This is a genomic window from Paenibacillus paeoniae (genome assembly GCF_003388735.1).
Lineage (GTDB): Bacteria > Bacillota > Bacilli > Paenibacillales > Paenibacillaceae > Pristimantibacillus > Pristimantibacillus paeoniae.
The window spans coordinates 288,358-346,028 of record NZ_QUBQ01000005.1 but is presented as its reverse complement, the minus strand read 5'-3'; the positions used below and the strand labels follow the sequence as shown (position 1 = coordinate 346,028).

General features: G+C 50.2%; 48 protein-coding genes and 1 pseudogene (1 of these 49 running past the window's edge). 12 read left to right on the top strand and 37 right to left on the bottom strand.

Annotated features, from left to right (window positions below; all coding sequences use genetic code 11):
- Window positions 1-129: 129 nt before the first annotated feature.
- The 7 genes from gatB to DX130_RS21970 all read right to left on the bottom strand — a co-directional run bounded on the left by gatB (window position 130) and on the right by DX130_RS21970 (window position 6,965).
- Entirely contained in the window at window positions 130-1,569 is a 1,440-nt protein-coding gene (gene gatB / locus DX130_RS22000; RefSeq protein WP_116049006.1) for an Asp-tRNA(Asn)/Glu-tRNA(Gln) amidotransferase subunit GatB, read from the bottom strand.
- Between the two features lie 42 nt (window positions 1,570-1,611).
- Window positions 1,612-3,069 (bottom strand): Asp-tRNA(Asn)/Glu-tRNA(Gln) amidotransferase subunit GatA, encoded by a 1,458-nt coding sequence (gene gatA / locus DX130_RS21995; protein ID WP_116049005.1) that lies wholly within the window; start codon window positions 3,067-3,069, stop codon window positions 1,612-1,614.
- 32 nt (window positions 3,070-3,101) lie between these two features.
- A complete protein-coding gene (gene gatC / locus DX130_RS21990) occupies window positions 3,102-3,389 on the bottom strand; it encodes an Asp-tRNA(Asn)/Glu-tRNA(Gln) amidotransferase subunit GatC (RefSeq protein WP_116049003.1) in 288 nt (95 codons plus the stop codon).
- 221 nt (window positions 3,390-3,610) lie between these two features.
- Window positions 3,611-3,991, bottom strand: coding sequence for an ATPase (locus DX130_RS21985; protein WP_116049001.1), 381 nt, complete (start codon window positions 3,989-3,991; stop codon window positions 3,611-3,613).
- Window positions 3,992-4,121: 130 nt separating this feature from the next.
- Window positions 4,122-4,862 carry a GTP pyrophosphokinase gene (locus DX130_RS21980; RefSeq protein WP_116049000.1) on the bottom strand — a complete coding sequence of 247 codons (741 nt, stop codon included), beginning with the start codon at window positions 4,860-4,862 and terminating at the stop codon, window positions 4,122-4,124.
- 185 nt (window positions 4,863-5,047) lie between these two features.
- Window positions 5,048-6,085: a Gfo/Idh/MocA family protein gene (locus DX130_RS21975; protein WP_338068655.1), complete on the bottom strand. Its 1,038-nt coding sequence runs from the start codon at window positions 6,083-6,085 to the stop codon at window positions 5,048-5,050.
- 34 nt (window positions 6,086-6,119) lie between these two features.
- Complete coding sequence (locus tag DX130_RS21970) at window positions 6,120-6,965, bottom strand: sugar phosphate isomerase/epimerase family protein (RefSeq protein ID WP_116049071.1); 846 nt, start codon at window positions 6,963-6,965, stop codon at window positions 6,120-6,122.
- Window positions 6,966-7,138: 173 nt separating this feature from the next.
- Between DX130_RS21970 and DX130_RS21965 the strand changes: the two genes are divergently transcribed.
- Both DX130_RS21965 and DX130_RS21960 read left to right on the top strand, forming a co-directional pair.
- A complete protein-coding gene (locus tag DX130_RS21965; RefSeq protein ID WP_116048997.1) occupies window positions 7,139-8,044 on the top strand; it encodes a helix-turn-helix transcriptional regulator in 906 nt (301 codons plus the stop codon).
- A gap of 96 nt (window positions 8,045-8,140) precedes the next feature.
- Window positions 8,141-8,893, top strand: a complete 753-nt coding sequence (locus DX130_RS21960) for a cupin domain-containing protein (protein ID WP_116048996.1) — start codon at window positions 8,141-8,143, stop codon at window positions 8,891-8,893.
- A 107-nt stretch (window positions 8,894-9,000) separates the two neighbouring features.
- Here the strand turns inward: DX130_RS21960 and DX130_RS21955 are convergent, their stop codons facing one another.
- Both DX130_RS21955 and DX130_RS21950 read right to left on the bottom strand, forming a co-directional pair.
- Complete coding sequence (locus DX130_RS21955; RefSeq protein WP_116049069.1) at window positions 9,001-9,603, bottom strand: hypothetical protein; 603 nt, start codon at window positions 9,601-9,603, stop codon at window positions 9,001-9,003.
- Window positions 9,604-9,849: 246 nt separating this feature from the next.
- Entirely contained in the window at window positions 9,850-11,217 is a 1,368-nt protein-coding gene (locus DX130_RS21950; RefSeq protein ID WP_206098868.1) for a dicarboxylate/amino acid:cation symporter, read from the bottom strand.
- A 443-nt stretch (window positions 11,218-11,660) separates the two neighbouring features.
- On the opposite strand from DX130_RS21950, the gene DX130_RS21945 reads away from it, so the two are divergent.
- The 7 genes from DX130_RS21945 (at window position 11,661) to DX130_RS21915 (ending at window position 19,455) form a co-directional block, all read left to right on the top strand.
- Window positions 11,661-12,455, top strand: a complete 795-nt coding sequence (locus tag DX130_RS21945; protein ID WP_116048994.1) for a hypothetical protein — start codon at window positions 11,661-11,663, stop codon at window positions 12,453-12,455.
- Window positions 12,456-12,485: 30 nt separating this feature from the next.
- On the top strand, window positions 12,486-15,407 hold the full coding sequence (locus DX130_RS21940; RefSeq protein ID WP_116048992.1) for an S-layer homology domain-containing protein: 2,922 nt from the start codon (window positions 12,486-12,488) through the stop codon (window positions 15,405-15,407).
- A 257-nt stretch (window positions 15,408-15,664) separates the two neighbouring features.
- Complete coding sequence (gene uraA / locus DX130_RS21935) at window positions 15,665-16,963, top strand: uracil permease (RefSeq protein WP_116048990.1); 1,299 nt, start codon at window positions 15,665-15,667, stop codon at window positions 16,961-16,963.
- A gap of 136 nt (window positions 16,964-17,099) precedes the next feature.
- On the top strand, window positions 17,100-17,303 hold the full coding sequence (locus tag DX130_RS21930) for a PLDc N-terminal domain-containing protein (protein ID WP_116048989.1): 204 nt from the start codon (window positions 17,100-17,102) through the stop codon (window positions 17,301-17,303).
- A gap of 190 nt (window positions 17,304-17,493) precedes the next feature.
- Window positions 17,494-18,117, top strand: coding sequence for a bifunctional transcriptional activator/DNA repair enzyme AdaA (locus tag DX130_RS21925; RefSeq protein WP_116048987.1), 624 nt, complete (start codon window positions 17,494-17,496; stop codon window positions 18,115-18,117).
- Between the two features lie 2 nt (window positions 18,118-18,119).
- On the top strand, window positions 18,120-18,659 hold the full coding sequence (locus DX130_RS21920; RefSeq protein WP_116048986.1) for a methylated-DNA--[protein]-cysteine S-methyltransferase: 540 nt from the start codon (window positions 18,120-18,122) through the stop codon (window positions 18,657-18,659).
- Window positions 18,637-19,455 (top strand): SPL family radical SAM protein, encoded by an 819-nt coding sequence (locus DX130_RS21915; RefSeq protein ID WP_116048984.1) that lies wholly within the window; start codon window positions 18,637-18,639, stop codon window positions 19,453-19,455. The genes DX130_RS21920 and DX130_RS21915 overlap by 23 nt, the downstream gene beginning before the upstream one ends.
- Window positions 19,456-19,617: 162 nt before the next feature.
- Here DX130_RS21915 and DX130_RS21910 read toward each other — a convergent pair whose 3' ends face one another.
- The 17 genes and pseudogenes from DX130_RS21910 to DX130_RS21825 form a co-directional block, all read right to left on the bottom strand.
- Window positions 19,618-20,787, bottom strand: a complete 1,170-nt coding sequence (locus tag DX130_RS21910; RefSeq protein ID WP_116048982.1) for a MalY/PatB family protein — start codon at window positions 20,785-20,787, stop codon at window positions 19,618-19,620.
- A gap of 162 nt (window positions 20,788-20,949) precedes the next feature.
- On the bottom strand, window positions 20,950-21,822 hold the full coding sequence (locus DX130_RS21905) for a MetQ/NlpA family ABC transporter substrate-binding protein (RefSeq protein WP_116048981.1): 873 nt from the start codon (window positions 21,820-21,822) through the stop codon (window positions 20,950-20,952).
- A gap of 40 nt (window positions 21,823-21,862) precedes the next feature.
- Window positions 21,863-22,468 carry a methionine ABC transporter permease gene (locus DX130_RS21900; protein ID WP_240644648.1) on the bottom strand — a complete coding sequence of 202 codons (606 nt, stop codon included), beginning with the start codon at window positions 22,466-22,468 and terminating at the stop codon, window positions 21,863-21,865.
- Window positions 22,469-22,560: 92 nt separating this feature from the next.
- Complete coding sequence (locus DX130_RS21895) at window positions 22,561-23,568, bottom strand: methionine ABC transporter ATP-binding protein (RefSeq protein WP_116049063.1); 1,008 nt, start codon at window positions 23,566-23,568, stop codon at window positions 22,561-22,563.
- A gap of 90 nt (window positions 23,569-23,658) precedes the next feature.
- Window positions 23,659-24,876, bottom strand: coding sequence for a GTP-binding protein (locus tag DX130_RS21890; RefSeq protein ID WP_116048979.1), 1,218 nt, complete (start codon window positions 24,874-24,876; stop codon window positions 23,659-23,661).
- A 432-nt stretch (window positions 24,877-25,308) separates the two neighbouring features.
- Window positions 25,309-28,200, bottom strand: a complete 2,892-nt coding sequence (locus DX130_RS21885) for a polysaccharide lyase family 8 super-sandwich domain-containing protein (RefSeq protein WP_116048977.1) — start codon at window positions 28,198-28,200, stop codon at window positions 25,309-25,311.
- 236 nt (window positions 28,201-28,436) lie between these two features.
- Window positions 28,437-31,148 (bottom strand): beta-galactosidase, encoded by a 2,712-nt coding sequence (locus DX130_RS21880; RefSeq protein ID WP_240644639.1) that lies wholly within the window; start codon window positions 31,146-31,148, stop codon window positions 28,437-28,439.
- Window positions 31,148-32,296, bottom strand: a complete 1,149-nt coding sequence (locus DX130_RS21875) for a glycoside hydrolase family 88 protein (protein ID WP_116049060.1) — start codon at window positions 32,294-32,296, stop codon at window positions 31,148-31,150. Before DX130_RS21875 ends, DX130_RS21880 begins: the two co-directional genes overlap by 1 nt.
- Before the next feature lie 195 nt (window positions 32,297-32,491).
- Complete coding sequence (locus tag DX130_RS21870; RefSeq protein ID WP_116048976.1) at window positions 32,492-34,072, bottom strand: response regulator transcription factor; 1,581 nt, start codon at window positions 34,070-34,072, stop codon at window positions 32,492-32,494.
- Window positions 34,047-35,798 (bottom strand): cache domain-containing sensor histidine kinase, encoded by a 1,752-nt coding sequence (locus DX130_RS21865; protein ID WP_165861410.1) that lies wholly within the window; start codon window positions 35,796-35,798, stop codon window positions 34,047-34,049. The genes DX130_RS21870 and DX130_RS21865 overlap by 26 nt, the downstream gene beginning before the upstream one ends.
- A gap of 118 nt (window positions 35,799-35,916) precedes the next feature.
- A complete protein-coding gene (locus tag DX130_RS21860) occupies window positions 35,917-37,278 on the bottom strand; it encodes an ABC transporter substrate-binding protein (protein WP_116048972.1) in 1,362 nt (453 codons plus the stop codon).
- A gap of 136 nt (window positions 37,279-37,414) precedes the next feature.
- A complete protein-coding gene (locus tag DX130_RS21855; protein ID WP_116048971.1) occupies window positions 37,415-38,251 on the bottom strand; it encodes a carbohydrate ABC transporter permease in 837 nt (278 codons plus the stop codon).
- A gap of 15 nt (window positions 38,252-38,266) precedes the next feature.
- Entirely contained in the window at window positions 38,267-39,205 is a 939-nt protein-coding gene (locus DX130_RS21850) for a carbohydrate ABC transporter permease (protein WP_116048969.1), read from the bottom strand.
- A 146-nt stretch (window positions 39,206-39,351) separates the two neighbouring features.
- A pseudogene (locus DX130_RS27085) lies at window positions 39,352-41,328 on the bottom strand (alginate lyase family protein).
- Between the two features lie 193 nt (window positions 41,329-41,521).
- Complete coding sequence (gene kduD, locus DX130_RS21835; protein ID WP_116048965.1) at window positions 41,522-42,286, bottom strand: 2-dehydro-3-deoxy-D-gluconate 5-dehydrogenase KduD; 765 nt, start codon at window positions 42,284-42,286, stop codon at window positions 41,522-41,524.
- 12 nt (window positions 42,287-42,298) lie between these two features.
- A complete protein-coding gene (kduI, locus tag DX130_RS21830; RefSeq protein ID WP_116048963.1) occupies window positions 42,299-43,129 on the bottom strand; it encodes a 5-dehydro-4-deoxy-D-glucuronate isomerase in 831 nt (276 codons plus the stop codon).
- Between the two features lie 202 nt (window positions 43,130-43,331).
- Window positions 43,332-44,360 (bottom strand): SDR family oxidoreductase, encoded by a 1,029-nt coding sequence (locus tag DX130_RS21825; protein ID WP_240644638.1) that lies wholly within the window; start codon window positions 44,358-44,360, stop codon window positions 43,332-43,334.
- Between the two features lie 151 nt (window positions 44,361-44,511).
- Here DX130_RS21825 and DX130_RS21820 point away from each other — a divergent pair, with 151 nt between their 5' ends.
- Window positions 44,512-45,180 (top strand): TetR/AcrR family transcriptional regulator, encoded by a 669-nt coding sequence (locus tag DX130_RS21820; protein ID WP_116048960.1) that lies wholly within the window; start codon window positions 44,512-44,514, stop codon window positions 45,178-45,180.
- 187 nt (window positions 45,181-45,367) lie between these two features.
- Window positions 45,368-45,715 (top strand): collagen-like protein, encoded by a 348-nt coding sequence (locus tag DX130_RS26260; protein WP_133297965.1) that lies wholly within the window; start codon window positions 45,368-45,370, stop codon window positions 45,713-45,715.
- Here the strand turns inward: DX130_RS26260 and DX130_RS21815 are convergent.
- Both DX130_RS21815 and DX130_RS21810 read right to left on the bottom strand, forming a co-directional pair.
- Entirely contained in the window at window positions 45,702-46,616 is a 915-nt protein-coding gene (locus tag DX130_RS21815; RefSeq protein ID WP_116048958.1) for a hypothetical protein, read from the bottom strand. The two genes, DX130_RS26260 and DX130_RS21815, sit on opposite strands and share 14 nt — an antisense overlap.
- Before the next feature lie 187 nt (window positions 46,617-46,803).
- On the bottom strand, window positions 46,804-47,379 hold the full coding sequence (locus tag DX130_RS21810; RefSeq protein ID WP_165861409.1) for a TetR/AcrR family transcriptional regulator: 576 nt from the start codon (window positions 47,377-47,379) through the stop codon (window positions 46,804-46,806).
- A 153-nt stretch (window positions 47,380-47,532) separates the two neighbouring features.
- On the opposite strand from DX130_RS21810, the gene DX130_RS21805 reads away from it, so the two are divergent.
- Window positions 47,533-48,144, top strand: a complete 612-nt coding sequence (locus DX130_RS21805; RefSeq protein ID WP_116048955.1) for a DedA family protein — start codon at window positions 47,533-47,535, stop codon at window positions 48,142-48,144.
- 372 nt (window positions 48,145-48,516) lie between these two features.
- Here the strand turns inward: DX130_RS21805 and DX130_RS21800 are convergent, their stop codons facing one another.
- The 9 genes from DX130_RS21800 to DX130_RS21760 all read right to left on the bottom strand — a co-directional run.
- Window positions 48,517-49,296 (bottom strand): pirin family protein, encoded by a 780-nt coding sequence (locus DX130_RS21800; protein WP_116048953.1) that lies wholly within the window; start codon window positions 49,294-49,296, stop codon window positions 48,517-48,519.
- 404 nt (window positions 49,297-49,700) lie between these two features.
- A complete protein-coding gene (locus DX130_RS21795) occupies window positions 49,701-50,225 on the bottom strand; it encodes a DUF3231 family protein (RefSeq protein ID WP_116048952.1) in 525 nt (174 codons plus the stop codon).
- A 380-nt stretch (window positions 50,226-50,605) separates the two neighbouring features.
- Window positions 50,606-51,982 (bottom strand): ABC transporter substrate-binding protein, encoded by a 1,377-nt coding sequence (locus tag DX130_RS21790; RefSeq protein ID WP_165861407.1) that lies wholly within the window; start codon window positions 51,980-51,982, stop codon window positions 50,606-50,608.
- Window positions 51,983-51,995: 13 nt separating this feature from the next.
- On the bottom strand, window positions 51,996-53,138 hold the full coding sequence (locus DX130_RS21785) for an efflux RND transporter periplasmic adaptor subunit (RefSeq protein ID WP_116048948.1): 1,143 nt from the start codon (window positions 53,136-53,138) through the stop codon (window positions 51,996-51,998).
- A gap of 19 nt (window positions 53,139-53,157) precedes the next feature.
- Complete coding sequence (locus DX130_RS21780) at window positions 53,158-54,015, bottom strand: carbohydrate ABC transporter permease (protein ID WP_116048946.1); 858 nt, start codon at window positions 54,013-54,015, stop codon at window positions 53,158-53,160.
- 22 nt (window positions 54,016-54,037) lie between these two features.
- Window positions 54,038-54,898 carry a carbohydrate ABC transporter permease gene (locus tag DX130_RS21775; RefSeq protein WP_116049058.1) on the bottom strand — a complete coding sequence of 287 codons (861 nt, stop codon included), beginning with the start codon at window positions 54,896-54,898 and terminating at the stop codon, window positions 54,038-54,040.
- Window positions 54,899-54,933: 35 nt separating this feature from the next.
- Window positions 54,934-56,256, bottom strand: coding sequence for a HAMP domain-containing sensor histidine kinase (locus DX130_RS21770; protein WP_165861406.1), 1,323 nt, complete (start codon window positions 56,254-56,256; stop codon window positions 54,934-54,936).
- Window positions 56,257-56,381: 125 nt separating this feature from the next.
- Entirely contained in the window at window positions 56,382-57,074 is a 693-nt protein-coding gene (locus DX130_RS21765) for a response regulator transcription factor (protein ID WP_206098871.1), read from the bottom strand.
- Between the two features lie 382 nt (window positions 57,075-57,456).
- Window positions 57,457-57,671 carry the 3' portion of an MMPL family transporter gene (locus DX130_RS21760; protein WP_116048942.1) on the bottom strand. The gene runs 76 nt beyond the window's last position, so only the last 215 of its 291 coding nucleotides appear in the window; its start codon lies off the right edge, out of view — the gene reads right to left on this strand; the stop codon is at window positions 57,457-57,459.

Below are 57,671 nucleotides of genomic sequence, written 5' to 3'. Positions count from 1 at the left end.
TCATCAGCGATCTTGACCTCTCATCCTGTAGTCTGGGCACCCCATCCCTGCCTATTTCATTCTATGCAGCAAAAGGCGCGACTCATCTCAACATGATGAATCGCGCCTTACGGGATACAGGGTCAGTCGTTATTGAAGACGCTCAAGCAGCAGCTTATTCACGAGCGCCGGATTCGCTTTGCCCCGCGTCTCCTTCATAATCTGTCCGACAAGGAAGCCGATCGCCTTTTCTTTGCCCGCCCGGAAGTCTTCCACCGATTGCGGATTTTTCTCAATGATCGCATCGACAATAGTCAGAATCGCGCCTTCATCACTAATTTGAACAAGGCCTTGCTCCTCTACAATCTGTTGAGGCAGCTTGCCGCTCTCCAGCATAGCTTTGAAGACCGTTTTCGCAATCTTGCCGCTAATCGTGCCTTTCTCAAGCAAGCCGATCATCTCGCCAAGACCTTGACCGGTAATCTTCACGTTCTCAAGCTCAAGGCCATTCGCATTCAGATAGCCGAGCAGATCGCCCATAATCCAGTTGGAGACGGCTTTCGCATCCTTCGTGTAGGAGAGGCTTTCCTCGAAGAAATCAGCTAGTTTCTTCGAAGCGGTAATAACCTCGGCATCATAGGCCGGCAAGCCGTAGTCTGCCGTATACCTAGCTTTGCGTGCATCAGGAAGCTCCGGAATGGAGGCGAGAACGCTCTCCTTCCACTCCTTGTTGATATGCAGCCTCACGAGGTCAGGGTCCGGGAAGTAACGATAGTCATGCGCTTCTTCCTTGCCCCGCATCGAGAATGACTTGCCCACCGCATCGTCGAATCGACGCGTTTCCTGCACGACTTCGCCGCCCGCATCCAGAATCTCTGCCTGTCGGAACTGCTCATATTCCAGCCCGCGTTGAACACCGCGGAACGAATTCATGTTCTTCAGCTCGGCGCGCGTGCCCAACTTCTCTTGTCCATAAGGACGAAGGCTAATGTTGGCATCGCAGCGCAAGCTGCCCTCTTCCATCTTCACATCGGATACATCGCAATAAAGCATAATGGCCTTCAGCTTCTCCAGATACGCCTTCGCTTCTTCCGGCGTACGGATATCCGGCTCCGATACAATCTCAACCAAAGGCGTACCGACACGGTTGAAGTCAACTAGTGAAGCGTAACCTCCGTCGACATGCGTCAGCTTGCCTGCATCTTCCTCCAGGTGGAGGCGCGTAATGCCGATGCGCTTGGTCTCGCCGTTCACTTCAATATCAATCCAGCCATTCTCGCCGATCGGCTGATCGTATTGCGAGATTTGATACGCCTTCGGCGAATCGGGGTAGAAATAGTTTTTCCGGTCAAACTTGCTCACATCGGCAATGGTGCAGTTCAGCGCCAGCGCCGCTTTCATTGCATATTCCACAGCTTGGCGGTTCAGCACCGGCAATACGCCGGGATGCCCCAGACATACCGGGCAGGTATGCGTATTCGGCGGAGCGCCGAAGGAGGTGGAGCAGCCGCAAAAGATTTTACTGTTCGTGTGCAGCTCGACGTGCACTTCCAGTCCCACGACCGTCTCGTATTTGTTCGCTACAGACATTCTTATCGTTCCTTTCCTAAGCGTCCTTCTTGTACGCGATAATTACAGCTGCGGGCGCAGCTTGTGGTGGTCGGTATGAGCCTCAAAGGCATGCGCGACGCGAAGCACCGTCGATTCGTCGAATGCTTTGCCGATAATTTGCAGGCCGATTGGCAAGCCGTCCGCCGTTCCGCATGGAACGCTGATGGCAGGAATGCCAGCCAAGCTGACTGGTATTGTACATATATCGTTCAAATACATCGTAAGCGGATCGCCAACTTGCTCGCCGATGCGGAAAGCCGGAGTCGGAGCCGTCGGTCCGATGATTAGATCATATTGCTTAAAGATATTATCGAAATCGCCTTTAATCAGCGTACGTACTTTCTGGGCCTTCAAATAGTAGGCATCGTAGTAGCCGGAGCTAAGCGCATAAGTGCCCAGCATAATACGGCGCTTCACTTCAGGTCCGAAGCCTTGGCTGCGCGACTTGCGGTACAAATCGACCAGATTATCCGGATTGTCGGCGCGTACGCCATAGCGTACGCCATCGAAGCGAGCCAGGTTGGAGGACGCCTCCGAAGAAGCAAGCAGATAATAGGTAGCGATCGCATAGTCCGTGTGCGGAAGCGATACTTCTTCCCATGTAGCGCCCAGCGATTCGTACACTTGCAGCGCGTTCATAACCGCTTCCTTCACGCGCGGATCGATTCCCGCTCCAAGGTATTCCTTCGGAACGCCAATGCGGAGTCCCTTCACATCGCCAGTCAAGGCAGCCGTGTAATCCGGGATGTCTACATTCGCTGATGTAGTGTCGCTGGCATCATAACCTGCGATCGACTGAAGCACGTAAGCGGAATCCTCTACATTTTTCGTCAATGGACCGATCTGGTCCAGCGAGGATGCGAAGGCTACCAGGCCAAAGCGTGATACAAGGCCGTACGTTGGCTTGAGCCCAACGATGCCGCAATAAGCAGCCGGCTGGCGAATAGAGCCGCCTGTATCGGAGCCGAGCGAGAAGTAGACTTGTCCCGCCGCTACAGACGCAGCGGAGCCGCCGCTGGAACCGCCCGGTACATAGTCCGTATTCCACGGATTGCGCGTCGGGAAGTAGCTAGAGTTCTCATTCGAGCCGCCCATGGCGAATTCGTCCATGTTCAGCTTCCCGATTGTGATGGCATCCGCTTGCTTCAGCTTGCGCGCGCTGGTCGCGCTATAGATGGGGTTGTAGTTGCTCAGGAATTGGCTCGCGCACGTCGTAAGCAAGCCCTCCGTCACGATATTGTCCTTAATGCCTGCAGGCAGGCCGAACAGCAAGCCTTTATCGCCGCCTTCTTGCAGGCGCTTGTCCATCTCATGCGCTTGCGAGCGGGCGTCATCTTCATTCAAGGTCAGGAACGCCTTGATCGAATCGTCAGTCTCCTTAATTCTCGCGAATGACGCGTCTACGAGCTCCGTTACGGACAGCTCTTTGTTGTTAAGCTTGTTATGTACATCCTGCAGGCGTAGATCGAACAGTGCCAACAGTAGTTCCTCCCTTCAAATAAAACCGAATATTATTCAAGCACCGCAGGCACTTTAATTTGACCGTCTTCCTCGTCTGGCGCATTCAGCAGAACCTTCTCAATCGGAAGCGATTCCTTCATGACGTCGTCGCGCATCACGTTTGTGATCGGCAGCACATGGCTTGTCGGCTCGACGTTTTCCGTATCCAGCTCGTTGAGCTTCTCCGCATATTTCAATATTGCGTTGAGCTGCTCAGTGAACTGGGCTTTCTCTGCATCTGTCAGATCCAGCCGCGCCAGATTCGCGACATGCTCAACATCCTTTAAAGTTATGCTCATCAGGGTACTCTCCTCTGCAAAGTCATTCTTTTTATTATAGCCTACTTGTACGCTGATCAGCAATGATAGGAGAGGATGGGATCGCATCTACATGCTTCAAAAACAAAAAAGGAACGGAAGGGAATTGCATCCCTTGTCCGTCCCTTCACTTGCATGGGCTGTTGCCAGACACGGGCTTGCATAATGCTCGCCTGCTCTTGCGCCAAACCCGCGCCTTACCATTAAATCCATGCCTTCAGATTAACCTGACGAATGAAGTCCTCACGACTAATAGGCTCTTTGCCCGCATGCTCTTCCTCCGCGTCCTCTTCATCGCCCTTCATAATACGCTTGAAGAGGTCCTCGTTGTGCGTCGCAAGCGCATAATCGATAAGGGCCTCCCGCTCGATACGGTCCACTTCCAATTGAACGAGCACCTCTTCAAGCTCCACGTCCTCGTCAGGAACAAGAAAATTGCGATTCGCCATCGGTACGCGCACCACATAGTCAAACACATTATCGGCGTTGCGGTCGTATGCGATTATATAGCCATATTCCCCAATGGGAAGCTTCTGTTCGAATTGGTCAGCCACTATGACAACCTTGGATCCTAGCTGCAACATAAGTCTCAACCCCTATTTCATCGTCGCTGTGCTACTTACTTTTCTATTATCCTACTAGAAATTAATATTCATGTCCAATAGGAGTCTCATAGAGAGAAGAATCGGACAGCGGCGCGAATAAAATAATGGGCTAGTTCCCTTCTCTCCCAAGCTCAAGCAGCGCAGAAGGCAGCTTGAATGACTGACTGCCCATAAGCAGCTGGGTCAGTTCCTCCACGCTATCATCGCCCTGGGTTTCCTTAATGACAGAGATCTCCCGGTGAAGCCGTTCCATCTGCAAATCAAGACGATTCGCGGAATCGGACGCTTCCTTCAATTCCTGAAGAAGGCTTGCGGGAACAGATTGATTGTATTTGTAAAATATTTTATGCTCCAGGCTCGCCCAGAAGTCCATTGCTATCGTACGAATTTGAATTTCTACGCAGACGCTCTCCTGCCCGTCCGACATAAAGACCGGCACTTCTACAAGAAGGTGAAGGCTCCGATAGCCGTTGGGCTTCGGATTCCCAATATAGTCTTTCTCCTCATTGACGCGGAGACCGAATTGGTTGGTCAGCATGTCTCGAATATGATAGATATCCGTAATGAACGAGCAAGTGATTCTGAGTCCTGCTATATCTTTAATATGACCTTTAATATCTTCCAGCACAAACGGAACACCTTTGCGGCTTATTTTCCGCATAATGCTTTCCAGCGACTTTACTCTTGATTTGGTATGTTCAATGGGATTATAGTCATGCAGAAATTGGAATTCTTCTTTTAATATTTCAATCTTGGTCTCCAACTCGTTCAAAGCGAACTGGTACATCATCATAAAACGAGTAACTTCGTTCTTCATCTTTTTGAACTGCTCTATTTGTATGGGTTTCATAAACGGTTCTCCCTCTATAGGTACGACAAGCGCCGCCCTTCACTTCGGATGAATCCATCTTAGTATGAATGAGACCGCAATTGCAAATGTGACCACCGGGACAGTCGCCGGGAGACAAGAAGGGACATTCTGACATGCGGTGATCCGCAGTCCTAATGTCCCTCCCAGCCTGAACCAACCGCGGCCTATTTCCCCAGCCTAGTTAACTGAACCCGCTCCAGCGCTCCGCGATTGTCCGCCGAACGAATCTCTGCTTCTATGATTTCCAGCGATGCCGCCGCGCTCTCCGGCGTACATACCGATGCCGGCTGGCCATTCTGTACGACCTCGATGAAGTACTGGATCTCCCGGTAATACCCCATATCCGGTGACAATTCCGGACTGAAGCTCGGCCCATCGTTGGGATTGACTTTGAGATGATCCTGCTCGAATACAATATTGGCACCTTCGAAGTTCAGACGGAATGTCATGGCAAAGCCGAACTCACCTTGAAGCGTCCAGTCAGCCTGTGCGTTCAGCACCTTGCCGTCCGCATAGATATAATTGGTAGAGACCATATCGTACGCACTCCCGGTAATGACATTGCGCGCAACGGAGGAGACTGCTTCCGGCTGCCCGAACAGCCAGTTGATCATGTCCGTATCATGAATGTGCATATCTAGCATACAGCCGCCGCTAAGCTCTCCGTTCCGAAACCATCCCTGAGGCGTTGCCCCGCCTCGGAAAAAGCTGCCGGACAGCACTTCACCGTAACGCCCGTCCGTCACGCATTGCTTCATATATTCATAGGCGGGCCAGAAGCGAAGGCATTGTCCGATCATTAACGTCTTGCCTGTTGACTTGGCCGCTTCGGCCATCCGCCAGGCTTCCTGCGAGGTCCTGGCGATCGGCTTCTCGCACATGACATGAATGCCCTGCTGAAGCAGCGAAATCGTCAGATCGGCGTGAAGCGGCGTTGGCAGCGTAAGGTTGACTATATCCAGCTCTTCATTCTCCAGCATCTCTTCGACACTCTCGTATAGATTGTAAGTTGATAGATCGTATACCTCTTGTGCCGTTGCGATATTGCCCCCTGCAGATGTATTCTTCAGCTGCTCTATGCGCGAGTCGCACACGGCAACCAATTGAACCTGTGCTCCTTCATTCATGAGCCGTACGTAATTATCGAAGTGCATACGTCCCATAAATCCAAATCCGATAAGTCCTGCTTTAAGCATCATCATCTCTCCTATTCGGGAAAATTAGGAACAGCGGTCTTCATGAGCTGCGGCCCAAGATGGCATCCATCGCATTGGAAGTGTTGAAGATGAGTTGATCGGTGTGATGCGTATAAGGCGGAATCATCTCAGCCGTCGCATAGCCCTCATAGCCGATTTCCTTCAAAGCTTGAACCACAGCAGGATAATCCACATCGCCAGCCAGCAGGTCTACAAATCCGTGCAGGCCGCCAGCCTGCCTCCTATAGTCCTTGAAATGCATCTTTTTGATACGATGACCCAATATCCGAATCCATTGCTCCGGGTAGCCGCTGTGCACCACATTCCCCACATCAAAATAAGAGCCAACAAACGGAGAGCTGTACGCATCAATGAAGCCGCGAAGCTCCAGCGGCGAGAGCAGAAACTTGTTCCATACATTCTCGATGGCGATGGATACACCTGCTTCAGTTGCATACGGCACTAACCTGCCAATCGCCTCAGACGCCCGATCATAAGCCAGCTCATAAGATACGACCTCCGAGCCCGGAATAAAATCAACGCCCACCCCTCCGGGAATGACCAGAATAGCATCTACTCCAAACGCCGCAGCAAGCTCCAGCTGCTTCTTGCATACGTCAATCGCTCTCTGCCGCTGGCTCTCGTCAGCACTGGTCATGGAATAATCCCAATACAGCCCGGTCGCTAGTCCCGCAATTTCCAGTCCTTCTTCCTCCAGCATTGCCTTTATGCGCAGTACATCCCGATCGGTCGCAGCAAGTCCAAGCTCTCCCGACTCATTGAGCGACAGCTCCATTCCATCGAACCCGGCCCTCTTCGCAAGCCGGGCACATTCCACGATCGTGCTTCCCGCCGGAAATGACCATATGCTAATCCCTTTCTTCACCCCAAACTCCCCCTTCATTTGTCGAATTCCGTCCACTTGTAAGGAATGACTATTCATGCCATAATACTCCTATCATAATCCGTTAATAAGGAATTAGGCTTTAGTCAAAGAAGTTATTATTTGTACAATTCCGTTCACTTTCTTAACAGATGAACGAGCAGGGGGAGAAGGATATGGAAGCGAACCAGATAAGCTATCCGCTAAGGCGTCATGCCACGATCAAAGAATGGTCGCCGCGCATCCATTACGCCCAGTTCCAGCGGCTGCCTACCGGCCCGCTTCCAGAGCGGCGCATTTATGACTTCGAGCTGCTCTATGTGAGCCAAGGGGAAGCCGCAACCACGATGCTGGGCCAGCGTCATCATCTGTCCGCCGGGCAGTTGATCGTGCTGCCTGCGGGTGTCTTTCATCAGAATGAAGCTATATCCAGCCCGGATACTCGCTTCTTGGGCATTCACTTTGATTTTTTCGATGAATTGGACATTCTGACGGAAGCCGACATGATCGTTAGTGAAGACCATGTTCAGTATCACCGGTTCGCCCATGAAGCGGTAACTGACGGATTCCAGCCATTATCGCAGGAGCCCGTCTATACGCCGACCTTGGCCTGCGTACAGCTAATGGAGCAATTGGTGCAGGAATTTACGCTACGTCCTATAGGCTATGAGCTGGCTTGCAAGGCATTAATGCTGAACATCCTGACTCACCTGCTCCGGCTGCAGCCCTTGCGCTCCCGCTCGCTCGCTACGCCATACAGCGGCAAGCTGATGGAAATCATCGAGGAGATGGAGCGGCAGCCGGATGCGCCATGGTCGAATGCGATCATTGCCGAACGCATGAATCTTAGCCTCGATCACGCCGCCAAGCTGTTCAAGGGGATGGCCGGCTTGCCGCCCAACGAATTTCTGCACAACGTTCGTCATCGCGAGGCGCGCCGCCTGCTCCGGGAAACCGATTTGTCCGTGGAGCAAATCAGCGAGCAACTGGGCTATTCCGGCATCCACTACTTCAGCCGACTGTTCCGCAAGCACGAAGGCATATCCGCTACCGCATACCGCAAGCTGTCCAGAGTGCTCTAATCGGATGGCTTGCCGCAGAAAGCTCTCACCTTCGTCTGGGCGAACACATACAATAATCCTGTCAAATTCTACTTACCGAAAGGCAGGAACCGGATCATGGCTGTCTCCTACATGGATTTCACGGCGCCAAGCACTCAATTTACTTCTACACTGTCCGACAATCCATTTTTCAAGAAAGATGCACAGAATTACATTAACGTACTATCTGTCAAACAATTGAATACGCTGGGCAATGCATCCCTGCTGGATATCTTCCTCAGCACGGACAACGTTGTTGAGCCGCATATTCACCAAAACTCTACCGAACTCGTCTACTGTATTGCAGGCGGGGCTATCGTATCGATTCTTAATCCTTTCACAAAAGAACTGCTGAATTTCACCATTGCCCCGGGACAAGTCGCCAATGTGCCGCAGGGCTGGTGGCATTACGAGATAGCTACGCAAGATAATACCCATCTGCTGGCGATCTTCGACGCCCCGATTCCGGAAGTCATCTTCGGCTCCGATATTCTGAGGCTTACGCCTGCCAGCATACTGGCGCATACGTATTGTCTCGACGAGGCGAAAGTGAAGGATACTTTGGCCCCCATTACGGATACCGTCATCCTGGGACCTCCTTTATCCTGTACCAAGCAGCAGACACCTCCCCATTCCATGCAGCCAATGATGAACTACGGCGGCATGAATATGACGCAGATGGCGCCTGGGACGCATCAACAAGCGAATCAGACTCAACACCAGGGCTATCATTACCCCTACCGTCCGATCACCGGTGAATCCGAAACCTACTATGCGCCGCTGGATCAGCCCTTTCACCCCGTTCCGTTCCTTTATCGGAGATGGGGTTAACGACACCGGCATTTTGCCGCAGCCCTTCGTTGTTATCGATCAATGGCTGTGTAAACGAGCAAAGGAGCTACGCCGCATGTCGTGACGTAACTCCTTCGCTTGTTCTGTCATAACTCATATTTTGCAAATTGGATATTTAGCTCCTCCTCATGCGGAATCCACTCCCAATCGCTCCATAAAGGTAGACTTACGAGCTCGGACAGCTTATCTACCGCTTGTGCCGGACTCGTAATCGTTGCGAGTTCGTCCATATCTTCTTGACGAATATCTAGCGCCTCCCGCATGTTGTCATCATGAAGAAGCTCTTCCTGGAGCCCATACTCGCTCCTCGTCCAATCTTCGCAAAAGATTCTTTCGGCCTGGATCTCCCCATCCTTAAATATCGACAACTCAAATAATTCATCATGCATAAATCCGACCGTTATAACCGGCTCACCAATAAGCAGAGACAACGACTTGCCGATTCTCTTCACCGTTCCCCATACAAAATAATCATGGAGCACACTGATCCACTTTTCGTTGCTGCTTATATACAGGACTAGCTCAGACTCATGCACACTGCGAGACTGGGTCACGTCCGAGTCCATTTGATCTTGGTTAGCTGACAGCCCTAACAATTCAGGATCCCTTTCAATCAACTCTCTTAACCCTTCAATCGACTTCTCAAGGCTGTTCGACTTGATATGCAAATTCGCAAATGATCTTCCCAAAGATTCGCCTCCCGAATGATGCCAGTTAAGCTGGACTTTTTCCGGCATCTTTTTTGTATTCATTTGTATCTTATTTCCATTATAGTGATTGACCCAAGCGGGTCTACCTACTTTTTACCTGAATTTAGAGAACGGACGGTCCTGCTCCTACTCCCTTGTATGAATAGAAAAGAGGGCGCCCCCTCGTCATGACATGACCTTGGGGACACCCTCTATGATGGTGGACGATCTCTAATCGATCATCCCTTATACGGCGTTCACGACAATCTCTTCATCGTCATTGCGATTGAACGCTTCGCGATCGAACTCGCCTTCGGAATTAGCAACAAGCAGCGATGTAACCGTCGTTCCTGTCGCATTAACCGCTGTGCGGCCCATATCGATCAGTGCCTCAACACCAGCTACAATTGCAATGCCTTCAAGCGGCAGACCAAGCGCAGTCAAGACGACAGTCGTCGAGATGACAGCCGGTCCAGGCACGCCTGCAACACCGATGGAGGAGATGATGCTGACCAGAACCAAAATAATGTAATCCGTCAAGGACAGCGTAATGCCGAACAATTGCGCCGAGAAGACGGCCACGATAGCCGGCCATACGCCGCCGCAGCCGTTGAAGTTGACGGACGCACCCAGCGGAGCGACAAAGCTCGCGATCCGAGGAGAGACATGAAGTCGCTTCGTAATAACTTCCAGGTTGACCGGAAGCGTGGCATAGCTGCTTCGCGTCGAGAAGGCAACCGCGATCATCGGATAAATTTTGCGGAAGAACTTCAGCGGATTCACCTTGGCTACCAACAAGACCAAACCGCCAAAGATAAGTACAAAATGCAAGATTAATGCGACGTAGGAGGATACGATTACGCTGCCCAGCTCCGTCAGCGTCTCCCATCCATAACGAGCGGTCATACCGGCAATAAGCGCGAATACGCCGTAAGGAGTCAAGCGAATAACAAACTTGACGACTTGATGGAGAATCCCCGTAAGCGATTGAATCAAATCGCGCACCGGTTTCACCGATTCTTCATTTTTGGAGCCTACTTTAATAATAGCAATTGCAATAAAGATCGCGAAGATAAGAACAGGCACAACCTTGCCTTGCGCCGCTTCATTAATCGGATTGGAAGGCACCAGATCCAGAATAACCTGCGAGAAGGTCGGAATTTCACGTACGGCAAAATCAGCCGGAATATCGAGCTGAAGCCCTTTGCCCGGACTGAAGGCAAGCGCAACCAACAGACCAATGATCGATGCGATACCCGTCGTTCCCAGAAACCAGGCGAAGGTTTTGAAGCCGATCTTCCGCAAATAATCCAGACTCTTCAGCGAGGCTATGCTGTTAAGCACCAGTACGAATACTAGAGGAATAACGAGCATTTTGATCAAGCTGACATAAATACTGCCGAAGGTCGTAATCCCCTTGATCTCGAATGAATCAAGGCTTTGGAACACAATGCCTGCAACAACCCCGATGCCTAAGGCGACCAGAACCCGGGTTCCGAAACCAACCCGCTTCCGGGCGAGGAAAAACAACAGTGCAAATACAAATAAGGAGACGACGAAGCTGTACCAATTTGTTTGGATGGCTAGTAACAAGTTGTTATCTATTTTATCCATCTGATTAAACCCTCCTAATCCTATAATTTTTATCGGAATATCGTATTCAATTTACAAACAATAGATGACGTTGTCAATCTGTTTTACAAAAAATAATTTTATGGATTCTTATGGAAATTGATGTTTTTCTTTAATTCCGACAAAAGCTATAGGAAAAATGAAAATAATCATTGACATCACATGGCTTCCGGCATACACTTAAGCCAGATACAGTAGGGTCAGCCACTTTTATAGGGACTGCGAACGATCATATTAATCGACTGGACAACCAGAGATTCAATGAGAGCGAAGTTTTTTTGCTCTTGTTGGGTCTTCTTTTTTTGTCCGAATCCATGATAAAGGAGGATCTTCGTCGGTCTGTATCCCTCTCGTACAATTACAGGCAAAGAACCACTACAAAGGAGCTCCTCCTTGGAGCCATTACGAAAGGAAGGTCTTTTCACATGACAAAACCAAAAGTAAACAAACTATCCATTACACTGCTCGCCTCTGTCGCCGCGTTTACCGTACTAACGTATGCAGCCGTATCTGCCAACAAGGCTCAAGTAGAGTCTTCCCATAATGAACTGGTCGCGCAAGAGAATGTCGCTGCCCCTGCGATCGAGCCGGAAGCTCCGGCTGCCGAGGAGCCAACAACAACTGTGAGCGAACCGGCTCAAGAGGTTGAAGCGGAGTCTGCTGTAAGCGACGCTGTTGTCGAAACCGTTGCAAACGAACAGGCTCAAGAAGCTGCGGATCCGGCGGTTCAGCTTGCAGCTGATGCTCCAGCGGCACCTAAAGCTGAAGCACCGGCTGCTGCAACAACGTCAAAGCAAGAGTCCAATAACGGAGCAGCGAAGACATCTGTTTCCGCACCAGCAGACAATCAGCCGGCAGTACAAACGGCTAAAACCGAGCCTCAGCCATCGGCGGCTCCACAGAAGGAAACTCCTGCGGCAGCTCCAGCTAAAGAAAACAAACCGGCTGCGCCTGCTGCCACAACAGAGCCAAAAGCTGAGCCTGCTCCGGCTGCATCTGAATCCAGCCCAAGCAAATCGATTAACTTCGTCAACAATTCCAATTCATCCAAGCCAGTGACTGTTGCAAAACCGGAGCCTGCTAAGACAAATAATTCGTCGGATTCGTCGTCTTCCGGTTCATCTTCTTCGGGCTCGGCTCCGGCCGCTCCTTCGAAGCCGACACCTTCTACACCTGCACCATCAACTGGTGGCGGCGGCGACACGGAAGAAGATTGCTAATCACTATACAATCAGAGGAGGGTACCAAACATGAAAAACCGCAGTTTTAAAACCATACTAACTCTATTATTGGCACTCACTCTGGTGCTGCCGGCGGTATCCGCCGGCCATGCCAGTGCAGAAAGCAACACCCCTGCGAAAGTTGCCAAGTACAGCACTTATAACTCTTATTTCTCCGATGTTTATGACGAGTTGGCAGGCAAGTCAAACGTATTCGAGACTTTGACTTATCACCAGCTATGGAGCTTGTTCAATTCCGACGGCACTTATGTTGTTCTGTTCGGAGGCGCATGGAGCGAGAACACGCAAGCCGTCATCGGTTATATCAACGATGTAGCCAAAGATTACGGCATTACGGCGATTTATAACTTTGATACGAGATTGGACGGGGAGACGGCTTCCGCTGATATCGCGGACAGCAGCAGCCCGGATACATACCGTAAGCGTTATGTAGAGCTGGTTAATCAGCATCTGACCAACCTCCAGATCGAAAATGCGGATCAAATTTCCTATACAGTAGGCAACCAGACTGGAGAAGCCGACCGCATTGAAGCGCCTTACCTGTTCGTCTATGACCGGAAAAATGAAGAGGGAGCATCCCCTATCGTAGCCGACTTGCAGGAGCTTCTGACAAAAGAAGATTTCCTGGCGGAAGACGGCAAGCTTGATCCCGCAAAAGTGAAGGCGTACAAAGATCAAGTGCGCGCAGTGTTCGATCCGATTTCCAAAGAAACAGGCGATAAAAAAATAGCTTCCCATTCGCTGTTTAATAATGAAAGCTACTTTAAATCCACTTACGATGCAGCTGCGGGACGTACCGTTTTCACAGGCTCCCGTATCGTATTCCAGGCTGTCACTTATGACGAATTGAAGAAGCTTCATGAAAGCTCCGGCGATTACGCCATCCTGTATGGCGGTCCTTGGTGCCCGAACACACAACCCGTCATCGATCTGATCAACCAATGGGCGATTGACGAGGGCATCCAGACGATCTATACATGGGATACAAGACTGGACAACGGTTTTGATCCGATTTCGAAAGAATTCAAGAGCGCAGAGCTTCATGTTCGTGATGTCAACCATCCGAATGCGCGAATTTATGTCGATCTCGTCAACCAATACTTGCCGAATATTACAACAGCTAATAGCAAACATAACAACGGTAACCCTAGCTCACCGCCAGAAGTTCCGAACGGCAACTATCTGATCTGGTCCGGCGAAGGCGAAGGCAGAGAATATGCGAAGCGTCTGCAGGTTCCTTATGTATTCACTTACAACAAGGACAATGTTGACCACACCAACGCAGCAGCACCTGTATACGGTCATGTCGAGTTGATGTACTCTTGGAACAACATTGCAGCTGATCATGCAAGCGGCAACCGCGATCGGTACAAAAAAGCGCTGAACCTGCTGTCTTCCAGACAGGAGCTGGTACCGAGCGGCTTGACGACTGTCAATGCTTCTTCGTCCAGTGCCAAAAACGGCCAAATTAAAGGCGTATCCGAAGCGCTGGAGTACAAAGCAAAAGCATCGGACACGTATCTGCCGGTAGAAGGCACGTCCATTACTGGACTGGCAGCCGGAATTTATCAGGTTCGTTACAAAGGAAAAACAGGTTATAATGCAGGCGCTACAGACCCTACGGATATTTATTATGAAGCTGGTCAATCCGTTGAAGTCACTGTAAGTGCTAACTCGGGCTCTCCGGGAAGCGGAGGCCCAGGTCCTTCGACACCAACTCCGGAACCAACTACAGCACCTGAACAATCTGGAAGTGACGGCAAGCCAGTTGTCGTAACACTGCCAGCAAGCAAAGATGCAACATCGGGTATTACAGTTGCTGTTGTAAGCGAAGAGGAAGCTGCAAAGCTGATTGAAACAGCGAAGCAAGATGCAGCCGCAGGCAAGCCGACTACTGTCGAGCTGAACGTGAAATCCGACTCCGCAGAAGGAACGACACAAGTGACACTGACGCGCGAAAACTATGATAAGCTGATCGCCGGCTCCAATGTCGAGATTCAGGTTCATGTAGGATTCGCTTCCATTACCTTTGATTCCGCAGCATTAAAAGCAATCGGCGGGTCGAAGGATACTGGAGACATCAGCTTTATTATCGCCAAGTCTTCCCTTACAGAAGAAGGCAAGGAAGTGCTGGGCGACAGACCGGTCTATGACCTTACGGTATTCGCCGGAGAAACGTCCGTATCGGAATTCGGCGGAAGCAACGTTAATGTAAGCATTCCTTATCGCCTGCAAGCAGGCGAGGATGCACAAGCTATTATCGTCTACCATGTTACAGAGGAAGGCGAATTGCACACCATTCGCGGTCAATACTCCGCAGCTACTGGAACTGTTGATTTCAAGACGACTCACTTCTCGCAATATATAATCGGCTACAACAAAGTATCTTTCTCTGATGTTCCTGCAGGCGCTTGGTACGGCAATGCCGTCACCTTCCTGGCAGCAAGAGACATTACGAACGGCTCCGGAAACGGCGAGTACAACCCTGGAGCAGCCATTACTAGAGGACAATTCGTTGTTCTGCTGCTGAAAGCTTACGGTATTGAAGCAGATGCTGCAGGATCAGCGAACTTCTCCGACGCTGGAAATACGTATTACACCGGTTACCTGGCAGCTGCGAAGCGTCTAGGCATTACGACAGGCGCAGGCGACAATCAGTTCAAGCCGAACGACCTGATCACGCGTCAGGATCTGTTCACGCTGCTGCATCGTGCGCTGGAAGTTCTGAAGGAAGTACCGGCGAAGCAATCGAATGCTTCCCTAGCAGACTTCAGTGACGCAGGCCAGATTGCAGGTTATGCTAAGCCAGCATTCGAGGCATTCGTGGAAAGCGGAGTTGTATCCGGCAGTGAAGGTCAACTATCACCTAAAGCGAATTCCACTAGAGCGCAAGTTGCTCAAGTGCTGTACAATTTGCTAGCCGCAAAATAATATCTTCTATATATAGAAGATTCACATCCTCATACTGATGATCATCGTAACAACAGGCAGCCCTCGGGCTGCCTGTTGTTTTGATGTCATTATGTTTAGGAGAAACTGGAGTGGATGAAGCATCTGCGTCGGGATGCCTTGCTTAATGGAATATAATTAGCGCTTCTGTGAAGAAAACGCTTGCCAATCACAAAGGAAATCTGTAGAATCATCAAAGGAATTTGTCGAATTTCATTATAATTCAAGGAGAATGATCTATGATTAAAACGATCGGCGTCCACGAAAGGCCGCCAGCCGTCCCTGGCCTTCTGCTCAGTCTGCAGCATCTGTTCGCGATGTTCGGCTCGACGGTACTCGTACCCAACATTTTTGAAATCGATCCAGCCATCTGCTTGCTGATGAACGGTATCGGTACCCTGCTTTACATCCTTGTTACCAAAGGAAAAATCCCGGCCTATTTGGGCTCCAGCTTTGCTTTCTTAGGTCCTGGCGGCGCTATAATCTTCAGTAAAGCGGCAGGAGGCGGCTATGCAGCAGCTCTCGGCGGCTTCATTGCAGCAGGCGTCATCTTCACCGTTCTGGCCTTCATTATTCAAGTGGCGGGCACAAAATGGCTGAACGTCGTATTCCCTCCTGCTGCTATGGGCGCTATCGTCGCGATTATCGGCCTTGAGCTTGTACCGGTCGCGGCTAAAATGGCAGGCTACATTCCAGGTGACAAGGACGATCCCGCTACTTGGGTTATGAATCCTAATTTCGTTATTATATCGACAGCAACACTTGCTGTTACCGTTCTGGGATCGGTGCTGTTCCGCGGCTTCATGAGAATTATTCCGATCCTGTTCGGCATTATCTTCGGCTACACACTGGCCTACTTTATGAAGGAAACCAACTTCAGCAACGTAGCGGAAGCATCCTTCATCTCCAGCCCGACCTTTACATTTCCTGAGTTCCATTGGTCAGCGATTATCGCAATCGCTCCAGTTGCCTTGGTTGTTATCGCCGAGCATATTGGACACTTGATCGTAACAGGCAATATTGTCGGCAAGGACCTGAGCAAAGACCCGGGCTTGCACCGCTCGATGCTCGGCAACGGTATCTCTACGATTCTGTCTGGCTTTGTCGGCTCTACACCTAACACAACATATGGCGAGAATATCGGCGTACTGGCCATTACGAGAGTATACTCTACCTTCGTCATCGGAGGAGCAGCAGTCATCGCAATCATCCTGTCGTTCTCCGGCAAATTCTCTGCACTCGTATCCGGCATTCCTACGCCGGTTATGGGCGGTGTATCGCTGCTTCTCTTCGGTGTCATCGCAGCTTCCGGCTTGCGGATGCTTGTAGAAGCGAAGGTCGATTACAGCAAACCTACGAACTTGTTCCTTACGACAGTTGTACTTGTCATTGGACTTAGCGGCGTAGAGCTTACGTTCGGCGAAGTCGCCTTCAGCGGAATGGCGCTTGCAACGATCGTAGCGATTGTACTTAGCCTGCTGTTCAAAATCTTCGAAGTGCTTCGCATGACGAACGACGACGACGCAGCGGCTCATTAATTCGTACATGTTGCCCTGCCAGCGAACTTCATGTTCGCTGGCAGGTTTTTTTATTGAAACGAGAGAGGGAGCACAGTCGTACTTTAGTGAGAGAACAAACATTTATTTCAAATGAACCCATGAGGAGGAGAAATACATGGCTTCAGTAGGAATTTTCGGATTACTCATGCTGCTCATTATGTTTACTTTATTTATTCTCAATATCGCGACTAGCGTATGGGCATATCGCGACGCCAAGCGATTGGGCAGAAGCAATGAATACGCCTTGCTGATTCTCATTGGCACGATTGTGTTTCCTGTCATAGGCCTTATCATTTATTTAATCATTCGAAAAGACTAACTCCCCTAATGATCCCCCATACTTATCCCTGATTCCCGCTTCTTTTCTTTCACTTTGAGTTTCCTTTCCTCTGCCCTTCCCTGTCTCTTTGCTTAACAACCTCTCTATTTCAATATCTTGCTTTTCCATCTTATACAGCGTACGTTCGTTCCATCCATCCGTTATACTATGGATAGAAGGAGTGAAGCGGATGACAGCTGGGCCACTGGGACAACTACCAACCGAACAAGCTTATAACCGATCCAATAAAAAGTCCGGCTCTATCTCTGAGGAGCAGTGGCAGGCAATCATGTCTAATGACGGCTCGTATGATGGACGATTCTATTATGCGGTGCGTACAACGGGGATCTATTGCAGACCCTCCTGTAAGTCCAGGCCTCCGAAGCGAAGTAACGCAGAGGTATTTCCCACGTCTGCCGACGCCGTCTCAGCGGGATATCGTCCATGCAAACGATGCAAGCCAGCAGGCGAGCGTCTTCCCGATGAAGAATGGTCGGAGCAAATTGCAGCATACGTGGATCGGCATTATATGGAGAATATCGATCTTGTGACGCTTAGCGAGATTTGCCATGGCAGTCCCTATCACCTCCACCGCACATTCAAAAAAACAACAGGCATGACGCCGCTCGCTTACGTGCAGCAAGTCCGGATGAAAAATGCTGAACGGCTGCTTATAGAAACGGACAGCTCCATCACTCATATCGGTGAGCTTGTCGGCATTCGGAATACGCCTTACTTTATAACATTATTCAAGAAAATGAACGGATTTACGCCTGCTGTCTTCAGACAACAGCGTCATATAGGAGGGAAATAATTATGACAACATCACGAGAACATGAAGAAATATCGATATACGGGACCCTGCTTCAGCATGGAAGCTGGACTGTACCGATAGGAGCTACTGCCGATGGCTTATGCTGCATTGGGGCGAACGGAGAATCGCTGGAGGATCTGATGATGCGCGAATCATCTCGCTTCAACGTGTCGCAATGGGTGCAGGACGATAGCAAGCTTGAGTTATACAAGGAGCAAATTACACAGTATTGGGACGGTAAGCGCGAGAGCTTCACCTTCAAGCGCGATACAGGAGGGACGGCTTTCCAAAACGCCGTATGGGAGGCTTTGCTTGCTATCCCCTATGGCGTCACGGTCTCATATAGCGATATTGCACAAGCTATCGACAAGCCAAAGGCTGTTCGCGCAGTCGGTTCTGCCATTGGGGCGAACCCTCTTCTAATTATGGTGCCTTGTCATCGGGTCGTAGGGAAAAACGGAGCGCTTACGGGATACCGAGGCGGATTAGCGATGAAGACCAAACTATTGGAGCTGGAAGATGCGAATCGAACCGGAGTATAAAGAACCGAAGACGATTCTGAATAAAGGCACCGGCTTTCTATCCGGCTATACCCATTCGCTTAACCCGTATACAGGATGCGCCTTTGCATGCTCCTTCTGTTATGTACGACAAATGCCAGTCTCGCTCTTCCGCCAGATGGACTGGGGCACATGGGTCGATGTGAAGCAAGGAGCGGCGGCTGTCCTTCGGCGCCAGCTGCGTACAGCGAAGAAAAGGGGCGCGGTCACCATCTTTATGTCATCCAGTACAGACCCCTACCAACCGATTGAACACAAAGAGCTTGTGACGCGGTCGCTTCTTGAAGTAATGGCGGAGGAACCGCCAGACTTTCTGCTCCTTCAGACACGGAGCCCGCTTGTGACCCGCGACATCGACTTGCTCAAGCAACTGGAAGAACGGGTGCGCGTCAGTATGACTATTGAGACGGACCTAGATGATATGCGCAAGCTATTCACTCCATCGGCTCCACCCATATCGGCCAGATTGCGTGCGCTAACCCAATTGACCGAAGAAGGCATTGCAACACAAGCCGCAATTGCCCCCCTGCTTCCAAGCAGCGAGAGCTTCCCGCAGGTGCTTCGCCAAGCAACCAATCGAATATGCATCGATGACTACTTCAATGGCGATGGCAGCGGCGGCAAGCGTACGGGGCGGCTCGGATTAGCCTCCCTCTACCGAGAGCATGGACTGGAAGAATGGTATCATCCAGATGCTCTGCATAAGGTTGTTGAGCGTATGCAAGACGTTTTCCATGAAGGCGAGTGGTTCATGAGCCCTCAGGGATTTGAACCTTGAACAGAACGAAAGTGAATAGCTCTGAACCAATAAACACATGGCTCCCCCGGAGCGAGTGGAGAACAGATAGAAGTCGGATGGCACCGTCTCATAAAAAAACGAACCTGGCCTCCACGAGCAAGGCTGCTGGTTCGTTTTTTGTGACGAGTAAATTAATGTTAGTTATGCCTTCGCCGCCTCGCAAAATTGACGAAGCGCCTGCTCCAGAATGAATCGCGGACATGCCAGATTCACGCGCAGCCAGCCTTCCCCCTCCACGCCGAAGGTGGAGCCTTCATTAAAGGCAACCTTCGCCTTCTTGTACATAAGTTGTTTCAAGCCGTTCTTATCCAGACCAAGTGCTCTGCAATCCAGCCATAGCAAGTAAGTTCCGTCCGGCTTCATCGGCTTCACTTCCGGCAGATGCTCGTCCAGATAAGCAAGCGCATAATCCAGATTGCCCTTCACATACAGGAGCAATGACTCCAGCCAATCCTCGCTCTCGTTATAGGCAGCAACGACCGCATCCTGCGCGAAGTGCTGTGCCATATGGATACTGAGCGTCTTGATTCTTTTGTCGAGACGTACCCTCATCCCGTTATTGGAGACCACCATAAATGAGGTATGCAAACCCGGCAAGTTGAATGTTTTCGTAGCAGCCAGACACGTAATCGTAATATCCGCCAGCTCTTCCGACAACGAGGCGAAAGGTACATGCTCATGACCCGGGAAGATCAAATCGCAATGGATCTCGTCCGATACCACAATAACGCCATAACGGAGACACAGGTCACCTAGTGCAAGCAGCTCATTCCGACTCCATACACGCCCTCCAGGATTATGAGGGTTGCAGAATAGGAACAGCTTCGCACCGTCCTTGAATAAGGACTCCAGATGCTCCAGATCCATCTCATAACGGCCATCCTTGTTCAAGAGCGAATTCTTCGCGACGACGCGATCGTTGCTCTCGATAACATCGTAGAACGGATAATAGACAGGTGTCTGAATCACGACTTTGTCCCCGGGCGAAGTGAACTGCTCGACGGCCAGGCTAAGTGTCGTCACGACGCTAGGGCTATCGACGATCCAACTCTTCTGAAAACTCCAACCATGACGGCGCTCGAACCAGCTAGTAATGGCATCGAAATAGTCGTCCGTACGGATCGCATAGCCGTATGCGCCAAGCTCCACCCGTTTGTGCAAGACGTCCCTGACCGCAGGCGGACTTGGGAAGTCCATATCAGCTACCCAAAGCGGCAAAATATCTTTATCTCCAAATAGCGGCCCTACTTGATCCCATTTGTAGGAACGCGAATTTTTACGATCAATCAGCTCATCAAATGAATAAGACATAGCTATCACCTCGTCGTTGTTGTCGCTCCTCATACCAGAGCTATTCTATTTCTCTATCTTAACCATTCCTCTCCTTGAAATCAAAGAAAATCACATAGTAAAAAGATCGTTCCGCTCTGCCACAGGAGGCGAAGAGAAGCGATCTTAAGTTGATTTATGTCTTTAGTCGAATGCTGTAACGACTGCCCCTTTATAGGTGTCGTTAATAAATTTCTCAACATCCGATGATTTTAGTGCCTGTACCAGCTTTTGAATGGCAGCGTCATTTTTATTATCGGATCGCACTGCCAGTATATTCACGTAAGGGGAGTCCTTGTCTTCAATAAAGAGAGCATCCTCTATCGGGTTTAGGTCCGCTTCAAGCGCGAAGTTGGTATTGATGGCCGCGATATCCACCTCGTCCAGAACACGGGGCAGCGTGGCAGCCTCCAGCTCCACGAATTTAAAACCGCGCGGATTGTTCTTAATGTCCGACACTGTCACTTCGACTCCGGCGTTCTTATCCAGCTCGATTAAGCCATGCTGCGCTAACAGAATCAAGGAGCGTCCTCCGTTGGATGGATCGTTCGGGATGGCGATCTTCGCACCGTCCTTCAGTTCGTCTATCGTTTTAATTTTGTTCGAATAGACGCCGAATGGCTCTATATGAACGCCCGCAGCCATGACCAGATCATATCCCCGATCCTTGTTGAATTGATCGAGATAAGGCTTATGCTGGAAGAAGTTCGCATCTAGCTGCTTCTCGTACAGTTGTACATTGGGCTGAATATAATCGTTGAACTCTATAACTTCAAGCGTAATACCCTGCTCCTTGAGCGAAGGTATGAGATGGGTCAAGATTTCAGCATGTGGTACTGGCGAAGCACCCACCTTGAGCGTTACGGCCGATTGGCCCGGCGTTGCCGTAGGCTGACTGCCTCCATTGCCTGGGGATTGCGAAGCGCCGCCTGTTCCATTGCCTCCATTATTGCCGCAAGCCGCCAGCATAAAGGCTAGCATGATCGACACCATTGCCTTATACGATTGGTTTTTCATCTTCATCTCCACCTGCTTCTTTATCTATTGGTTGCATTGTTTACCTTCGACTGAACGTTCGGACCAGCATATCCCCCACCATCTGCAAAAGTTGTACCAGTATGAGCAGCAAAGCAACTGTCACGACCATGACATCCAGGCGGAATCGCTGATAGCCGAACCTTAAGGCGAGATCGCCAAGTCCGCCCCCGCCGATAACGCCGGACATCGCGGTATAGGAGACTAGCGTAACGGCAGTAATGGTAATGGCCGCGATCAATCCTGTACGCGCTTCCCGAAGCAGCACATGCAGTACGATCATCCCCCTCGAAGCTCCCATCGCGGTCGCGGCTTCTATCACTCCTCTGTCCACCTCTCGCAAGGAGGATTCCACCAGCCGGGCGAAGAACGGAGCAGCAGCTACAACTAACGGCGGTATCGCTCCTTTGACGCCAATAGACGTGCCGACAAGCATCTTCGTAACCGGCATGATCAAGATCATCAGGATGACGAACGGAACGGAGCGCAGCACATTGACGATGACGGACAAGATGCTGTACAAGACCCTATTCTGCAAGAGCTGACCCTCTGAGAAGAGGAACAGCACAATTCCCAGCAGCAGCCCCAAAAGGATCGTAAACAACAAGGAGAATACGAGCATGTACATCGTTTCATTCGATGCTTTGAAGATATCCTCCCACCGGATCTCTGCGAAAAAAGAAAACGGGTTAGCCCATGCGATTATCATTATCTTCTCGATCATAGCCTGCTCACCTCAAGTCCCTGCTCGCCTAATTCTTCAACAATGCGATTGACCTCGGCATCGCTGCCTCTCAGCTCTACAATCAACTGGCCGTACGGAACATCTTTCATTTTGGATACAGTACCCTGAAGGATGGCAAACGTAGCATTCGTTCTGCGAACCGTCTCATATAACACTGGCTCATACGTCTGATCCCCCCGAAAGTGTATGCGCACCATTTGCCCCTTTACCTGATAAGCTCCGACCGCTTCACTGCCGAACGTATCGGACACCTCGCTGACGAACTCTCTGGTGATCTTGTTCTTCGGATGGAGAAAGACATCCAGCACCGTTCCGCTCTCCACAATTTGTCCATGATCCATGACGGCAACGCGGTCGCATACCGAGCGGATGACGCCCATCTCATGTGTAATAAGCAGAATAGTGATGCCCATCTTGCGATTGATCTCCCTCAACAACGTCAATATGCCCTCTGTCGTCTGCGGATCGAGCGCCGATGTCGCCTCGTCGCAGAGCAGCACCTCGGGATCATTCGCCAGCGCTCTGGCTATGCCGACGCGCTGCTTCTGCCCGCCGGACAATTGTTTGGGGTAATGATGCTGGTATTCCGTTAGCCCGACAAGCTCCAGCAGTTCGTCAACTCGCGCCTTCATTTGGTTTGTGCTGATCTTCGCGATACGGAGTGGAAAGGCGATATTGTCTCTCACGGTTACTGTGGTCAACAGGTTGAAGTGCTGGAAGATCATCCCGATCCGCTTCCTCTTCTCCTGCAGCTGCTTCTCGCCAAGCGCCATCAGCTTATCACCTCCGACGATGACGGTACCCCCGGTAGGTCGCTCCAACAGGTTCACGCTTCGAAGCAGCGTACTCTTGCCGGCTCCTGACCGGCCGATTACGCCGAATATCTCTCCCTTATCCACCTTCAGGTTAATGCCGCGCAGAGCGATAAAGGATGACTTTTTGCCGGTCTGGTATACCTTCTCGATGTCGATGAGATCAATCAGTGAAAACACTCTCCTTAACCGCTTCGCTGATCCTATTTTTTGATTATGAGGAAAAACTATGCATCCTTTATTTATTGGACTGATTTCTGCCTATTGTGCGAACACATTCGGCATCGGATCAACGAACGTCGCCCAGTTCATCCCCATCTCCTGCTCCGTTAACAGGCAAGCGTCAAGGCCAGCAATAATCCCCTCTCGGTCCATGCTAATACCGATAAATACAAGCTTATTGACCCGATCCCCATACTCCGAATGCCACTGCCTTGCAAGATCAGGCTCCTCCAGCAGAATGGCCTTCTGCTCCGCTGCCGGCAGCGCCGCGACCCAGTAGCCCGAGGGGCCAAACTGGACGGATGGTCCTGCTTGGCTTAAGCTCTGCGCCAGTTCATTGCGCGTAGCCAGCCACACGATACCTTTCGCCCGAACGACATCAGGCGACCAATTCTCCATCCAGCCCATTAGACGGGTCGGATGGAACGGTCTTGCTCGTTCATAGACAAAGGAGGAAATGCCATATTCCTCTGTCTCCGGCGTATGCGCGGGCTTCGCCAGCTCCTTCATCCAACCTGCCGATACGCTGGCCTCTTCAAAGTTAAACAACCCTGTATGCAGAATGTCGGATGGCTTCACGCGCCCTTGCTCCGTACGGATAATTCGCGCTCTTGGCTGAAGCTTGCGCAGAATGCCCTCCAGCTCTGCAAGCTCCTCTTCTTCGACCAAGTCGCATTTATTGAGCAGAAGCACATCACAAAATTCGATCTGATCCATAAGCAAATCTACCACGTCACGAGTATCCTCATCGCCTACAGCCTCATTGCGATCCAGCAGCGACTGCCCAGAGGAGAAATCATGCCAGAACCGATACGCATCTACGACCGTAACCATGCAGTCGAGCTGGCAATATTGCGAGAGATCAATGCCTAGCTCTTCGTCGATGTAAGTAAAGGTTTGTGCGACGGGTACCGGCTCTCCTACTCCTGTAGATTCGATCAAGATGTAATCGAAACGTCCCTCCTTCGCCAGTCGCTCAACCTCCTGCAGCAAGTCGTCGCGCAGCGTGCAGCAGATGCAGCCATTGGACATTTCCACCAGCTTTTCTTCTGTCCGGCTGAGCCCGCTGCCGCCCCGGACCAGACTGGCATCGATGTTCACCTCGCTCAAATCATTGACGATAACCGCCACACGCAAGCCTTCCCTATTGTTCAAGACATGATTAAGCACTGTCGTTTTGCCCGAGCCCAAATAGCCGCTCAACACCGTCACTGGCAGCTTCCGTTCTTTATGAGGGGTCGATTGTTCGTGATTCATTTTATTGCACTCTCCTTAATCGTAATGTTTACGATTATAAGGCGCGTTTGAAAGAATAGCAACCCCTAGCTGTCGCACCACTACTATTTTTGCGCATAAAATTTTTTGCACAATTAGTAGCGTGTGACACTACTGTTTCACCTTTGGGGGCGATTCCAAGCATTTAGTGTTGCCCTGCACAACTATGTTAGGATTTCTCCCCCTCTGACACGATTAGTGGCTATATAGTGTGGCGAGGCTATTTCCGCGATTGGGCCTCATATGCTCATTTAGTGTGGCGAGGCTATTTCGGCGGTTTGGCCTGATTGGCTCATTTAGTGGTGTGTGGCGATACTATTTCGAATATTGCCCTCTGGCACAATTAGTACGTGAGGCTATCCCGCCTTTTGAGACAGCCTCTGCCTGCATCCACTCCACTCTTCCTTGTTTTAATTACTTTGTAAACCTGATCGTATGCGTCCCGCCTTTGGCTCCGGCCACATTGACTGTCAGTTTTATAGACGGCGACACTTGCTGCACAGTCACAGTTGAATCCGCTGAAGCCAGTGTCCACCCCGTTCGATTCAGCTCCATTGCAATCGCCGATTGGCGCTGTGTTGGATCAGCTACAGCTATGACAAGCTCGGTATCCGTCTCCTTCACGACTACGGAAGCCGGCTGCTTGGACGCAATTCCGTCTACGACAGCCGATGCCCAGTAGTTAATAGCTGTAATGCCAAGCGTATGCTCCCTGACAGACTGTACGCTCGTACCGTTGCTGAGCACCGTAATATCAGGTGATTCGCTGTAGCTCTGCGTCGTTGCTGCATCAGCATTAGGCAGCAGGACATAAGAATAGAAACCGATATTAGGATTGACGCCATGCTGAAAGGCCAGGCTGACATATTCTCTCGTAACAGGGATCGTCGAGCCACCATTGTTCACTTCACTCCAAGTGCCCGTACGTGCCTCACGCATCCCTTGAAGCTGCGCCGGCCTCGGGAAGTAATAGCCGATGTCCCCTTTGCCGTCACCGCTCAGATGCGCCCAATTCACATCGGACAAAGCCGAATTCCAGCCCGCTTGTGCAGGTTGCGCCACTCCGTTGACCGTCAGGGCTTGACCACCGCTTTGCACCTTGCGGTTTTCTACAATCGTTTCCACCTTACGTCCGTCCCCGCCTGTAATGCCCGTGCCTAAAGCGACGATTTCATTATCGAAGAAGAACCATGATTTCTTGCCTGTTAGCGTGCTGTTCTGCATATCAAGCTCCATACCTGCAGCCCCGTACAGCCCCTCCAGGGAAGCACCGCCAACCCACGGTTTGGAGCTGAAATAATAGTTCCAGTCCGCTAATGGGGCTTGTGCATGATCCGTTGTCGTGCCAGGCAGCCGCAGCATATCTGCAGTAGCCCAATAACCGTCGCTATATTGCAGCAGATCGTCATTGTACAAATAGGTCATTCCGTTGCCTGTATGCCAAGGCTTCTTATTCTCGCCGTTGCCGTATTCATAGCTTGCAATTCGATTGGAGGACATGCTGATTCCCATGGCAAAACCGGGACGCGAATGAACGATGCGATCCATTCCGGCAAACACATGGTACTTGCTTAATTCCGCTCGCGGCAAAACCGCTTGATCCTGCAGCAAACCTTTGATGATATCGATATCGTATACGCTTAAGCCGACGTAGTAGTTATCGAAGGAGGTATCTTGCAGAAGCCAGCTCTTCGCAGCAGACTTCATGCGATCCCCTTCAATAACTGGAGCGGCTTGGGCCAACCGAAGAATGCTGCGAATAGCTCCGCGTCCGGTCGTATGATCGGTGGATGACTCACGTGAGGTCGCGCGGCCTCGCACCATATCCATCATTGCGCCTTTAACCATTAAAGGCTCAAAGGAGTCCTCGATCCAGCGATACACATTGCCCGCTTGCGGATCGGTTGGCATCCAGGGAGATTGATGCAGCAGATCGAACATATCGGCAAGCCGATCCAGCAGTACAGTACCGTAGCTTCCTGTATAAGCAATATAGCCGTGTTGGACGAACGAGCCGTCCCTATAAAAGCCATCGCCTTGTGTCACATAACGGAACACAGGACTGAGCGCATCCCTTCCCTGATTGAGCTTGGCAGCGGACAACCCCGTTGCTCCTCTCAATACGACAACAAAAGACTTATCCGCCAGATTGGCCCCCGATTCCTGCAGGGCAGGCTGCACTGTTCTGCGGGAGGGATCGGGAACAAAGCGGTCAATCGCTCTATTGTAATTGCCGACCTGTACCGAGGTCAGACGGTCAAACAGCAGCACCACAATATCATTCAAATGCTGGGGCGAGCCGATCTCCCAGTCCCACCAGTTTTTATAGACGGAAGTTGTCTCGTTGTAGCGATTCACATTCATCCAATCAAGAGCATGGATCAGATCCTGGAGCAGCGTTTCATTGCCGCGAAGGGGTGAACCCTCTGTCGCGTACGCCAATGCCATCTCTTTTAAACGTCCATATGCCCCCGTTACATGAGAAGATTCAGCCGTGCTGGACAGGTCGCTCCATAGAAAGCTGCGCCCGCTTTGCTTGTTCAGCGTGTCCCAATACCCGCTTGCGCTGCTATTGCTGACCCTGTTCGCCACAGCCATAATGGCAGCATTCATATCCATGTCGGCAGGCTGATAACGGCCATTGCCAGTTAATTGCAGCAGCCGTTTGTCCCGCAAGGCCTGAAATAAGGAGGGATCGACAGGCGGCTGGATCGTACCGGTGCTGATTGAGATCGCATCAAACCAGGCGGATCCTGTTGCACTTTCATAAAATAATTCAATTTTGACCCGCGTGACATTAGCAGGTATGACTAGCTGCAAGGTCTGTTCCGACCAGGCGGTCGTTCCCTTTATAGGCACAGAGGATGGGCCATCACTGATTTTAACATTGGCGCTGTTCAAATATTGCGTCCGTATAAAGGCTCCCCCATACGATAAGCCCGATTGCAGCGCTTCTGTCTTGATCCATCCTCTCAGCGTGTAATTCTCGCCCGGCGTTACTTCAACCGTCTGCAGCACATCTGCTCGCGCGGTGGCGACCGAGCTGATTTTGAGTGAGCGGGTTCCCTCATAAAAAACGGTTGAATCCAATGAAAGAGCAGGCGCTCCGGCTGGAACCCAGTGACTCCAGAAGGCAGGCTGCAACCCCGTCCAATACCCGCTTGCGGCTTGCGCCGTCTCAAAGCTTCCATTCTGCACATCCCCTGCCGACGCACTCACTAATGATTGTTCCTTTGCCGGAAGACCAGCTGTCATCAACGCAATCGATAGTAGAATGCAAGCGGCATAACGCAACCATGATCTCATCCTTCTATTCCCTCCTGTCAGATACGTGCCCTGTACATGTCAATTAAAATGTAAGCGCTACCATAAATGTAATTGTGATTACTATACCCCGTACTCTATTCTAATGGAGTGTCTATTTTTGACTTTGATGTGCTAATTTTTATCCAAAAGCAAGCTAACGCACACCGGAATGGATGCTTTCTCCATCGGCGTACGTTAGCCTATCTCCTATTCTCATCCTAGCGTTTGCAGTCAAACTACCACGCGATCAGACGAACCTGCCGGGGCGCTGCGCCAAGCTCATCGAAGATGAGCAGCTCATTATGCTCTCGCAGCTTATCGGCCGGAATTTTGTAGTCTTCCTGCGGTCCGATCCCCCAATACCGGCCAATGCAGAAGCCGTTCACCCACACGGCTCCTTTCGTCATGCCGTCAAGGGATAACTTCAGCTTGCAGCCTCCTTGTGAAGCGTCGCTTCCTCTCCAGCGGAAGCCCGACCGCCACCAGCGCGGATAATGTTCCAGCTCAGTGCTCGGCTCCCGCAGGGCAGGCATAGCCGACCATTCCCGCACCCGCTCAGGCAGAGCGGCTGGCATCGTCGTCCATGAACCCAGCGCCTGCGAGCTATGGTACACATACAGGTTCAGCTTCGGAATCGAAGACAGTCCTGCAGCGTCCAGTTCCAGCCTATTCTCCCCCGCTTGCAGCAGCTCGCTGGCATCGGCTACGCCGTACGGTGCATCATCACGGTTCCATGCCGAATCGTTCTGCAGGCATAGCGGAACCTGGCGTCCGTTAAGACTCAGTCGAGACAAGCCATAACCAACGATAACGGCGCGATCATATCCTTGCTCGTTATGCCAGGACTTGAAGAGGCCAATACGCCCCTCGATCTCTGGAAGTCGCAGCAAAGAATGGCTGCGGCCGGCGCCATCCACCTGCCAGCCCTTCAGCATACAGATACGGCGGCCATCCAGCGCAGGCGCTTCGCTCAGCCCCTTGGGCTCGCCAAGTGTCGCTGTAAAGTTGTATCTTCCCATGTTCTGAGACCAGATTTGCAGCAGGTTGCTCCCCTTCTGAACAGGAACATCCAGCGCAGCGGCGCCGATCTCATCAGTTCCTCCGACATACAAGCTATTGATAAATACTTGCGCAGGATCTTCGAGACGGGGAAGCAGCAGCGTCCGATTGCCTGCTAAGTCCGCGTCAAACTTTGTCTCATACAGCAAATGCCCGCTCCACTTGCCGAATGTGCTGAAATCGAGTGGAGCATGAGCCGACTTGCCTTCTCCCCTGTAATCGTCCGGGTTCTCCTCCGCATATTGCCAGTCTTCCAATTCCGGCTGGGAAGGAATAAACTCTCTCCCCATATTCTGCACGCCTGCTGCCTCCACAGCTTCACGATGAGTAACGGTCAGTTGCAGCAGCACTTCTCCCTCGCTGCGAATGGTAATGGTCCGCGGCTCGCTGCCATGGAATAGCCTGATATGCAGATGGCCCCCATCCAATCTCTTCACTTGCAGCGGGAGCGGGCAGTCCAACTCATATTCTTGCAGACCGTTCATGTTCAGCACCAGAGAGGAACGTTGTCCAAGCTCATGATAGATGATGCCGCGTCCTTCGTGGATGCCAGTCGTAAAGCCTGTCAACGCATCAATGATGATGCTCCCGCCAGATGGCGTCCCACAAGCGGCAACTCCTGTTACGACGGGAAGCATTCCGTCCCCTTCTACTGTATAATCCGCCATTACCGGCAAGTCACCGAAGATAGCCTGGCCGCTGTATCGCTCACCACCAAGATTGGTCATGAAATGCAGGGTCCCGTCCTTATGATGGAGCGTCCTGCCGGACAACGATTTCGACAGCGGGATATCGCAAGCGCAATTCTCCGCCTCTGTAAGCACAGGCTCCAGCCAATTCACAAAACCATGGAACCGTTGAAGAGTCTTGTATTTGGGAGTAGGCTCCAAATATTCGGTCAGCGGAGCATCGTAGTCATACGATGTAATCATGTACGTATCTTCGCCAATCGTGCGGCCCCCCCAATGGTCGAAGTTCGTTCCCCCGAAAAACATATAATAATTGATCGCCGTAAAACCCGCCTGCAGCAGCTCATAGCAAGCTCTCTCCAACTGCGGCGCACTCTTCTGGCTTGCCTTCGCCCCGCCCCATTTCTCAAACCAGCCGATCCAGAATTCCATGACTCCCTTGGGCTGATCAGTGAATCGTTGCTCCAGAATGCGGGCATGAGTATCCGCTCCGGACCAGAAGTTGCGGAATTCCACCGCTCCCTCTACCCCGCCGTAGCAAGTGACCAGGGGAACATCAATGCCTCGTGCAAGCAAGCCGTCCCGCAAATATTCCATGTAAGCCTGATCAGGCTTGCCGTATGCCTGAAATTCATTTTCGACCTGTACCATAATGACAGTCCCGCCAGCAGTAATCTGATGTCTGGCAAGTCGAGGGACGATCTCGTCCCAATACCGATCTACATGGCTCAGAAAACGATCATTCATCGTACGATACTGAATTCCTTCCTCTGCCGACAACCACCATGGCAATCCTCCGAAGTCCCACTCCGCACAGATATACGGTCCGGGACGAACAATAGCATACAGGCCGCGCTCGGCACATAAGTCGAGGAAATGCTCCAAGTCCTTATCCCCGCTGAAATCCCACTTCCCTGGAGTCTCTTCATGCCAATTCCAAGGAATATAGGTTTCCACCGTATTGCAGCCGGCCTGCTTGACCTTATCCAGCAGCTCGACCCACTCTCCGCGCGTTAATCTATAATAGTGAACGGCTGCCGAGCGAATGAACACTCGCTGACCGCGAATGATCCAACTATGCCGATCATAAGCCACAAGCGGTTGGGTACGACCGTCCTGCAAAGACTTCACTCCCGCAGGGCTGCCCACCATCCCATCATCCCCTCGGCCATTTAACATCTCCTCTTCCACTCTTCCCATCAGCCTTGGCCTCCCTGGTCGCTCTGCGGTGCATACCAATATCCCCGAATACCGCGTTCCAGCCTCATCAGCGCTTCCAAATAATAATAGTCGCCCCAAATGGTGAAGTCATCGGGAGCTAGATTACCCCTCACATAGTAGGAGCCATGCTTCAACAGCCCTTCCGCCGCGAAATCATCCATCGTAGAATAATGCTCAATCAGCGAGTGGACAGAAGCCATTAAGCCTTCCCGAAGCTCATCCGCATCCGGATCAGCCGCTGGCAGGTGCTCCAGCAGCTCTTGCAGGCCGCTAGCGACAATGGCTGATGCCGAGCTGTCACGATACGTGTCAGGCCCCGCCGGTGCGTTGAAATCCCAATAGGCCACATGATCCTCCGGCAGATGACGGATAAAATATAAAGCCATACGCTTCGAAGTGTCCAAATAAGCCTGATCACCCGTGTAACGATAGGCCAGCGCAAAGCCGTATACTCCCCATGCCTGGCCCCTTGTCCAGGTCGAGCCGTTGCTATATCCCTGATGGGTCGTGCCGCCAATCGGCTCGCCATTGTGCTGGTTGAAAATAAAGGTATGGTACGAGCTGTCATCCCCGCGCACCAAGTAACGCCTTGACTGCTCCGCTTGCTTCAACGCAACACGGCGGAAACGCTCCTCCCCTGTCTCGTTGGCAGCCCAGAAGAGCAGCGGCAAATTAAGCAAGCAGTCGATAATGATGCGGCCGCCTTGGGCTTCATCCCCGGCTGGGCCCCAGGCCTGAATATATTGGCCAGCCTCCCGCCAGCGCTCCAGCAGCTTATCCGCCGCCCGCAGCGCCAATGCTCTGGCATCCTCATTGCCCGTTACGAACCATTCGGCCTTCGCCGACAAGGAATACAGGAATCCAATATCATGATGATCCAGCACCGTATTGCTATCCAGTCTCCGCTGGAAGCTTTCGGTCACCTTGCGTGCAGCATCGGCGTATACGCGATCACCGCTATATTCATAACACAGCCATAACATGCCCGGCCAAAATCCGTTCGTCCAATCCTCATTCTCGATGCGTTCATAGCTGCCATGATGTCCGACGTGGGGAAATTTTCCGTTAAATGAATTTATGTTTCGTTTAATTCGCTTCATAGCATCCTCAATCGCCTGCTTGCGCATCTTCTTCACCCTTTCAAGTGCTCGTTGCCAGCATTGTACCTCCTTCGAGGCATATGGCCTAGAGCGTATTTTTGCTCCCATGTGCACAATTTTGATCCCGGTCGACCACGAATAATCTAGCATGTCCATAAAAATAGGCCAATCAGAAAATCTTCTGACTGACCTCATCCGGCTGATGAAAAAGAGAGCGGGCATTCATTTCTCCCGATATTCTCGGGGTGTGGCACCCATATATTTTTTGAACACTTTGGAGAAATACGTACGGTCCGAATATCCCAGCTTCAGGGCGACCATCTCTACCGACTCTTCACGCTGCTCCAGCATGCGTGCTGCCACGCCCATCTTATGTCGATGCAAATAATCGGTAAAGTTGTCTCCCGTAAGCCGCTTGAAGTACCGGGAGAAATAACTGGAGTTCAAGCACAGATAGTTGGCTACATCAATGGACGTAATATTTTCGAACAGGTGATCCGCAATGTAATGGTCAATTTCCTGCAGCTTGGGCTCCTTGTTCACCTCTTCCTCCGCGGCCTTGCGCATACCGAGCAGCTTCTCCAGCCGCCAGCGGAGCATGCCCATCGTATCCTCCAGCGTAACCGTTCCCTGCAGGCCGGCATAATACTGCTCGCTTACCATATGCGGCGCAAATTGCAGTTCTAGCAAACGAAGCAACTGTACGACAAATTGAATCAGTTCTGCGGGATCAATTCCACGGCTGCGCGCTGTCTCGGATACGCTCCTGATGCTGCTCAGCAGCTTGTCGTGATCGCCCTCACGAACGGCATCGGCAATATCTCGCTTACCCTGCTCCAGGAAGCTGCCAAGCGGATAAAAAAACGATTCTTCCTTATATCCATTCCAGGAGAGTAACGTGCCCGGCGAGTAATAGCTTCGTGCCTTCATGCGCAACAACTTCTTATAGGTAGCTCCAATGACGCTCGCATCCAGCTTGCCCGGCCCGCAGAACATTCGCACTTGCACCTGGAGATATTGGCTGCAGCGCTCCTGCACTTCCTTCAAGTATGCTTGCATCCGCTGCTCGTAGTTGATGTTCAGAGCTGGCCTGTAGTTTTGAAGCGCGACCATGCCGATATCTTCATTAAAGACTGTTATGCCTTCATAACCTTTGGCCACCTCGCCCGCAATATTATAGACCGAGTAACGAATAAGGTGGGTGTCCTTCGCTTCGTATCGAGGCAGCATCGAGGCATATTCCAGCGTACCCAGCGCCAGCATATAGGACGGATAATTCCACGCAATGCCCAGCCGCTTCGCTGCCGCAATATGCGCTCCTGTATCGCCTCCCTTAACAAATTGCCGGAATAAGGCCAGCTTCAGCACATCGGCATTGCGCAGCAGATCGTCACGGTAAGATACCCCATCCGGCAGCTGCGCTGCGGAACGCAAACTTCTTACACATTTCAGCAGACTGCTCTCCAGTTGCTCCGATGTCAGCTCATCCTTAATGAGATAGTCGTTGGCGTTCAACGTCAATGCCTTCTTAGCGTAATAGAAATCTTCATGGCAGGTCAGGAAGATGATGCGCGTCTCCGGATTTTGCTGCTTGAACTCCGCCGCAAGCTCCAGGCCATCCATCTTGGGCAAGCCGATATCTGAAATTACAATGTCCGGCTGCAGCTCTCTGAATAGCTGGAGAGCCTTGACGCTGGAGTACGTGTCCCCGCAAATATGCAGCCCAAGCTCTTCCCAATTGATCAATTGGCGCAAATATTTGAGCATAGGCACATCATCATCTATGAGCATTACTTTGTACATCTGCTTCACGCTCCTCTGTCGTTGCCATTCCCTCTTCCGGAATCACAAGCTCAGCGGTTATGCCGCCAGCTTGCAAGCCGGACAGCCTGAGCTCGGCACCAGAACCGTAAGCAAGCTGCAAGCCTTGATAAACGCTGATCAAGCCTACACGCTCATAAGAGGCATGCTCCGCTGCTTCCAAAGGAGTGAACAGCCGATTCAGCTTCTCCAGCTTCTCCGGCGGCATGCCCGTACCGTTGTCGCTAAGCCTGATTCTTATCCTTCCTTCGTCACGGGCAACCGTGATCCCAATATAAGCCTCTTCCTCTTCATCCATGTCTGCAAAACCATGCACAATCGCGTTCTCCACAAGCGGCTGAAGCAGCAGCTTCGGAAGCATAACATCCGCAAGCTCAGCGGGAATATCCGTCACGAAGGAGATATGTTTATCATTGCGCATCTCCATAATCTCGATATAATGCTGAAGCAACTGGCATTCCTTCTTCAATGTGGAAGGCTCATGCACCTTCATATAAGCCCGAAGCAGGCTCATGAGCGCGTCAATCTTCATGCTATGCTCCCGATCATCCCGCAGCGCCAGGCTGCACTTAATGGAATTGAGCGTATTCAGCAGGAAGTGCGGACGGATCTTGGAAAAGATCGCTTGCATCTCCATCACCCGTTTCTGCTCCTGCTCCTGCTCAATATCGGCAATAAGCTGGTTAATGCGATCCAGCATGTCATTCAAGGTGCGGCCCAGGGCATTGATTTCATCCTTGCCCCTTGCTGGAAAGCGCACCGCGTAATTGCCTTCGCCGAACTTCCTTGCAACCGCTTCCAACTTGCGAATGGGACGATGCAAGCCTCTGGCCATTACTAATGAAAGAAGATAGAAGCAGGCGACAAACACAACGATTAACAATGCGCTGGCGTAGTAGGTTTTCGATATCTGACCAATGACATTTTCTTCAGGCAGATCATAGATCAGCCTCCAGTTCGTTCTGGATATAGCAACCTCGCTGCGTACTGAGCTGATTTGTTCTTCCTCCAGCAACGCACGGTCTCCGGCAATGAGCTCTCCCTTGCTGTCCAGCAAGGCGTAAGAGCCTGAGCTTGTCTGACTGAACAGCTTCTCAAAGTACCCCTTGGAGATGCCGATCACGATGGTAGCCATATATTCATCAGCCCGATAATCCCGTATAACTCTCGCTGCATAATAATATTCATTCTTGTCGCCGTTCTCTCCATGCGCCATGCCAAGCCACTGCACACGACCCTGAAGCGTCACGTCGAGCCCATCCTTCACTTGATCCCAGTGCTGGCCCAGATAGGCCATGCCCCCGGGGCTTTCCACCGATGGAATGATGAAGCCGTTCGAATTCACAAGAAACATATGCAGCTCGGAGTTCAGTGCTTTCATCGAGATGGGGCTAAAAGCATCGATCAAGGCGATATACTGCTCATAATCAGCAAATTGCTCAATGCCATTCATGTTCATGAAATACTTCAATCTGGGACGTAAGCTCGTATCCTGCATCATAAAATCGGATGCGAATACAAGATCGTCCACTGTCTTCAAGATGTCGCGCGCCATGACATTCAGCGTTCCTTGATTGGAGGCATGAATCTTGTCTATAATGTTGGCCTTCGTTGTATGATAGGACAACAGCGATACCGCGATAAGAGGCAGCAGCACCAGGATCAGGAACGAAAGCTGGATGCGCCTGTAATATGAAAATTGAAACATCTCCATTCTCCCTCCCGCCCCTACATTATACTGACTCCCTTTTATCATGAACAGAGAGAAGAAAGGGAAAAGGGAACATCCGCTAGTGATGTTCCCGGGCGCTGGAATAGCCGCCTTGTTACTTGCTGTTCTTCTGAATGACTTTATTCGCTTCATCGACCATCCACTGCTGAGCTTCATCAGCCGACTGGTTGCTAAGAATGAATTTGCTGAAGCCATCAGTCAGAATCTGATCCAGTTCCTTGTCGTAGCTTACCACTACGTTGGAAGCCGGAAGGGACTTGATCTCATCCGTGAACAGGGTGTACATCAGCGAATCCAGATCATACAGCTCCTTGTTCTCCCCGATCAAGCGCTCAACGATCGGCTTCGCGTCTCCCTTGATCCAGCCTGGCAGCTCGATGCGCGCTTCGCTCAAATTCGTAGAGATGAAGCGTGCGAACTTGTAGGATTCTTCCTTGTGCTTGGAGTTAGCACCTATCGATACGAAGTTGCCGCCGACATAAACCGAAGGATCCGTATCCTTGGAAGGAAGTGGAACAGGTGCTACAGCAGTCTTGAACGTATGCGGATATTTCTCTGTATCGCCGATCTCCGAGATCATCCAGCTTCCCGTCAGCATCATCGCTGCTTTGCCGTCAAAAAACTCCGTGCGATAAGCCAGCTTCGCGCCGATTACATCCGAGTATGGCTTGGCCGACTTGTCTACTGCTTCCATCGTGCGACGAAGCTCGAAGAAGTATTTGAAGGTCGGATCGTTAAAGTTCGTCTCGCCTTCCTCCGTCAGGAATGGATGGCGCATATTCACTTGCGCTGCCGGGTTCATATACAGCGGCCAACTATGGAAGTAAGCTCCGTATTGCTTGGTGCCGTTGTTGTCCTTCGTCAGCTTTTGGGCATAGTCACGGAAGTCATCCCATGTCCAGCCTGCCTTCGGAACCGCCAGACCCGCTTCATCCAGCGCATCTTTGTTGAGCAGGACGAAGTTAGTCGTAGCATTAGTCTGGATGCCGTAATAATTTTCGTTCATCTTAGGGTTTACCATATATTCTTCTTCCGGCTTAATACCTTCACCTGTATGGAAGTCATTCAGCGGAGCAAGCACGCCATTCTGCGCACGGGCAAACAATTCGGATGAGTTCGGGAATGCGATCAAATCGACTTGCTCTTCGGAAGCGATAAGGAAGTCAAGCTTCTTCATCGTTTCCAGCGAGTTGCCGGGCACGAGCGCTACCGACTCTACTTTAATAGTCGGATTTTCCGCTTCGAACAGCTTGATGTACTCTGCTGTCGTCTGGGCTTGCACATCATTATCCCAATTGAAATATTTGATCGTTACTTTCTCTTGTGCCGCAGGCTTCGAGCTTGGTTTTGAAGTGGCGTTAGTACTGTTGTTGCCCTTGTCCGAGGACGAACAACCGGCCAGTACCGTTACAGCAAGCAGGATGACGCTTAAGAGCAATGTCGCGTGCTTCTTCATGTGATTTCCCCCTGAAAATGATTTTGTTAGCGCTACCGCGATTACATGACTGATTATATAGCCGCCGCTCTTGCCGGGGTGTGTACAATTTGCTTCTATACGTGCAAAGATTTGACTTTATCGCGTGATGCAGGGATTAACCTTTCACCCCGCCAAGTGAAATGCCTTTAATGACATGCTTCTGCAACAGAATAAAGATCACGACAAGCGGGATAATCGCAGACAAGGAAGCCATCATTAATACGGCGAAGTTGTCCGCATAATCATCGCGGAATAACTGAATGCCTAGTGTAATGGGGTAAAGCTTCTTATCCATAAGGAAGATAAGCGGATTCTGGTAATCATTCCACGTCCAGATGAACTTGATAATGCCGACAGTCGCCAGAATCGGTTTGCAAAGCGGCAATATAATTTTCCAGAAGATCGTGAAATACCCTGCTCCGTCCATCTTCGCCGCTTCCAGAAAGTCGTTATGAATGCTAGCCATGAACTGGCGCATAAGAAAGGTGAAATAAATCGAGAACATCCCCATCACAATCAGTCCGGTATGTGTATTATACAGCCCCAGCCACTTCATCAACAGGAAGCGGGGAACCAGTGTGGCCTGCTCCGGGATGATCATGAAGGAAAGCAGCAAGCCAAAGACGAAGCCTCGCCCCCGGAATTGAAGCTTGGTAAAGGCAAAAGCCGCCATGGAGCTAATGATCATCGTGGTGACCGTCATTAGGACAGCCAGCTTCAAGGAGTTGAAGTAAAACAAATGGAATGGAACATTGCCCATCCATACCGCCTTAAAGTTGCCGATCATGTTCCAGGATTGCGGTATCCATTGAATAGGGAACGCCATAACGTCCTTCTCGTACTTGAATGCGGCGGATATCATCCATATAAGTGGCACAAGAAAGACTACCGAGAAGGCTCCCATCAATGCCGTAGCTACCAGCTTTGTTATTTTGCTTTTTGTCGTATGCATCGGTGTGCCTCCTCTTTAATCTTGGGAAAAGCGTTTTTGGAACGTCCATGTCAGCAGTGTCAGTACGCCAACGATCATGAAGAGCAGCCATGACAGCGCGGACGCATAGCCCATGCGGAAGTTTTGGAAACCCTCCACATAAATGCGATATACAAGTACGGTGGAAGAATTGAATGGTCCTCCGGAAGTTAGGAAAGCTACAATATCGAACACTTTAAAGGAGCCGATCAATAGCGTAATGAACAGGAAAATTGTAGTTGGCGCAAGCAGCGGCAACGTGATTTTATAAAACTTTTGGAAACTCGTAGCACCGTCCATACTGGCTGCCTCATACATCTCTTCCGGTATGTTGGTCATACCCGCGAGATAGATGATGATAATATAGCCTACGATGGCCCACACCGCGATAATGGCAATCGATAGCAAGGCGTAATGCGGGTCTGCGAGCCACTTTGGAGGGTTTTCAATGCCAAACGACATGAGAATCCGATTAATCGGTCCCTCTGATGGATGGTACAAAGCGCTCCATACGGCCCCGATTGCGATAATGGAGGAAATGTAAGGGATAAAAAACGCCACTTTGAAGTAACTTTGGAGATGGACGCGATTGTGAATAATGACCGCTAGTATCAGCGATAAGATCATACTGACGGGAACCGTCATAAAGGTGTAAATCAGATTGTTCCGCAGCGCCAAATGGACCTTCTCATCCACCAGCATTTCTTTGAAATTCTCAAACCCAATGAACTTCATTGCGGACAAGCCGCCCATCAGATTCCACTCGTTAAAACTTAAATACAGAGAAAAAAAGACGGGAAATACGTACAGCAAAACAATACCTATCATTTCTGGCCCAAGAAACAGCCAGCCGAACAACGCCTCCTTGCGGCTGTTATTCCAGTAACGGCGTTTTTGAACGGGAGATTCCACTCCGGTTGACTTGCTCATTTCCATCTTGACTCACCTCGGCTACCTGTTGTTGTACCTTCATCTTACGCCGCTTACGAATAGGCCACAGGCCATAATTCTGACTCATACGTGCAAATTTTTGACCTGTTATTATTCAGGGTACAGCTATTCTGAACAGGCGTTAGCTGACCCTATTTGACCACATAGGCACGGTCCGTCCCTCCCTCTTCACGGCGAAGCCACAATACTTCTCCTGTCATCTGAACCCCGGCGAACCGGTAGCTTTGCGGCCCTTGTCGTGAGACAACGACATAATCAGTCCGTTCGCCGTCATGAAGGGCAAAGCCGATCGCTTGCTCCGGACCAACCTCTTGTTCGCTCTTCCACTTAATCGCCAGCGGTTGCACCATAAGGCTAATCTGTTCAGAATGATCGAAGGGGCGCAGTACCGTTACAATAGTCGTGAACGGCCCCTCTCCCTCTGTCTCCAGCACTACTTTGCTGGAGCGGTGCTTCTCATTGTAATGTCTCGCTATCCAGCAATCTTCCCGGTTCATTCGTACCGCTGCCCCTGCAGTCTGCATGAGCAGATTGCTTCCATGCTTATGCGCAGTTACGATCCGCCCCCGCTCCTGATCCATCTGGAGCGGTGTATTCTCCGCAAAGTGAAAGTGAACGCCATACGTATGCTTGCCCGCAGATCGGAACGTATCGATCAATAGCCAATATTCCGACTTGATAGATAGAATCTGCCTGCTCACGCCAACAGGAGCATTCAGCCTCCAATAGCCGTCATGTCCCGCCTCCGCATAGTCGTAATTCTTCTTCGTGATAAATCCGGTATTCATCGGAAGTGCAGGCTTGCCCCATGTCTAGGTGTCGATATATTCCGTCGCTGGAAGACCGTCTACCGACAATGTATTGTGCTGGAGGGAAGGCTTGAAGTATTGCCGCTCCGCTCCCTCTTTGTACGTGAATCGGCCGGTGTCCACGAGAAAATCCTTGCCCCTTGCATGAAGCTCCACATGAAGCAGATCATCGTGACCATGACCGGAGAGGGCAAGATGCCCCCCATCCATCAGCATATAATCGTCATGCTCGCCCCAGCCGGAGCGCATCATCATCAGACCTGATGGATGAAGCCAAGTCGAAGTGTACGCCGGCAGCTCTCCAGTCAGCTCGGCATAATCCGCCGCGCCCTTGGCGCCAAAGTACCATAGGCTTTCATAATCCGGATAAGGATAAGAGAGTGTCTTCAGATCCTGCCGTCCCAGCAGCAATGCACCCTGACACCACTTGTCCCGCACATCTACATCATCGCTGTCGCTTAGCATAGGCTGCCTGCGGTTCGGCTTGGCAATCGCGACGGAAGCGTCCAGCATGGCATGCAGCGTATCGGTCAATCTTTTCGAAACTAGTTCGCCATTCAGCTCGCCAAGCCATAGAGTCTCGAATAGATGATGCAGCACCTCATGATGATATTGCGGCGATTGCTCTCCATGAAAGCCGTCGCCCAAAATTTGAGCAGCCACCATTTCCTCCATACGCTTCAGTGCTGTTTCCTTCCACTGCCCGGAAACCTTCAATTCGGGGTACATCATCCCAATCTGATACAAGCCGTTGGCGGAGATAAAGCCCCAGTTGCTCTGAACATCGAAGGCGGTGTAAGCCAGGTGCAAAAATTCGCCATGCCGCTCCGCCTGTGCCTTCAACAGCTCCTCCAGCTCTGTCCGCTCCTCCCTCCAAGCTTTCGAGAAAACGACACACGCATATCCCTTGAACCAGTTGCCCATTCGGATAGAAGCGTCAATCCGGCGCCAACGGGCATTCACGTTGTAGCCGCGAGACTCGCTGTCTTCCATATCCTTCAGGCTGATGCTGTTATGCGCACACCAGTCTCGCAGCAACTGAATATAGGCCTCCGCGTAGCTCTCCTCACCTGTCAGCCAATAAGCTTGTCCCAAATCTCTCATATAGCTCATCCGATTCAGCATATACGTCCACTCTGCATCGCCTGCTCGGACGTAATTCCAATCGATATCGCCTTCGAAAGCGACCGGCTCCAGGCATTGCTCCATATCCCAACGAGACGTAAAGACGAAAGTGCCGTCAGCAGCCAGCTTCGCTCTACGTATCACTTCCCTAACTTTCTCCGGCCATAATTGCATACATGCCTTTACGATAAAATCCCTATCCTTAAGCGACCAGTAAAACCGCAGCGTCCGTCGGCGATTGCTCGATTGTTTCCCCATATATCCATCCTCCTATAAAAGAAGAGCAAGCCCGCAGCCTATGCTGAAAACTTGCCCTCCCTTCCCTCTATTTCGTCCTTGTCTCATATTGCTACAAGCAGCTCGCTGACTAGCGAGCCAACCAGCCTCCATCGACAGCCAGTACATGTCCGTTCACATAATCCGACGCCCCGGAAGCAAGGAATACCGCCGCTCCTGCCAGGTCTGACGCTTCGCCCCAGCGTGCTGCCGGGATGCGGCTCACAATGGATCTGTTGCGCTCCTCATCTTCGCGGATAGCCTTCGTATTGGCTGTTGCGATATAGCCCGGTGCGATCGCGTTCACCTGTACATTGCGGCTGGCCCATTCGTTCGCCAGCGCTTTCGTCAGGCCAGCAACCGCATGCTTGCTGGCCGTATAGGCTGGTACCAGAATACCGCCCTGGAAGGATAGCAGCGAAGCAATATTGATGATCTTGCCGCGCTCCCGCTCCAGCATTCCCTTGCCGGCCAACTGGCTGAGCTGGAAGACGGCATGCAAATTAATATTCATTACTTCATGCCACTTGCTTGTGCCATATTCTACGGCGGGCTCACGCCAGATGATACCCGCATTATTGACCAGAATATCGATGGGCTCATCGCCCACCAGTTCCTGATACTTGCGCTCCAAGTGATCGAGATCGCGCAGATCGATAAGCACTTCCCGCGAGGAACCGCCAACTTCGGCGATTCTAGCCGAGGTTTCTTCCATATTGCTGCGATGCCCAAGCAGCAACAGCTCTGCCCCTGCATCTGCAAGGCCAATCGCGATCGCTTGTCCGATACCCGATGCCGCGCCTGTGACGAGCGCTTTTTTTCCCGCTAATGAAAATAACTGCTTCCCCTCGCGCATGTTGCAACCTCCTTATTTCAAATCCGCCATAGGTACGGAATCCATATCTACAAACGTATAATTCTCCCCGCCCATTGCCCAGATGAACGTATAACTGCTCGTACCCACGCCGGAATGAATGGACCATGCCGGAGAAATCACCGCCTGCTCATTGCGTACTACCAGATGGCGCGTTTCTGCCGGTTCTCCCATAAAGTGAAACACTAGGCCGTCCTGCGGCATATCGAAGTAGAAGTACAGCTCGCTGCGGCGGTCATGAAGATGCGCCGGCATCGTATTCCACATGTTGTTCGGCTCCAGCAGCGTCATGCCCAGCATTAATTGACAGCTCTCGATGCCATCTGCGTGTATATATTTGTAGATCGTTCTTTCATTGGATTGTTCAATCGAACCGAGATGGGTCGGCGCCGCTTCGGCAATCGCCACCTTGCGCGTCGGGCAAGACCGGTGGGCAAGCGTCGATACAAGGTAAAACCGTGCAGGCTGCGCCGGATCATTGCTATGGAAGGTCACTTCTTGATGGCCCAGACCGATGTATAGGCAGTCTTTTGCATCCAGCGTATATTTGTAACCATCGACTAAGACGTAACCAGGCGCTCCTACATTAATGATGCCAATCTCCCGGCGCTCCAGGAAATACCCGGTTTTCAACATCTCTCCGGCTTCCAGCTTCAGAGCTTCTGACGTAGGCACAGCGCCTCCCATAATCATGCGATCCTCATGGGAATAACACAGGCGCAGGGAACCCTCCACCATCAGGCTTTCAACTAAGTAGTTTTCTCTCAGCTCTTCTGTTCCATAATGACGTACATCTCGAGGGTGTACTGCATATCTGTTTTCCATTGTTTCCGCTCCTTCTATTCGTTTCCTATTACTATGCGGCATAGAGCGGCCCATGACAGGACATAATTCTGACTCCGATGTGCAATATTTTGACTAGAAAAGATTTTCGATTTTTCTCAGTTGTATTTCAATGAAAAAAAGAGCACCGGATACGATCCGATGCCCTCTGTTTGCCTATTCAGTCTATAGGCTAAGTATTACTTCATAGAAGTTTAAGCTCCTCCAGTCTCTTGGCGGTATCCAGAATTGTGTCTTCAATCGGACGTGGTCTCCAGCCCAGCTGACCCCTTGCCTTTTCTGAAGTATAACGAAACTTCCTTCCCAGCATAGGAACTAATGCCGCTAAGGATGGAGTGATTTTAGCAGCTCCCCTCAACACGATGTCCGGAATCGTCTTGGTAGGAATGTTGCGCCCGCCAGGCCCTAGTTCATTTTTTAATAGTTTCGCTATATCATTCATCCAGATAGAACCGCCACTAGCGATATATCTTTGTCCCGCGGCCTCTGGGCTTGTCATCGCTTGAATATGAAGCTCTACCAGATCACGCACATCCACTACTTCAAAACTGATCTTTGGATTGCCGGGCGACTTGCCCTGTACCAATCGTTGAATGACCTCGATGGAGCTTGGCACATGAGCCGATAAGACAGGGCCGAATATCGCTCCCGGAAGAATGGTCGTCAGCGTTGTTTGACTGTTTTGTTCATTTATAAAATTCCATGCCGCTTTTTCAGCAATGGCTTTTGATTTTCGGTAAGCGTTCAAATTTTTATCCGCAGGGTCCGTCCAGAGAGACTCATTGATATGTTGATCGGTGCTGGAGAGATCAGGCGTAGCCGCAGCAAGCGAAGAGGTCATCACGACACGTTGAACGCCCGCCCATACAGCCGCACGAAGAACACGAAGAGCGCCATCACGTGCAGGTTTCACGAATGAATCAAGATCATTATGATTCCCTGAGGTAAGTGGAGAGGCGATATGAAGCACATAATCAACTCCCGATACCGCCGCTTCCCAACCCTCATCGCTCGAAAGATCTGCCGTATAGAACGTTAAATGATCCCTTTGATATCCTTGGCCAGAAAGAGAATCGATAACGGCTTGCTCTTTCTCCTTGCTCCTTACGGTTGTTCTAACTTTATATCCTTGTATCAGAAGCTCGTGAATGGCCCAACCTGCTACAAATCCTGTTCCGCCTGTAACCAATACTGTCTCTGTTTTATGAGTCAAATGAATAACCTCCATTTAAGATTTGTTCTTTACAGGGGACATCGTAACATACTGTTTGCAACAAAATCAACAAATTGAATTACTTTTGTCCATTTTGTAAATATTGTTCATTATGCTATACTTAGCACATCATTAAATGGGGTGAAATGAAATGGCTACGGAATATGAGCGGAAAGCGCAAATGATTAGCAAGATCAACGATGAGATCGTGAAAAACGGTTTTAAGTCGCTTACTATGGATAACATGTCCAAAATAATGGGAATTAGCAGGGGGAAGTTGTATCAATATTTCGCCTCTAAGGATGAAGTGATAGAAGCTGTCGTCGCACGATATATTCGCTTTATAGAAGAAAAATCAATGATCGGACAACCGGACAACCATCAGGGGTATGTCGATGAGTTTGTCTCGATTTTTTTCCAAAACATCATATTGGCCAGTTCGGCCTCGGATGTTTTTGTGAATGATTTAAAGGAAATTTATCCGGATTTATACCACTCTTTCACCGAGTCTATGACAAAACGTCAGGCGGCTATCGAGAATTTCTATGATGCAGGGATCACTCATAACGTGTTCAATCAGGGGATGAATACCCGCTTGCTGCATCTGCAGGATCAGACGATGCTGTCCCTTATTGTCCTGCCCGCATTCCTGTTTAAGCATCGACTTGAACCCGCTCAAGTGATGAGGGACTACTTGCATTTGCGCGTGACGGCGGTCATTGCCCCTCCGTATCAGCATCTCGTAAATCAGGAGCATGTGGATGCCCAAATCAAACATCTGGATGAGAAATTCAGACGAGTCATGTGGATGACAACTTAAGCAGATGATAACAACCGGCCATATAAGAATGGTCGGTTTTTTTGTGCCCATCAGGTCGATCTATACGCTATTCTGCTCACCTATAGGCGGGCTGCGGCATAGAATACAAAAAAAATCAGCACCAAAAGATGCTGACACCTCAAACTTCCCTCTACCCATCATGAGCGTGATAAAGGAGAGAGCATTCATGTCCTATTTACCGCCCTTCGGACCTCCATTCGGGCCGCCCGGACCTCCAGGACCCGGCCCAGGGCCAACTCCCGGCCCGCCAGGCGGTCAGCCAATGGCGCCTACCTCACCACCGCCTTCATTCGTCCCCCAACAACAGTCCGCTTCTTTATTAACTGTTGATCCCGGCGGGATTCGCCGCTGCATGTTCCGCTTTACGTATATTTGGCTGCATCACGGCGGACAGTTCTGGTTCTTCCCTGTATTTGTCGGGCCAAATTCAATCGCTGGCTTTAGATGGACCGGCTTCTCCTGGATATATACCGGCTTCGATCTGAGGTCCATCCAATCGTTTACATGTGTTTAAGGACAATCATTTTATCTTTACAGATATAATTAAACTTCGTATTCAGTTTGTCCGGGCCAATCTTTTTCAGCAGCTTAAACACATGTTTATTCAGTTTTCTTACGCGCTTCGGAATAGGCACACAGATATAACCGGGGTGATGATCGTGATCGCAGCACGAACAGCATCCTCCTTTTTTCGATGAAGAACCGGCAGCAGCAGCGTTATTCGTGATGGAAGAGAAGGCATCGGCCCCTGCCATAGCCAGCACCGGGGTAGCGCCGACATTCTCGCGGATGACTCTGCTTTGGCTGGCCACGTTACACTGTGCGGCATTAATGAACGGATTGCTTGCAGGGATAAACGGGAACATGATATTATTCGGAATGTTGTTATGCCCATCTCCCGGGTTCGAGGGGTCATTAATGGTAAAGCTGTCCGAATTATTGTTCAAGAAACGACCAAACAGAACATGCCCCGCTTCATGAGCCAATGCGTAGGTATCGATCGCATCATCGCTCATAACACAATTGCCTACAAGACGAAAATTAGTTGTGTTGACGAAATTGTCAAACTGTGGACCCGCATTGCCGATTGCTCCTGAGCTTAAGGTAGGACCGCTCACATAGACGACATAGATTGCTACTGCATTATTCACAGCCGCTTTCGTCTGTGAGATCAGATTGACGACTCTGGGATCGCTGATACCCGGTACGGTGTTAGCCACCAACGTAACGTCGTCTCGGAAGATGACCTGCAAGGAATTAAAATTAATGTTGCAGCTTACTCCCGGAAAAAAACCTGTGCTCCATACTGCTGTCGCTCTTGCAATATCATTCGCGACTCTTGTCTGACGCAGCTCGGCCGTGTCGCTCGACCTTGCGCCTCTTGTAAATACACTTACTACATCAACTGTTGCCATACCCAAACGCCTCCTTTTAAAAATATGGGATAAGGGTTGTACACTTATAGAAGATGCAGCACGTTAGAGAATGGCTTGGACAAACGGACACGTCGATTCATCTGTTTCATCAAAAAAAAGCTTAACCGGGCAGCGGCTGCCTGGTTAAGCTTCTTTGTATCGTACAAAAATCCATGTTTTCAATTGATTAATTCTGTATACCCCTTGTAAAAATGCGAAAGGACAATAGAAGTTGATCTCCGAGGCTTGTACCTGCCCCGCTTGTACACCAATTCACTAATGAGCCCATATATAGTTTCAGTGCAGTCTGTGCCATTTCATTTGCTGGAATGTCTTCCGTAAACTCTCCTGCTTGCTGTCCTTTTTCGAACATATGCGTTAAGACATCCACTTTGACTTGCATGCTGCTTTGGATCGTATCCGGCGAGCTTGCGGATAAGAGCTGCTGTATAGATATGCGCACCAGGGTTTGATGTTCATTGAAGGAATTTCCCAATTCCTGTACCAGCGTCAATATCCTTGGGGTAAATGGACCGGACAGCCCACTGATTTGTGTTATTTCAGTTAAAAATAATGATTTTTGAATCCGGATTAATACCTCGTCCTTCGTTCGGAAGTAATTAAAAAATGTACCCTTTGCTACGCCTGCCAGATCCGTTATATCTGCTACGGTCGTTAAGGCATATCCTTTGTTAGAAAACAATTGATACGCAGCGTCAATAATATTCTCTTCTGTTATGCGCTTCTTTTCTTCCCGATTCACATATACAGCCTCCCTTGCCACCACCATTGTACCACGACAATATCCTTTTTTAATATGATCAGTTAGACGAAAATTGACTGCCAGTCATAATTTCGCTTATAATTCATATTGAACTCAAATCATGGCTACAGGAGGCATCAAATCCCTAATATAATGAACGATTCCCAATTAGCCCAGTGGATAGATCAACTAGGTTACACTGCCATGTTCTTTTCATTATGGCTCGGAATTATCGGCCCGCCTTTTCCCGCTGAGGTAATCGTTATGACTGGTGGTGCCGTAAGCAATGCCAACTCCATGCATCCCATCATAACCTTTCTTTCGGCCTACCTTGGAGTTATCTCTGGACTAACATTCGGATACGTGCTTGGCAGTCGCATAGGAGCTCCTATTTTGAATAAATTACGTGCCAGGAAATCATTGTCCAAGTATATCGCGATATCAGATAGATTGGTTGAAAAACATGGATTATCCGTATTGCTGTTCTTCTACTTCTTGCCGGTTGTCCGACATGTCGTTCCTTATCTGATGGGCATTAATCGAATAAGCTTTTGGAGATATGCGGCCATTTCATTTTCTACAGGTTTCATGTGGACGTTGCTCTTTTTCTCCTTAGGACGTTTTATTACCAAGGATTCCATGTCATTATGTACGTTAATTTTTGAATACGAATGCTACATTCTGTTAACCGTTATCGCTGCAATAAGCGGAGGACTTGTAATTCGATCTAAAATGAAAAGCAAAGTGGTCATGCAAGATTCATAAACCGCTGTTGCGTATAAGAGGTGTCGCCCATGTATAGTCGATTTTATAAAAATATGAGGCATAATAATCTGGTAAGAAAGAAGCTAGGTATACCGATGTTGCCCCAAAGGTTTTCATGGTTTAGTTGTTTCAGGGGCTTGTGTTTCTTCAAATAAAGCGATGTCTCCAGACGATAGCGGGCCGTCAGCATAAACTCGACAACACTTAGTCGGCTAGTCCTCGGTCTCTTACGATTAGAGTATGTCGACCATCCACAGCAAAAAAAAGCCCGAAGATATCGATTATGAATCGATATCTTCGGGCTTTGATCTTTCTATTCAGTAAGATAACCTATGATAGGGCTTATTATGTGATTGCCGCCCGTTATGCCATTCAGCGCTTCGGGTATAACGGATAATCAACCGTCGTCGGCACGTCAATCAGAATGAGCCGGAGCGGCGCATCTTCGCCAGCTTTGATCGTAACATCATGGTCATCATCGGCACGCGCTACGATGAAATCTTTTGGATTAAAGGGAGTCGCTTGGCTGCCCATACCTTCACCTTCGAGCCATGTGCCTCCTCCGCGTATGGCGAGCGCCGTGAGTGCCCGGCCGCCCGACACCGGATGCGAGTAAGACCTGCCGGCATCGACGACGACATCCCACATCCGAGCGTCCACCGTTATCGATAGGGGAGAACCGTCGCCAATAACCGTTTTCTTCAAGTAGCCGTCGCCTGACTCCTCAGGAAACTGTTCGTGTTCGTACTGGTTGTATGTCGGTGCCGTCTTGAGCGCCTTCTCGAAGTGAGGCTCGAACCAAATCTGGAAGCCCTCCATGTCGGGTCCGACGAACCGCTCCTCATGGCTGACGCCCGACCCGGTCTGCATCAGTTGTACGCCACCAGCGCCAATTGTGCTTCGTGTGCCCAGTGTATCGCCATGCTGAGCTTGACCGGATACAACATAAGTCATAATTTCGAATGCCTGATGCGGATGAAGCGGAATGTAGCCTTCCACTGCCGTTTTCGCCCAAGCCCAGTAGAATAGCGGTCCGACCCGCTTGACTACAGAGTTTTCACCTGGAAAGCCGATTGGCTTCTGCTCCGTGATTTTGCCGCCGTCGAAGGTGCCAGCCGTTTGAAGAGTAGGTCCATATACCATAGTTTGCATGATGTTTCCCTCCTGGATAATTATTTATTGTAACCAGCTGCCGTATTCTCCCGGGCTGATTCATACAAATTTCATTTGTTTGGCATTATGATTCTTAAGCTAAAGATAGTAGTCAAAAATAGTCTGCTAAGCATGGGGATTCGATTCATTGCCCACCTATTGTGGCCTGTGACTGTAAAAGGAATACCTGCATGCATTGTTCATACGGTCCTTCATATGGTTTCCTCCGCTTCTTCTTTAACTGATATCTTAATATTAAGATATATGATTTCAAACAATATGTCAAGCATGTATAAAGAAGAAATCCAACTCGGATTTAAAAGCATTCAGGACACCCTGAATGTTGATGTTGCTTCGTTGTAGTAAGCATAATGAAAGCCCGCTGTCTGCAGCGGGCTTTCGCATTATGTGCGACTCTCCTCTAATTGCGTTCTCTCTAAGACTTGAGGAGGAAGAATAAGCCATCCTTTTTCTTTGCTCAAGTGTAGTGCCTTCAATCCGATTGTTGCTTTTAAGGCATGATATTTTGCGAACAACACACCGATATCTTCTCTTATCGATTTGCCCATAATTTGACTGCATAATATGAGTCCTGCAGCCGCTTCTGCCGACAGCATACCTACTATTTCCATATCCGAGAAACGAGCACCCACCGGAATGTTTTCCAATTTTGCTTCAGGCCGTTGCGGCAAACTCGGTGATGGAACAATTCCATTATGAACTAAAATTTCATCGCATTCCGCAGCCTCAAGTTCGACTTGCTTAATCATATCATCGATGACATCTTTGAGTTCTTTATCACCCGCATGGAATTTTAATGCCCGATAGCGGGAGCCGCATCCCTTGGCCCCCATCGAATATAGCCATACATCGTAAGCCTCTCCGTAATGAAGAGGTTCTTTTTTCGAATTGCGGCCTAGTATACCCATACCTATCCCTACTTTCCGATCAAAATTCACTCTCTTGCATCGTTATCTGTACAGATCCGTTAATCCCGGACTGTGTCTATTGAACATTTCCGGAAACCCCGGGACAGAGAAATCCTAAGGAACGATACGTCCTGCCGTTTTAGCATTGCTTAAGACTGTCTTTTTATGTATCAGAAACAAATATGATTTACAGAAGAATAAAGGTCGAATGGAACAGCAACACTAAGGAAAAAAAGGCCCGTCATCCATTTCTGAACGACAGGTCTTCGAGTTTTAGCACTCCACATGCCCGCTTCTATCTGCTCCTGCCGCTTCAACGAGTCGATGTGACGATAAGTCTTATCGGAACGATACCCCATTTAACCTGCTGTTCTCTTCCGTTACTCATTCAAATACGTTGTGACCCGGTTCTGAATCAGCTTACTGACTTCTTCTGCGGATTTCTGTCCGTTCTTATAGCTTTCGAACTCCTCCGTAGCAATCGTTAACACTTTAATATCACTGGATTTTCGGGCGCCCGCCTCCGAAATCAGCTTCTGTATCTCTGAAATCCGTTGTTTCGTCATTTCGCCATCCGGCAGCGTGTCTTCCGGGAACGGAAATTCCAGCGTTCCGTTCTCGATTTGTTGCAAAACTTCATTCAATTTCTTATCCGTGGCGTCTTTATTCATCGCCAATCCAAAGAGATCCGGCGAAGCTTGCATGTCATCGGAAAGCAAAAACTTCATGAATTCCCATGCTTCCGGCTGAACGTCGGATTTGCTGTTCATCCCCAGACTGTACATGGACTTGAACGGTACGCCTTCCTTATTTCCCCTCGCGCTCGGCTTCTGGTAATATTCAAAGTTTGAGGGCATCATCAGTGCTCCTCTAGGGCTGAATATGCCCACAATTTGAACTACCGCTTCACCGGCATCGGATGCAAACCCTTCGCTGAGCAGTCCTTCGTCATAGATCGACTTGATTTCCTTCATCATGTTGCGGAACAGATCCGAGTCGAAGTTCGGCTTGCCCTGTCCGACAAGCTCCGCATAATTGTCCTCGATATAATCGTGGAGCAGCGGCGACATTATCAGGTTGTAGTAGTACCCTTCACGTTCCCCTTGTTGCTTCATTTTAATGGCGACATCCTTAAATTGACTCCAGCTCCAGGGGCTATTTTTGTCGACTGAAATATTCGCCTGCTTCAATAACTCGGTATTCCCCTGAGCCGTTTCGAGCGAAAAGGCGAGCGGCATGACATACAGACCGTCCCCGTCTTGCGATGCCTTCAAAATATTGGGATACAACGCATCTTGATCGAACGAGCTGTCTTTATCTATCAAGTCGTATAAGTTGACCAACAGTTTCTTGGCGACAAATTTGTCTTGGGGCAAATTGTTCATGAGAATAAGATCGGATCCTTTGCCTGAAATAACCTGTGTCGTTACCGATTGAACGTACTTTTCTATGTCTGCCGCCTCCATGGCCATACCGCTTGTTCCGGTTCCATCCGACGCCTTGTACTCCTTTAATTCGATACGTATGTCAGCATACTTCTCCTCAAATACCCGCACAGCGTTTTCCAAGAAACGGTCTATCCTCAAGACAGATACAGCGACGGTTTTCTGCTTACCTTCGGCTTGCTTCTGGCCCGGCGATTCCTGTCCTGCGCCGTTTTCCTTGCCGTCCTTCGTTAAGTTGCCTCCCCCGTTTCCGGAACAGGCGGATAGCAACAGAACCATGGACAGCATCACGATGAAGCTTAATTTTTTCAAGTGAATCATCCTCTCAATTTAATCGAATGCGGTTGCCTTCCTGCAACGGTTCGCTCGACTCCGTCACAATGTTTTCTTCCGGGTAAACGCCATCGAGTACGACGATCTCATCGTCATTCCCCTTCCCCGTATTCACGTAAGCCTTCTGAACCGTGTAGGTGTTGCCGAGTGAGCTTCGATTCTCGCGAACAACAAACACGTAGCTTCCGGTTCCGTCTTTTCTGAGCCACTTTTTGCTGATGACAAGCCCCTGCTCTTGAAATGGCCTCACCAAGCTAACGCTAGCTAACTCACCTCCTTTGAGATCGTCTCCCGACACGTGGACGACGATCGTTTTTTGACCCTTGGCATTTCCGTCTAAATTTCCACTGTCAACATCTGGATTGCCTGCAGATCCGCCGCCGCTGCCCCCGGTAGCATCCTTGATTTCGGCGACGGTTCCTTCGCTTTTCAACGGCTTATCCCCCTGCACGTTTACAAGCACCTTCTCACCCAATTGCATCAAATCGGCAGAATCTTTATCAGCCGTGAAGGTAAATTGGAATCCCTCGCCGGTTTCCACTATCGTCAGCACGGGCTGTCCTTGAAGAATACTTCTGCCTTCCTCGGCTTGAAGATTCGTAACTATGCCGTCCGCAGGCGCAGTCAACGTGCGTTTTCGTTCCAGATCCCTTCGCAGTGTTTCAATTCTCCGCATCGCTATGTCTGAGTCTAGCCCATCCAATTCCAAGTCGCGTTTCGCTTTGCGAATCTCACCTTCGTCTCCTGTTCGTTGAGCAGTCACGAACTGTTCTGCAATCAGCTCCCGGTTCAACTTCCTTTTCTTCAGCTCGTCCTCCGCGTCGAGAATCTGTTGCTGCGCCTCTGTTCCGTCGAACGTTATGAGAATCTGACCCTTCTTGACTTGTTCTGCATGGCGAACATGCACCTTCTCCAACTTCCAGCCGCTGTCGCTGATTAATTCAATTTGCTTGCGGGGTGTGATGGGACCGCTGCCTTCGATGCGAAAGGTCAACGTTTTTTTATCAGCCTTCGCTGTCGTCACTTTGGGTAGCAAGACGGTTTGAAGCGTTTGGCTGAACAATGTCAACCCCGCCAGCACAAGAAGTAACACCACCAATGCAATGCCGGCAATCTGTTGTTTGCGCTGTATCATGTTGCCACTCTCCTTTCGCTCAGCCTTTCACGCCGGAAAGCTGGATTCCTTCAATAAAATACCGTTCGGCGCTTAAGAACAGGAGTACCATAGGCATCATATAAACAACCGAAACGGCAAACGATACGCCGAGTACATCATCCTGGATGTGGGAGAGGAAGACCGAAAGCGGCTGCTTCGCGGCGTCCTGAAGAAAGATAAGCGGCTGCTCGACCATATTCCAATAGTCGACGAACAGGAGCACGACGAGCGCGGCGATGCCCGGTTTCACCATCGGCAGCGCAATCGATACGAGTATGCGCAAGGTTCCCGCCCCGTCCATTTTGGCTGCTTCGATATAAGACGAGTGGATGTGAAGCATGAATTGCCGCAGTAGAAACACGCCGAAGGGGGCAAACACGCCGGGCAGTATGATGGAGCCGGGATGGTTCAGCAGACCCAGCCGATCGGCCATCAAGTAGTTGGGCACGAGCGTCACCTGAAACGGCATCAGCATCGTCATCAAATAGAGAAAAAACAATCCTTCTCTGCCCGGAAAACTCAGCTTTCCGAACGCGAACGCTGCGAGGATGGCCACCAACGCTTGTCCGATGATGATGGGCACCACCATAGATACGGAATTCCAGAACAGGTATAGAAATTTCGGCGTTGAGATCAATACTTCGCCATACTGCTGGAATGACACCCAATCGGGAATCCATTTGAGATTAACGAATAGGCTCGTATCGGTTTTGCCCAGCATGCCGTAATTCGCCATAATATCCCGCTCCGTCATAAAAGAATTGACGACGGTCAAGACGACGGGCATTAACAGCAGACTAGCGATGAGGATTAACAGTAACGAACGCAACAGCGGTGCGACCCATCCCTTTATCACGTCATTCACCTCTTTCTTGCACTTACTCCATATAAGAGCGGAACATCCGCTCTGTACGGAACAGGACGAACACGAGCACCATAATGCAAAGCGCCATCAACACTGCCGCAGACGAGACTTTCTGAATATCAAGGGACAGGAACATATTGTTCATGTAATGCTGCATCATATAAATGCTGTCATGCGGGTATGCACCCGCAACGAGATACGTTTCTCGAAATACCTTGAACGAATTCAACACGGACATAAGCACGACCAGAAACGTCGTCGGCGTCAAATACGTGAGCGTAATTCCAAACAGCTTACGTGCGGAACTCGCCCCTTCCAGATTGGCGATCTCGTAATATTGGTCCGGAATGTTCTGTAAGCCGGCCAGGAATAGAATGACGTTGTATCCGATGTTTTTCCATACGTAGACCAGCACAATCACAAATCCGGCCCAATTGGATTTCATCCAGTCTTGGCGGTCAAGGCCGAATTGCTGCAAAACCGCATTTAACGCCCCATTCCAATCGAACAGGATTTGCCAGACCAGCACGATCGAAGCAACCGGTACAACAAGCGGCAGCACATAAGCGGTGCGAAGCCAATTCCGGATGAACACCCGTTGATTCAAGAGCAACGCCAGCAAGAGCGATATGGCAACCAGAATCGGCACGCTGACCGCGGTGAACGAGAATGTATTGGACGCCGCTTTCTGAAACGAGGAACTGAGGAGCAGCTCCTTGTAGTTTGACAATGTGAAGCTTCCTCCCAATCGGTCCTGGAATGAGGTAAGCACGCTCTGGCCGAACGGAATGAGATAGAAGAGAGCAAATCCGGCCAAGCTCGGAGCCAATAGCCCGATTGCACTGAATGCATCTGATCGAAAGAACCTTGCCATTCGGCGGCTGAAGGCTTTTGGGATCGTGTCGCTCTTCATTCCCTGTCCTCCTCGGAAAGCGTCAGCCGAAAGATGACGCCAGATTCTTCATTGCTCACCTCGATCTGTGCCCCATAGCTGTTCAATATCTGCCAGACGATGGATAGACCCAGCCCGAACTGCCCATTCGCGCCCATACGATACGGCTCAAACAGACCCTTCAGCAATGCGGCTTCCAGGTGTGGTCCGTCATTGCGGATTTCAATGATTCGCATCAGGGAATCATCCACAGAGGCAGTAATTGAAATCTGTTGACGGGCATAGCGAATTTGATTGTCAAGCAGATTTTCAAACACGACCTGCCATTGGTCAGCATTACCATGAATGCGCCAAGCAGGCGGTTCAACAATCCAATGAATCTCCGGCCGACGGAAACGCAGCCGCTCCACCGTATCCCGCACCACGTCATCGACGTTAAACCATTGGTGGGGAACTTCACGCGAAGAAACGTATTGCAGCCTGCTAAGCGATAACAACTCGTAAACTCGTTCCATAAGCCGGTCGGTTTCCTGCAGAATGGTGTCAACGCTTCCCTCCAATGATCCTCGCGGGTAAATGCCATCGACGATGGACTGAGCATAGTTGCGAATAATCATCACAGGCGTTTTTAATTCATGGGAAATATTTTGCAGCAACGCTTGCTGCGTCTCATCTTGACGCAGCAGCCGCTGGCGCATTTCGTCGAAGGCGCGGGACAACCTGCCGAACTCATCTCTTCGTCTCAATTCGAACGCCTCATGCCAGTTGCCCTCTGACATCCGTTTCACCTGACGCTCCATTCTGGTGAGCGGGCTGGATAAATACCGGGCGAGCCAGAAACATGGGATTGAGCTGAGCAGCATAAATGCGATCAGAAGCAGAAGCAAATTGCGGAACATCGTTCCGACCATCTCATTGCGATACTCGGCCCATGCATAGGAGATCAGCACTCCGGAACCGTCATTAATGGTTTTTGAGATGGAGTAAAAGAGGGTGTGGCCCTCTACTTGGACTGAGTTCGTCTCAACCTCCTTGACTTGCTCAGCCGCCTCCTGCTTTAGTCGCTTGGTTAAGGAATCGGGCAAGCCCCTGTCACGGTTTAAAAAGTACGCTTTTCCTTCCACCAATATCAGATGGCCGATAGCAGGCCCCTCTATGTATCCGGTCGGCTGAACTTTTTCAAATCCCCCGGTCGTGCTATCGTCATTCGGTGCTGCTTGACCCGTTGAAGAGGACATGGCTATCTCCATAACGCCATCTTCTCTGAACTTGAATACCCCCCCTTCCTTTTGAAAAATTTCCTGAACAAAGGTTAACTGCTGTTGAGAGTCCCGAATCATCGCATAGGTTTGCTCCGTAAAAAAACTTTTTAGTAAATAGGGGAGAACCAAGGCCACCATCAAGAATATGCACAGCAACAAAGAGGCAAAAACGAACCATATTTTAATTGCCAAAGGCCAATGTTTCATCTTTTCACCAACCTATAACCGAGGCTATATAGCGTTTCCAGCCGCAGCTCAGGCATTTTTTTGCGTAATCGCCAAATGAGATCGTCCACTACGCGGTCTGTGCCGAAGTAATCCCGGCCCCAAACCTCATTCAAAATGTGTTCGCGTTGCATGACCTGTCCGGCATGTGACACAAAATATTGCAATAGATCAAATTCCTTTGAAGTCAGCTCCACTTCTAGTCCCGAATTCTCCCTCACAATGCGGGCTTGTCTATCAATCGTATAAGGCGGATAGTCGACTTGGGCGAGATGCGGAGCAGAATATCCGGTTTGAAGTACTTTTCCGTATACACGCTCCATCAGCTTGCGAACACGGATGATGAGTTCACGCGTCTGGAATGGCTTAGCCAAATAGTCATCACTGCCCAGCTCCAAGCCGTTAATCCGATCCAGATCGGAATCCCGTGCCGATATGAAGATGACCGGGATAGACTCGTTCCCTTTCCGGATTTCGCGAATCAGTTGATAGCCGTCCATTCCAGGCAGCATAATATCGAGTATCCAAAGATGAGGCTCTTGCGCAATCGCACTTTTGGCTTCCTCGCCGTCTGTAAAGGAAACGACATTCCAGCCTTCCCGCTGTAAGTATGAACAAATAAGCTGATTTAAACTAACTTCGTCTTCTACAAGATAAATGGTGTACATGATGATCTCCCCTTAATGTGGGTTCTTTAACAATTTATCAAAACATTTTAGCCGAAATATCTTAGAATTATCTGAAATTGTCTGAGCATGGAGTATGAAAGCCAGATTCTATTGAATGGATGTCCGTGAAACGAACCGACTTTGAGAATAGAGAATTAGTTGCCGAAAAAAAATCCCGTCCGGCCAAATAGCGCGGATCGGGATTTAGATATTCTTCTCAACATTTATGACACCACATATGTTGTGAGTAACGGTAATAACTGAGACAATAATGGACCTTAATAAGCCCCTTTCACAATTTCTAGTTGAAACAATGTGCAACTATAAGTGAGATAAGTTGTGAATATCATGATTATAAGTGAGAAAAATAGGATCGAGACATTAATTACGCTCTTTCCTCGACGAATACGAAGCTGGCGAAGACGACGATAATGATCAATCTTCCCGCTGTCACGACACCGCCACTATTCGCCATGCCCGAGTACACAGCCTTACGACCGCCGCCTGTCCGCGAATACTTCTCCCACTTCCTGCTAACGAGGAACACCTCGTAATCCATAGCTAATCCGAACAAGATGCCGACCGTCAATACGGATGCCG

Coding starts and splice junctions, on each gene's coding strand:
- gatB (WP_116049006.1), bottom strand. CDS start 1,569: ATGTCTGTAGCGAACAAATACGAGACGGTCGTGGGACTGGAAGTGCAC.
- gatC (WP_116049003.1), bottom strand. CDS start 3,389: ATGAGCATAACTTTAAAGGATGTTGAGCATGTCGCGAATCTGGCGCGG.
- DX130_RS21985 (WP_116049001.1), bottom strand. CDS start 3,991: ATGTTGCAGCTAGGATCCAAGGTTGTCATAGTGGCTGACCAATTCGAA.
- DX130_RS21980 (WP_116049000.1), bottom strand. CDS start 4,862: ATGAAACCCATACAAATAGAGCAGTTCAAAAAGATGAAGAACGAAGTT.
- DX130_RS21975 (WP_338068655.1), bottom strand. CDS start 6,085: ATGATGATGCTTAAAGCAGGACTTATCGGATTTGGATTTATGGGACGT.
- DX130_RS21965 (WP_116048997.1), top strand. CDS start 7,139: ATGGAAGCGAACCAGATAAGCTATCCGCTAAGGCGTCATGCCACGATC.
- DX130_RS21960 (WP_116048996.1), top strand. CDS start 8,141: ATGGCTGTCTCCTACATGGATTTCACGGCGCCAAGCACTCAATTTACT.
- DX130_RS21950 (WP_206098868.1), bottom strand. CDS start 11,217: ATGGATAAAATAGATAACAACTTGTTACTAGCCATCCAAACAAATTGG.
- DX130_RS21945 (WP_116048994.1), top strand. CDS start 11,661: ATGACAAAACCAAAAGTAAACAAACTATCCATTACACTGCTCGCCTCT.
- DX130_RS21940 (WP_116048992.1), top strand. CDS start 12,486: ATGAAAAACCGCAGTTTTAAAACCATACTAACTCTATTATTGGCACTC.
- uraA (WP_116048990.1), top strand. CDS start 15,665: ATGATTAAAACGATCGGCGTCCACGAAAGGCCGCCAGCCGTCCCTGGC.
- DX130_RS21930 (WP_116048989.1), top strand. CDS start 17,100: ATGGCTTCAGTAGGAATTTTCGGATTACTCATGCTGCTCATTATGTTT.
- DX130_RS21925 (WP_116048987.1), top strand. CDS start 17,494: ATGACAGCTGGGCCACTGGGACAACTACCAACCGAACAAGCTTATAAC.
- DX130_RS21920 (WP_116048986.1), top strand. CDS start 18,120: ATGACAACATCACGAGAACATGAAGAAATATCGATATACGGGACCCTG.
- DX130_RS21915 (WP_116048984.1), top strand. CDS start 18,637: ATGCGAATCGAACCGGAGTATAAAGAACCGAAGACGATTCTGAATAAA.
- DX130_RS21910 (WP_116048982.1), bottom strand. CDS start 20,787: ATGTCTTATTCATTTGATGAGCTGATTGATCGTAAAAATTCGCGTTCC.
- DX130_RS21905 (WP_116048981.1), bottom strand. CDS start 21,822: ATGAAAAACCAATCGTATAAGGCAATGGTGTCGATCATGCTAGCCTTT.
- DX130_RS21900 (WP_240644648.1), bottom strand. CDS start 22,468: ATGTACATGCTCGTATTCTCCTTGTTGTTTACGATCCTTTTGGGGCTG.
- DX130_RS21890 (WP_116048979.1), bottom strand. CDS start 24,876: ATGAATCACGAACAATCGACCCCTCATAAAGAACGGAAGCTGCCAGTG.
- DX130_RS21885 (WP_116048977.1), bottom strand. CDS start 28,200: ATGAGATCATGGTTGCGTTATGCCGCTTGCATTCTACTATCGATTGCG.
- DX130_RS21880 (WP_240644639.1), bottom strand. CDS start 31,148: ATGGGAAGAGTGGAAGAGGAGATGTTAAATGGCCGAGGGGATGATGGG.
- DX130_RS21875 (WP_116049060.1), bottom strand. CDS start 32,296: ATGCGCAAGCAGGCGATTGAGGATGCTATGAAGCGAATTAAACGAAAC.
- DX130_RS21870 (WP_116048976.1), bottom strand. CDS start 34,072: ATGTACAAAGTAATGCTCATAGATGATGATGTGCCTATGCTCAAATAT.
- DX130_RS21865 (WP_165861410.1), bottom strand. CDS start 35,798: ATGTTTCAATTTTCATATTACAGGCGCATCCAGCTTTCGTTCCTGATC.
- DX130_RS21860 (WP_116048972.1), bottom strand. CDS start 37,278: ATGAAGAAGCACGCGACATTGCTCTTAAGCGTCATCCTGCTTGCTGTA.
- DX130_RS21855 (WP_116048971.1), bottom strand. CDS start 38,251: ATGCATACGACAAAAAGCAAAATAACAAAGCTGGTAGCTACGGCATTG.
- DX130_RS21850 (WP_116048969.1), bottom strand. CDS start 39,205: ATGGAAATGAGCAAGTCAACCGGAGTGGAATCTCCCGTTCAAAAACGC.
- kduD (WP_116048965.1), bottom strand. CDS start 42,286: ATGCGCGAGGGGAAGCAGTTATTTTCATTAGCGGGAAAAAAAGCGCTC.
- kduI (WP_116048963.1), bottom strand. CDS start 43,129: ATGGAAAACAGATATGCAGTACACCCTCGAGATGTACGTCATTATGGA.
- DX130_RS21820 (WP_116048960.1), top strand. CDS start 44,512: ATGGCTACGGAATATGAGCGGAAAGCGCAAATGATTAGCAAGATCAAC.
- DX130_RS26260 (WP_133297965.1), top strand. CDS start 45,368: ATGTCCTATTTACCGCCCTTCGGACCTCCATTCGGGCCGCCCGGACCT.
- DX130_RS21815 (WP_116048958.1), bottom strand. CDS start 46,616: ATGGCAACAGTTGATGTAGTAAGTGTATTTACAAGAGGCGCAAGGTCG.
- DX130_RS21805 (WP_116048955.1), top strand. CDS start 47,533: ATGAACGATTCCCAATTAGCCCAGTGGATAGATCAACTAGGTTACACT.
- DX130_RS21800 (WP_116048953.1), bottom strand. CDS start 49,296: ATGCAAACTATGGTATATGGACCTACTCTTCAAACGGCTGGCACCTTC.
- DX130_RS21795 (WP_116048952.1), bottom strand. CDS start 50,225: ATGGGTATACTAGGCCGCAATTCGAAAAAAGAACCTCTTCATTACGGA.
- DX130_RS21785 (WP_116048948.1), bottom strand. CDS start 53,138: ATGATACAGCGCAAACAACAGATTGCCGGCATTGCATTGGTGGTGTTA.
- DX130_RS21775 (WP_116049058.1), bottom strand. CDS start 54,898: ATGGCAAGGTTCTTTCGATCAGATGCATTCAGTGCAATCGGGCTATTG.
- DX130_RS21770 (WP_165861406.1), bottom strand. CDS start 56,256: ATGATTCGGGACTCTCAACAGCAGTTAACCTTTGTTCAGGAAATTTTT.